General features: G+C 65.9%; 48 protein-coding genes (2 of these 48 running past the window's edge). 30 read left to right on the top strand and 18 right to left on the bottom strand.

The features are described 5' to 3' along the window. The 6 genes from BerOc1_RS04315 to BerOc1_RS04290 all read left to right on the top strand — a co-directional run. Positions 1-940: the 3' portion of an ABC transporter ATP-binding protein gene (locus BerOc1_RS04315; RefSeq protein ID WP_071544460.1), read on the top strand. The gene continues 146 nt to the left of window position 1, outside the view; only the last 940 of its 1,086 coding nucleotides appear in the window; its start codon lies off the left edge, out of view; it ends in the stop codon at positions 938-940. Between the two features lie 3 nt (positions 941-943). Further along, positions 944-1,798, top strand: coding sequence for an ABC transporter permease (locus tag BerOc1_RS04310; protein WP_071544459.1), 855 nt, complete (start codon positions 944-946; stop codon positions 1,796-1,798). Then, entirely contained in the window at positions 1,795-2,649 is an 855-nt protein-coding gene (locus tag BerOc1_RS04305) for an ABC transporter permease (RefSeq protein ID WP_071544458.1), read from the top strand. Before BerOc1_RS04310 ends, BerOc1_RS04305 begins: the two co-directional genes overlap by 4 nt. Then, positions 2,649-3,491, top strand: a complete 843-nt coding sequence (locus BerOc1_RS04300) for a glycerophosphodiester phosphodiesterase (protein WP_071544457.1) — start codon at positions 2,649-2,651, stop codon at positions 3,489-3,491. Before BerOc1_RS04305 ends, BerOc1_RS04300 begins: the two co-directional genes overlap by 1 nt. Before the next feature lie 153 nt (positions 3,492-3,644). Then, entirely contained in the window at positions 3,645-4,604 is a 960-nt protein-coding gene (locus BerOc1_RS04295; RefSeq protein ID WP_071544456.1) for a serine/threonine-protein kinase, read from the top strand. A gap of 60 nt (positions 4,605-4,664) precedes the next feature. Continuing rightward, the gene (locus BerOc1_RS04290; RefSeq protein WP_071544455.1) at positions 4,665-5,153 is read left to right on the top strand and encodes a universal stress protein; all 489 of its coding nucleotides are present in this window, start codon (positions 4,665-4,667) and stop codon (positions 5,151-5,153) included. 5 nt (positions 5,154-5,158) lie between these two features. Here BerOc1_RS04290 and BerOc1_RS04285 read toward each other — a convergent pair whose 3' ends face one another. Then, on the bottom strand, positions 5,159-5,875 hold the full coding sequence (locus BerOc1_RS04285) for a DUF599 domain-containing protein (protein WP_071544454.1): 717 nt from the start codon (positions 5,873-5,875) through the stop codon (positions 5,159-5,161). A gap of 201 nt (positions 5,876-6,076) precedes the next feature. Between BerOc1_RS04285 and BerOc1_RS04280 the strand changes: the two genes are divergently transcribed. Next, positions 6,077-6,772 (top strand): SDR family oxidoreductase, encoded by a 696-nt coding sequence (locus tag BerOc1_RS04280; RefSeq protein ID WP_071544528.1) that lies wholly within the window; start codon positions 6,077-6,079, stop codon positions 6,770-6,772. A gap of 64 nt (positions 6,773-6,836) precedes the next feature. Continuing rightward, on the top strand, positions 6,837-7,478 hold the full coding sequence (locus tag BerOc1_RS04275) for a LysE family translocator (protein ID WP_071544453.1): 642 nt from the start codon (positions 6,837-6,839) through the stop codon (positions 7,476-7,478). A 76-nt stretch (positions 7,479-7,554) separates the two neighbouring features. Here BerOc1_RS04275 and BerOc1_RS04270 read toward each other — a convergent pair whose 3' ends face one another. Continuing rightward, positions 7,555-7,992, bottom strand: coding sequence for a hypothetical protein (locus tag BerOc1_RS04270; protein WP_071544452.1), 438 nt, complete (start codon positions 7,990-7,992; stop codon positions 7,555-7,557). A 494-nt stretch (positions 7,993-8,486) separates the two neighbouring features. Here BerOc1_RS04270 and BerOc1_RS04265 point away from each other — a divergent pair, with 494 nt between their 5' ends. After that, positions 8,487-10,601 carry a PP2C family protein-serine/threonine phosphatase gene (locus tag BerOc1_RS04265; protein WP_071544451.1) on the top strand — a complete coding sequence of 705 codons (2,115 nt, stop codon included), beginning with the start codon at positions 8,487-8,489 and terminating at the stop codon, positions 10,599-10,601. A gap of 133 nt (positions 10,602-10,734) precedes the next feature. Here the strand turns inward: BerOc1_RS04265 and BerOc1_RS04260 are convergent, their stop codons facing one another. Further along, a complete protein-coding gene (locus tag BerOc1_RS04260; RefSeq protein ID WP_071544450.1) occupies positions 10,735-12,144 on the bottom strand; it encodes a sigma-54-dependent transcriptional regulator in 1,410 nt (469 codons plus the stop codon). Positions 12,145-12,731: 587 nt separating this feature from the next. Here BerOc1_RS04260 and BerOc1_RS04255 point away from each other — a divergent pair. The 19 genes from BerOc1_RS04255 (at position 12,732) to BerOc1_RS04165 (ending at position 35,549) form a co-directional block, all read left to right on the top strand. After that, the gene (locus BerOc1_RS04255; RefSeq protein WP_071544449.1) at positions 12,732-13,001 is read left to right on the top strand and encodes a transposase; all 270 of its coding nucleotides are present in this window, start codon (positions 12,732-12,734) and stop codon (positions 12,999-13,001) included. A 26-nt stretch (positions 13,002-13,027) separates the two neighbouring features. Next, positions 13,028-15,064: a CoB--CoM heterodisulfide reductase iron-sulfur subunit A family protein gene (locus BerOc1_RS04250; protein ID WP_071544448.1), complete on the top strand. Its 2,037-nt coding sequence runs from the start codon at positions 13,028-13,030 to the stop codon at positions 15,062-15,064. Further along, positions 15,057-15,482, top strand: a complete 426-nt coding sequence (locus BerOc1_RS04245; RefSeq protein WP_071544447.1) for a hydrogenase iron-sulfur subunit — start codon at positions 15,057-15,059, stop codon at positions 15,480-15,482. Before BerOc1_RS04250 ends, BerOc1_RS04245 begins: the two co-directional genes overlap by 8 nt. Before the next feature lie 17 nt (positions 15,483-15,499). Continuing rightward, entirely contained in the window at positions 15,500-16,627 is a 1,128-nt protein-coding gene (locus BerOc1_RS04240) for a 4Fe-4S dicluster domain-containing protein (RefSeq protein WP_071544446.1), read from the top strand. Between the two features lie 40 nt (positions 16,628-16,667). Then, entirely contained in the window at positions 16,668-20,102 is a 3,435-nt protein-coding gene (locus tag BerOc1_RS04235) for a 4Fe-4S binding protein (protein WP_071544445.1), read from the top strand. A 34-nt stretch (positions 20,103-20,136) separates the two neighbouring features. Further along, positions 20,137-20,706 (top strand): 4Fe-4S dicluster domain-containing protein, encoded by a 570-nt coding sequence (locus tag BerOc1_RS04230; protein WP_071544444.1) that lies wholly within the window; start codon positions 20,137-20,139, stop codon positions 20,704-20,706. Next, a complete protein-coding gene (locus BerOc1_RS04225; RefSeq protein ID WP_071544443.1) occupies positions 20,703-21,629 on the top strand; it encodes a CoB--CoM heterodisulfide reductase iron-sulfur subunit B family protein in 927 nt (308 codons plus the stop codon). The genes BerOc1_RS04230 and BerOc1_RS04225 overlap by 4 nt, the downstream gene beginning before the upstream one ends. A gap of 24 nt (positions 21,630-21,653) precedes the next feature. Continuing rightward, on the top strand, positions 21,654-22,559 hold the full coding sequence (locus tag BerOc1_RS04220; RefSeq protein WP_071544442.1) for a universal stress protein: 906 nt from the start codon (positions 21,654-21,656) through the stop codon (positions 22,557-22,559). A 93-nt stretch (positions 22,560-22,652) separates the two neighbouring features. Further along, positions 22,653-23,969: a (Fe-S)-binding protein gene (locus tag BerOc1_RS04215; protein ID WP_071544441.1), complete on the top strand. Its 1,317-nt coding sequence runs from the start codon at positions 22,653-22,655 to the stop codon at positions 23,967-23,969. A gap of 183 nt (positions 23,970-24,152) precedes the next feature. Then, a complete protein-coding gene (locus BerOc1_RS04210) occupies positions 24,153-25,553 on the top strand; it encodes a sensor histidine kinase (protein WP_071544440.1) in 1,401 nt (466 codons plus the stop codon). Continuing rightward, entirely contained in the window at positions 25,550-26,908 is a 1,359-nt protein-coding gene (locus BerOc1_RS04205; RefSeq protein ID WP_071544439.1) for a sigma-54-dependent transcriptional regulator, read from the top strand. The genes BerOc1_RS04210 and BerOc1_RS04205 overlap by 4 nt, the downstream gene beginning before the upstream one ends. A gap of 575 nt (positions 26,909-27,483) precedes the next feature. Beyond that, entirely contained in the window at positions 27,484-27,915 is a 432-nt protein-coding gene (locus BerOc1_RS04200) for a universal stress protein (RefSeq protein WP_071544438.1), read from the top strand. A gap of 105 nt (positions 27,916-28,020) precedes the next feature. Further along, on the top strand, positions 28,021-28,950 hold the full coding sequence (locus BerOc1_RS04195; RefSeq protein ID WP_071544437.1) for a sulfite exporter TauE/SafE family protein: 930 nt from the start codon (positions 28,021-28,023) through the stop codon (positions 28,948-28,950). Between the two features lie 2 nt (positions 28,951-28,952). Next, positions 28,953-29,687, top strand: a complete 735-nt coding sequence (locus tag BerOc1_RS04190; RefSeq protein WP_071544436.1) for a TIGR02186 family protein — start codon at positions 28,953-28,955, stop codon at positions 29,685-29,687. A 15-nt stretch (positions 29,688-29,702) separates the two neighbouring features. Then, a complete protein-coding gene (locus BerOc1_RS04185) occupies positions 29,703-32,297 on the top strand; it encodes a PEP/pyruvate-binding domain-containing protein (RefSeq protein ID WP_071544435.1) in 2,595 nt (864 codons plus the stop codon). 18 nt (positions 32,298-32,315) lie between these two features. Then, positions 32,316-32,717, top strand: a complete 402-nt coding sequence (locus BerOc1_RS04180) for a response regulator (RefSeq protein WP_071544434.1) — start codon at positions 32,316-32,318, stop codon at positions 32,715-32,717. 36 nt (positions 32,718-32,753) lie between these two features. Further along, on the top strand, positions 32,754-33,551 hold the full coding sequence (locus BerOc1_RS04175) for a universal stress protein (protein ID WP_071544433.1): 798 nt from the start codon (positions 32,754-32,756) through the stop codon (positions 33,549-33,551). 21 nt (positions 33,552-33,572) lie between these two features. Continuing rightward, complete coding sequence (locus tag BerOc1_RS04170) at positions 33,573-34,439, top strand: universal stress protein (RefSeq protein ID WP_071544432.1); 867 nt, start codon at positions 33,573-33,575, stop codon at positions 34,437-34,439. Between the two features lie 333 nt (positions 34,440-34,772). Continuing rightward, entirely contained in the window at positions 34,773-35,549 is a 777-nt protein-coding gene (locus tag BerOc1_RS04165) for a DUF169 domain-containing protein (protein WP_071544431.1), read from the top strand. Positions 35,550-35,677: 128 nt separating this feature from the next. Here BerOc1_RS04165 and BerOc1_RS04160 read toward each other — a convergent pair whose 3' ends face one another. Genes BerOc1_RS04160 through tsaA form a run of 3 tightly spaced genes read right to left on the bottom strand, consistent with a single transcriptional unit; the run spans position 35,678 to position 37,724 of the window. Then, positions 35,678-36,493 carry an alpha/beta fold hydrolase gene (locus BerOc1_RS04160; RefSeq protein ID WP_071544430.1) on the bottom strand — a complete coding sequence of 272 codons (816 nt, stop codon included), beginning with the start codon at positions 36,491-36,493 and terminating at the stop codon, positions 35,678-35,680. Positions 36,494-36,517: 24 nt separating this feature from the next. Next, positions 36,518-37,213 carry an alpha/beta fold hydrolase gene (locus BerOc1_RS04155; RefSeq protein ID WP_071544429.1) on the bottom strand — a complete coding sequence of 232 codons (696 nt, stop codon included), beginning with the start codon at positions 37,211-37,213 and terminating at the stop codon, positions 36,518-36,520. 4 nt (positions 37,214-37,217) lie between these two features. Further along, positions 37,218-37,724 (bottom strand): tRNA (N6-threonylcarbamoyladenosine(37)-N6)-methyltransferase TrmO, encoded by a 507-nt coding sequence (gene tsaA, locus BerOc1_RS04150; protein WP_071544428.1) that lies wholly within the window; start codon positions 37,722-37,724, stop codon positions 37,218-37,220. Between the two features lie 406 nt (positions 37,725-38,130). Here tsaA and BerOc1_RS04145 point away from each other — a divergent pair, with 406 nt between their 5' ends. Continuing rightward, positions 38,131-40,116, top strand: a complete 1,986-nt coding sequence (locus BerOc1_RS04145; RefSeq protein WP_071544527.1) for a monovalent cation:proton antiporter family protein — start codon at positions 38,131-38,133, stop codon at positions 40,114-40,116. Between the two features lie 330 nt (positions 40,117-40,446). Here BerOc1_RS04145 and BerOc1_RS04140 read toward each other — a convergent pair whose 3' ends face one another. The 7 genes from BerOc1_RS04140 to BerOc1_RS04110 all read right to left on the bottom strand — a co-directional run bounded on the left by BerOc1_RS04140 (position 40,447) and on the right by BerOc1_RS04110 (position 48,978). Next, the gene (locus BerOc1_RS04140; RefSeq protein WP_071544427.1) at positions 40,447-42,036 is read right to left on the bottom strand and encodes an N-acyl-D-amino-acid deacylase family protein; all 1,590 of its coding nucleotides are present in this window, start codon (positions 42,034-42,036) and stop codon (positions 40,447-40,449) included. 16 nt (positions 42,037-42,052) lie between these two features. Further along, the gene (locus BerOc1_RS04135; RefSeq protein WP_071544426.1) at positions 42,053-43,246 is read right to left on the bottom strand and encodes a YgeY family selenium metabolism-linked hydrolase; all 1,194 of its coding nucleotides are present in this window, start codon (positions 43,244-43,246) and stop codon (positions 42,053-42,055) included. Positions 43,247-43,254: 8 nt separating this feature from the next. Continuing rightward, complete coding sequence (locus BerOc1_RS04130) at positions 43,255-44,721, bottom strand: pyridoxal-phosphate dependent enzyme (RefSeq protein WP_071544425.1); 1,467 nt, start codon at positions 44,719-44,721, stop codon at positions 43,255-43,257. Between the two features lie 20 nt (positions 44,722-44,741). Beyond that, the gene (thrC, locus tag BerOc1_RS04125; protein ID WP_071544424.1) at positions 44,742-46,025 is read right to left on the bottom strand and encodes a threonine synthase; all 1,284 of its coding nucleotides are present in this window, start codon (positions 46,023-46,025) and stop codon (positions 44,742-44,744) included. Positions 46,026-46,096: 71 nt separating this feature from the next. Then, entirely contained in the window at positions 46,097-47,131 is a 1,035-nt protein-coding gene (locus BerOc1_RS04120) for a TRAP transporter substrate-binding protein (protein WP_071544423.1), read from the bottom strand. A 24-nt stretch (positions 47,132-47,155) separates the two neighbouring features. Further along, the gene (locus BerOc1_RS04115) at positions 47,156-48,439 is read right to left on the bottom strand and encodes a TRAP transporter large permease (RefSeq protein ID WP_207503287.1); all 1,284 of its coding nucleotides are present in this window, start codon (positions 48,437-48,439) and stop codon (positions 47,156-47,158) included. After that, positions 48,439-48,978, bottom strand: coding sequence for a TRAP transporter small permease (locus tag BerOc1_RS04110; protein WP_084641052.1), 540 nt, complete (start codon positions 48,976-48,978; stop codon positions 48,439-48,441). Before BerOc1_RS04110 ends, BerOc1_RS04115 begins: the two co-directional genes overlap by 1 nt. A gap of 352 nt (positions 48,979-49,330) precedes the next feature. On the opposite strand from BerOc1_RS04110, the gene BerOc1_RS04105 reads away from it, so the two are divergent. Then, positions 49,331-51,097 (top strand): sigma 54-interacting transcriptional regulator, encoded by a 1,767-nt coding sequence (locus BerOc1_RS04105; RefSeq protein ID WP_084641051.1) that lies wholly within the window; start codon positions 49,331-49,333, stop codon positions 51,095-51,097. Between the two features lie 251 nt (positions 51,098-51,348). Here the strand turns inward: BerOc1_RS04105 and hydA are convergent, their stop codons facing one another. The 5 genes in view from hydA to BerOc1_RS04080 are tightly spaced (at most 20 nt apart) and all read right to left on the bottom strand, a layout consistent with a single transcriptional unit that may run on beyond the window. Beyond that, positions 51,349-52,749: a dihydropyrimidinase gene (gene hydA, locus BerOc1_RS04100; protein ID WP_071544422.1), complete on the bottom strand. Its 1,401-nt coding sequence runs from the start codon at positions 52,747-52,749 to the stop codon at positions 51,349-51,351. Between the two features lie 20 nt (positions 52,750-52,769). Further along, positions 52,770-53,552, bottom strand: coding sequence for an ABC transporter permease (locus tag BerOc1_RS04095; protein WP_071544421.1), 783 nt, complete (start codon positions 53,550-53,552; stop codon positions 52,770-52,772). Then, positions 53,552-54,439 carry an ABC transporter permease gene (locus BerOc1_RS04090; RefSeq protein WP_071544420.1) on the bottom strand — a complete coding sequence of 296 codons (888 nt, stop codon included), beginning with the start codon at positions 54,437-54,439 and terminating at the stop codon, positions 53,552-53,554. The genes BerOc1_RS04095 and BerOc1_RS04090 overlap by 1 nt, the downstream gene beginning before the upstream one ends. Continuing rightward, positions 54,436-55,560 (bottom strand): ABC transporter ATP-binding protein, encoded by a 1,125-nt coding sequence (locus BerOc1_RS04085; protein ID WP_071544419.1) that lies wholly within the window; start codon positions 55,558-55,560, stop codon positions 54,436-54,438. Before BerOc1_RS04085 ends, BerOc1_RS04090 begins: the two co-directional genes overlap by 4 nt. 3 nt (positions 55,561-55,563) lie before the next feature. Next, positions 55,564-56,534, bottom strand: the 3' portion of a protein-coding gene (locus BerOc1_RS04080; RefSeq protein ID WP_071544418.1) for an ABC transporter substrate-binding protein. 103 nt of this gene lie beyond the right edge of the window; 971 of the gene's 1,074 nt are visible here — the last part of the coding sequence; the start codon falls outside the window, past its right edge; it ends in the stop codon at positions 55,564-55,566.

Genomic DNA, 56,534 nt, shown 5'->3' with positions numbered 1-56,534 from the left:
GATCGCCGGATTCGAGACCCAGACCTCGGGCACCATCGAGATCCGCGGCCGGGACATGCTCGGCGTGCCGCCCAACCAGCGGCCCGTGAACCTCGTGTTCCAGCACCTGGCCCTGTTCCCCATGATGGACGTGGCCGAGAACGTGGCCTTCGGCCTGAAGCGGCGCGGCGTGGCCGGGGCCGAGATCAGGAAGAAGACCGAGGCCATCCTGGAGCGGGTCGGGCTGCCCGGCTTCGGGGTCAAGCGCATCGACCAGCTGTCCGGCGGGCAGAAGCAGCGCGTGGCCATCGCCCGCTGCCTGGTCCTGGAGCCGTCGGTGCTTCTCCTGGACGAGCCGCTGGGCGCCCTGGACCTGAAGCTGCGCGAGCAGATGAAGGTCGAGCTCAAGAAGCTCCAGGCCAAGGTGGGCACGACCTTCATCTACATCACCCACGACCAGTCCGAGGCCCTGGTCATGTCCGACCGCGTGGCGGTCATGAACAAGGGGAGGTTCGAGCAGGTGGGTACGCCCCAGGAGCTCTACGGCCAGCCCGAGACCCCGTTCGTGGCCCAGTTCGTGGGCGACAACAACCGCTGGAGCGGGTCCATCTCCAAGACCCTGGAGAACGGCGAAGTCGTTCTCTCCACCGACGAGGGGTATTCCTTCCGCACCCTGGCGCACAGTTCCTGCGCGGGATGCAGCCGGGTGGATCTTTTCCTGCGGCCCGAGGCCATGCGCATCGAGCCCCGGGAGAGCGAGGGGTTGAACACCTTTGACGTGACCGTCAAGTCCATCCTTTTCGACGGGGCCAACAGCCGCCTGCTCACGGTCACCAAGGAGGAGCGCGAGCTGATCGTCACCCTGCCCCAGAACCGCAAGTTCGACCACATCCGGCCCGGCGACGACATCCGCGTGGGCTGGCACCCGGAGTCCGGCATCTGTTTCCGGGCGGAGGACTGATCCGTGCCCCGCTCGCGACTCGCCTTCTGGATATTTCTGGCCCCGGTGCTGACGTGGCTCCTGCTGCTCATCGTCCTGCCCCACCTCGACCTGCTGACCATGAGCTTTAGGGGTGAGAACGACTACGGCGACATGGTCTGGACAGGAAGGAACTACCTGAATTTCTTCACCGAGCCCATCTACTGGCTGACCTTCGTGCGGACCGCGCTCTACGCGGTCGTGACCACGGCCATCACCTTTGTCCTGGCCATGCCCGTGGCCTTCTACATCTCCAAGCTCGCCCGGCGCCGGTTGCAGGGCGCGCTGATGATCTTCATCCTGCTGCCGTTCTGGGTCAGCGAGCTGGTGCGCATCTACGGCTGGATGATCCTGCTGCGCGAGTCCGGGGTGCTCAACTTCTTCCTGGTCAAGCTCGGCGTCCTGAACAGGCCGGTGGAGATGCTCTACAACGACGCGACCATGATCATGGGGCTGGTCTACACCTCCATGCTCTTCATGGTCGTGCCCCTGGTCTCGGTCATGGACAGCCTGGACGACAGCCTGATCGAGGCGGCCCACGACCTCGGGGCCGGCAAGCTGGCCATCTGGCGGACGATCATCATCCCGCACTGCAAGCCGGGCATCACCTCCGGGGCCATCGTGGTCTTCATGCTCACGCTCGGCAACTACCTGACCCCGAACCTCATGGGCGGCAAGAACTCGCTGTGGTTCACCGAACAGATATACAACCAGTTCATCGCCAGCTTCAACTGGAACCAGGGCTCGGCCTTCGGCTTTCTGCTCCTGGTCCTGAGCTCCCTGATCATCTGGGCCGGGCTCAAGCTCTCGGGCCAGAAACTCGGGGAGGTGGCCTCATGATCCGTTCCCTGCCGCGCTCCAAGACCTACGACTGGTCCTTCAACGCGTTCATCATCCTCTATTTCGTGTTCCTGTTCGCGCCGCTGGTGGTCACCTGCGTGCTGGCCTTCAACAACTCGGACTTCCCGTCCCTGCCGTGGCAGGGATTCAGCCTGGACTGGTTCGTGGCCGACGGCCCGGACCGCGTGGGGCTGTTCCACGACGCGCAGAATCTGCGCTCCATCGTGACCAGCTTCGAGACGGCCTTTTTCGTGTCCATCCTAAGCGTGGTGGTCGGCACCTGCGCGAGCTTCCTGTTCGAGAAGGAGGAGTTCCGCTTCAAGGGGCTGCTCTACATGCTCATGCTCGCCCCGCTGGTCATCCCCGGCGTCATCCTGGGCATCTCCCAGCTGCTGGCGGCCAACACGGCGGGCACCTTCGTGGACGAGACCTTCGGCGTGGACATTCCCTTCTTCCGGCCGAGCTTCTGGCTGGTGGTGCTGGGCCAGTTCTCGTTCATCACCACCTTCGTCACCCTGGTGGTCTCGGCCCGGCTGCGCAAGTTCGATCCCGCCCTGGAAGAGGCGGCCCTGAACCTCGGGGCCACGCACTTCGGGGTCATCCGGCACGTCACGCTCAAGTTCCTGCGGCCCGCCATCGTCGGGGCCGGGGCCGTGGCCTTCCTGATGAGCTTCGAGAACTTCAACACGACCCTGTTTCTGGTGGGTTCGGAACCGACCCTGCCCATCAACCTCTACCTCCAGGTGCGCGACGGCTCCACCCCGGTCATCAACGCTGTCTCGCTGATGCTCATCGTGGGCACCTCGCTGCTGGCCCTGATCAACTTCTATTTCACCAGGAAGACGGACTGATGTTCTTCGATCACCTGCAAAGCGCGGGCTATGTCTGCGCCCATCGCGGCGCGCGGGCCCTGGCCCCGGAAAACACCATGCTGGCCGCCGAACTCGGCCTGGTGCACGGTGCGGATTTTTGGGAAATGGACGTCCAGCGGACCGCCGACGGCGAGCTGGTGGTCTTTCACGACGACGACCTGGGCCGGACCACCGACGTCTCGGCCCGGCACGAATTCTGCGAGCGAGCGCCGTGGCCCCTGCGGCTGTTCTCCCTGGAGGAGCTGCGCTCCCTGGACGCCGGGACGTGGTTCGCCGAGTCCGACCCCTACGGGACCATCGCCCGGGGCGAGGTGCGCCCGGCCGACCTCGGGCGCATGCGCGGCCAGCGCATCCCCTCCCTGGAAAAGGTCCTGGCCTTCACCCGGCGCAACGACTTCCCCATGAACCTGGAGATCAAGGACCTGGAGTACGCCCCGGGCGACCTGTCCATCGTCTCCCAGGTCCTGCGCCGGATTCGCGAGGCCAAGGCCGAGGACCTGATCCTGGTCTCCTCCTTCAACCACGACTATCTGGCCGAGATGCACCGGCTGGCCCCGGAAATTCCCCTGGCCGCGCTGGTTGAGGGCGATCATCCGGAAAACATCGAGCGGCATCTCGCGGACCTGGGCGCGGTGGGCTACCACCCGGATGAAGCCATCCTGGACGAGGATATGGTCCGCCGCCTGACCGGGGCGGGCATCCATGTCTCCCCCTACACGGTCAACGACATGGACCGGGCCCTGTCCCTCATTGAGGCGGGCTGCTTCGGGATCATCACCGACTTCACCCACACCCTGCGCAAGCGGCTGGACGCGCGTTAGCCGTCCGGCCCGCACGGGGCCGCCGACGTCTCCCGCTCTTTCGCCCGCTCCGCCTCCGGTCGTGCGCCGGAATCTTTGCTTGCCATTCCCCATCGGGGCCCATACTTTGTAAAAGTAGGGGATTCCCCCGGAACCGGCCAAGCGAGGTTCGCCATGTCCGAGGAAGTCAGGGGTCTGGTGGAGCGATACATGCCGGAGTTTCCCGTCCGGCGGTGCGGCAGGGTGTTTACGGACACCACCCAGTTCATGGACATCGGCCACGGGGACGTCATCGCCCTGGGCGGCCTGCACTACCTGGTGCTCAAGGACGAGAGCGAGCGGCGCTTCGGCATGGAGGACCCCAAGTACTGGGTCAAGCGGTGCCGCGAGCTGGAGACCGGCGAGCGCAAGATCCTCAAGCTGGTCTTTTACGAACGCTTCCCCCTGAGGGTCGGCGAGTTCGAGGTCCAGTGCTACCGCAGTCCCAAGAAGGAGTCGCGCATCCTGGACCTGGTGGCCGACGATCCCCGGTTCATGCACGGCGCGACCCGCCTGGACGACCACGACAACCCGGTGCGCATCCTGGACATCGTCCAGGGCCGGGAGATCGGCAAATACGTCTACGCGCTCAAAGCCGGTCACGAGGCCTACTTCCGCGAGCATTTCCCGGCCGTGCTCGACGGCTTCCTGGACGCGTGCGAGGCCATCGGGGCCCTGCACGCCCAGGGCGAGAAGCACGGCGACATCCGGCGCGACCACCTGTTCGTCGAATACGGCACCGGGCAGTACCGCTGGATCGACTTCGACTACACCTTCGACTTCCACGAGAATCCCTACGGCCTGGACATCTTCGGCCTGGGCAACATCCTCATCTACTGCGCGGGCAAGCAGGTCTGGAACATGGGCAACCTGGGCGAGGGCGGCTTCCCGGCCGAGACCCTGAACGGGCTGGGGCCGGGAGACCACTCCCTGGTCATCCGCAACCGGGTGGTCAACCTGCGCAAGCTTTTCCCGTACATTCCGGCCGAACTGAACAACGTGTTCATGCATTTTTCGCAACAGACCGAGGTCTTCTACGACACCGTGGAGGAGTTCCTCGACGAGCTGCGGCCGTGCCGCGGGCTCCTCGGGTGAGCCGGGACCGCGCAGGGGCGCGGCCCGCACTGTTTACCTCGGACCAAAGGGGAGGACGCCATGGATTTCAAGAAAGTGCTCATCGCCGTGGACGGTTCCGAGAATTCGCTGCGCGCCGTGCGCTACGCGGCCGCCATCCTGGGTGGCGGGACGGGCTACGCCGTGCGGCTGGTGCACATCGAGCGGCTGCCGGAGCGGGACATGTTCCCGGACGAGTCGGCCTGGTCCGGGCAGTGCCGGGAACATTCGCGGGCCATGCGCGAGTTTCTCGACGAGGCCGGGAGGGTGCTGGAGGCGGGCGGCCTGTCCGGCGGGACCGTGTGCAGCCAATACGTGGACAGCTGCGCGGCCCGGCCCGAGGGGGCCGGGGATTGCAGCCACGGCCGAAACATCGCCCTGGAAATCCTGTCCATCGCCGAGCGGGAGGACTGCGGGACCCTGGTTATCGGCCGCCGGGGCGTATCCAAGGCCGAGGAGTTTCTGTTCGGCAGCGTGTCCAACAAGCTCATCCACCACGCCAAGGACCGGACCGTGTGGGTGGTCTCCTGACCGGGCTACTTGCGCGGCAGGGGGCAGGAGTTCTTGAACAGGGCTCCCAGGTATTCGCAGTCCAGGTGCGGGGTCTTCTCTATGCGCGACATGAGCCCCACCAGGGTGACTGTGGCCGCGAGCATGAACAGGGGGCTGAACAGCCAGAAGATGAGCGGCACCAGGAAGTAGTAGGCCCGCATGCCGATGTGGAAGTAGCCGCCCGCCTTGTTCAGTTCCATGGCCACAAAGGTGATGGACGACCCGTAGCTGCCCTCCTCGGGCGGGGTGTTGATCAAAAAGCCCACGTGGCTGAATAGCCGGATGGCGAAGGAAAAATTGAAGAACGCGATGAACAGGTTGCCGAGGATGATCAGCAGCTTGAGGGTGATGGTGCTCTCGGCCCTGGAACCGAACAGGTTCAGGGCGTGCCAGGTCTGGCCCAGTTTGTCGGCCTGGCCGGACAGGCTCAGCAGCCCCACGGCCAGGAGGATGGAGGTCGATGCCAGGAAGGTGGCGGCCATGGTCGAGTTGCGCAGGGTCTGCACGGCCAGGATGTCGTTCTTCTCCTCCATGACGTTGAGCACCCAGGCCGTCCTGGCGATGGTGGTGGCCCCGTACAGGGAATAGGTCGGGTTGTCCTTGAGCTTGTGGCGCACGTACAGGTGGTAGAAGGTAAAGAGCCCGGCGGACAGGGCCAGGCAGAGCAGATCCAGCAGGTGTGGGGCGAAAAAGTCTTGCATTATCACGCATCCTCCCGAGGCGGGTCGTCGTCTCGCCCGCAAGGATAGCCTGATTGGCGGGATTTTGCCAAGCCGTGAAAAATACATCTGCACGGCCGGGTTCCCGCCCGCCACAGGTGGAAATTGCCGGTTGCCTTGCCACGCGCCGTCCAGTAGAGAGGGAAGCTTCACATGAGGGAATCGATTGCGGAGAACGGTATCATGGGCGGATTGAAGAACAAGCGAGTGCTCGTCGTCGGGGGAAGTTCCGGGCTCGGCCTCATGGTTTCCCGCCTGGCCCGCGGGCGCGGCGCAGAGGTGGTCATCGCCTCCCGCACCGCTTCGGACCGGCACGAGGAACTGGCCGAGGCCGTCGGGGCCGGGATCGAAACGGTTTCCCTCGACGTCACGTCGGAAGAGGACGTGGAAAGCGGACTGGAGCGGGTCGGGAACATCGACCACATGGTCGTCGCCACGCGGCCCCCGCTGTCTCCGGCCCTGTTTGTCGAAGCCGATCTCGATCAGGCCAGGCAGGCCTTTGAAACCAAATTCTGGGGACAGTGCAGGCTGATCCGGCAGGCGCACGGCCGCCTCGCCCCGGACGGCAGCATCGTCCTGACCAGCGGGATCGCAGGCGAGCGCATCTATGCGGGCAACTTCGCCATGAGCGTGATCAACAGCGCCACCGAGACCCTGTGCCGCGCCCTGGCCGTGGAACTCGCCCCGGTCCGGATCAACGCGGTCAGCCCGGGGTTCGTCGCCCCCAAGCCGCCCGATGTCGAGGCGCGGGCCCGGCGGTTCCCCGCGGGCAGGGTCGCCTCGGCCGAAGAGGTCGTGAAAGCGTATATCCATCTGATGGAAAGTCCGTACGTCACGGGGACCACGCTGGTGGTCGACGGCGGCGCGCGGTTGGTCTGAGAACGGACCTGGCAAATTTCTTCAATGTAAGCAAGGCCATCCCGGCGATGGCCCGGAGTATGCGATGAATATGGAAATGTGGGCCATGTTTTTCCTGGCCTATCTGGTGACCACCCTGTCCCCGGGCCCGAACGTGCTGCTGGTCCTCAAGAACAGCATCCGCCACGGCTGGAGGTCCGCCTTCATCACCGTGCTCGGGAACCTGACCTGCCAGTTCCTGATCGTCTGCCTGGTGGCGGTGGGCGTCGGCCATCTTCTGGCCGAGCTGCCGTTCTGGTTCGTGGTCATGAAGACCGTGGGCGGGGCGTATCTCATCTTCCTCGGCGTCAAGAACCTGCGCGCGGCCCGCAAGGGCAAGTCCGCCGCCCTGGCCGAGGCCGAGGCCGCGCCCGCCGCGGGCAGGGGAAGGCGCAGCCTCTTCCTGGAGGCCTTCCTGGTTTCGGCGAGCAACCCCAAGACCCTGATATTCCTGTCCGCCTTCCTGCCGCAGTTCCTGGATACGGCGCACCCGGTTTCCGAGCAGTTCACGGTCATGTTCGTGACCATCTGCGGGATCGTGACCAGTGTGCACCTGGGCTATTCGTACCTGATAGCCTCCCTGGGCCACCGTTTCTCGTTCAAGGACTTCGGGCGCAGGATCGACAAGCTCACCGGCGGACTGTTCATCGCCATGGGCGGGGGCATCCTGCTCAGCGACCGCGTCTGATCCAAACGCTTCGCACACGCCTTTTCGGGCTCGGAGGGAAACCTTCCGGGCCTTTTTCACGTTTGGCGGCGCGGGGCTAGGTGTCGGTCCTGATAACGTCGAGGGCGGTCCGCATCCGGGTGACGCCATCCCGGACCAGGGGGATGGCCGTGTCCCTGTCCCTGAGGCACTGGCCCATGCCCTGCATGGTGGCGGTCATGGCCTTGTCCAGCTGGTGCAGGGAGGCGGTCAGGGTCATGTCGCCGGACTGCTCGGCGTAGGCCTCCACCTTGAGCATGTGCCGGCGCATCTCCGTCATGTGGCCGTTCAATTCTTTCAGGGCCTCCTGGCACTGGGACGGGTCCTCCAGCCCTTTTACGGCCTGCTCCATCCCGCGCATGCTGTTGTCCATGGCGAGCACGTCCTGGCGCATGGCCACGTATTCGGGCCGGAGATCGTCGTCCATGGCCAGGGCCAGGGAACCCGCCATCAGAGTCAGGGTGAAGGTCAGGATGAGAGGGGTGACCTTGTTCATGTGGTTCTCCTTTTGCGGGGCATGCCCGCTCTTCGCTCCCCGCCGGTCCTGTTCGGGGCCGCCGGGGAGAGGGTGGTTGTCGCTTTTTCCTCCGGCCGGGGCCGGGCGTCGGGAACACGGGCACGGGCGGGGCTTAGGCTGCCGGGCATGAATGCGGTGGCCGCGCCGCCGTGGTCGCACGCGGACCCGGGTTTACAACAAGGTTCGTGCCATAACCCGGTTCCGCTGCCAAGAGGAACGGTTGGGGGATGCGTGATTCCACTTTTTTGCCCTGGAAAATCGGCTGTTGGGCGGGCGACTGCACAGAATTGTCCCGGATGTGCAGATTTTATGTGCAGCATACGGCACAAAATCCGAGTCCTTGGATCGGAGACGGAAAATATATACTGTTCGGCAACGGGAGAGTCTGTACACTGGATGGAAACGGGTTTTGCCCCGAGTTTCGGCCCGAACGTCTCGGCGGGAGGACGGCCCTTGAACGACAGGATGGATTAATGCGTATTCGCTCGAAACTGCTTATCTTCTTTCTTCTGGTTTCCCTGGCGCCCCTGCTCCTGGTCTGGGGCAGCGTGCGCCGGGACATGACCGCCATGGGCGAGAGCCTGGCCGACCGCAGCGGCAACCTGCTGGTGCACAAGGCCAGTCAGTCCCTGGAGCGGGTGGTGGCCGACCATGCGGCCATCCTGCACCGCGAGCGCCAGCTCCTCGAGGCCACGGCCCGGCTCCTGGCGTCCAGGGTGGAAGGAATTCTCTCCGGCCACGAGCACATGAGGAGCGGCGCCTACGCCCCGCCGGAGGACCGTCTGGCCGCTTTGAGGAGCGAATATTTCGGCCTGGGCATGTCCGGCGCCCGGCGGCCGCTCGACGTCGACTTCGCCCGGCTAACCGTCGAATCCGGCGGCGCGGACAGCCCCCTGGCCGGGCTGGCCCCGGTCCTGGGACGGGTCAAGGCCGAACACCCCGGCCTGCTCCTGTGGATCGACGTGGCCCTCAAGAACGGCGACCGGGCGCGCTACCCCGAGGCCCGCTCGGCCATGATGGGCGGCACCATGGGCATGATGGGCGGCGGGCAGGGCATGATGGGCTCCATGGGCGGGGCGGCCGGAGACGATTCCTTTCCCCAGGGCCTGACCTGGGCCGCCCCGGAGGTGGACCGCGTCACCGGGCGCATGGTCTTTGCCCTGAACACGCCCGTCCGGGACGCCGGGGGGGCGGTCTCGGGCCGTCTGACCCTGGTTGTGCCCGTGGACGCGGTCCTTCATGAGGAGAGCCGCAACAGCCCGTTTCCAGAGGGCACCGAATCCCTGCTGGTCGCGCCCGCGACCGACCCCGACACCCGCGAGCCCGGCCTGCGCATCGTGGCCCGCGAACGCGCCGAGCGGGTCGGCATGGGGCACATGTGGATACCCGAGAGCGACGCCTGGCTGACCCCGGAGGACACCGCGCCCATGCGGCGCATGGCCGAGTCCATGCTGGCCGGGAAACCGGGCGTCGTCGGCATGGCCGGGGCCTCGGGCAGCGAGCTCTGGGCCTTCGCGCCCATGGACGAGAGCGGCGCCTCGCTGCTGCTCATCGTGCCCGAGAAGGACATAGTCGGAGAGGCCCGGGCCGCGCGCGGCTATGTGGCCGGCCAGGTGCGCGAGCACAACGCCAAGATGGGCATGGTCGTCCTGGCCGTGGCCCTGGTCGTGGTCCTCATGGCCTTTTTCCTGTCCAAGCTCTTCACCCGGAACATCCGGGAACTGGCCGGGGCGGTGCGCAGCGTGGCTCGGGGCGACTTCTCGGTCCGCGTCGGGGTGCATTCCCGAGACGAGGTGGGCCAGCTCGCCCAATCCTTCAACGCCATGATCCCCGAACTCCGGGACAAGGTGCGCATGCAGAATTCCCTGGAGGTGGCCCAGGAGGTCCAGCTCAGCCTCCTGCCCGGCCGGGACCCTGAATTCCCGGGCACGGACATCGCGGGGGCCAGCGCCTATTCGGACGAGACCGGCGGCGACTACTACGACTTCATCCCGCGCCGCACCGATCGCGGCGACAGCCTGGTGGTGGCCGTGGGCGACGTCAGCGGCCACGGGGTCCAGGCCGCCCTGACCATGGCCTCGGCCCGCGCCTACCTGCGCAGCCTCCTGTCCGGCGGCGCGCCGCTCGGCCCGGCGGTCCGGGCCGTGAACCGCCTGGTCTTCGAGGACACGGACGGCTCGGGCCGGTTCATGACCCTCTTTCTCCTGGAACTTTTCGGGGACGGGACCATGGAATGGGTCCGCGCGGGCCACGACCCGGCCCTGCTCCTCGCCCCGGCCGGGGACCGGTTCGAGGAGCTGCGGGGCGAAGGCCTGCCCCTGGGCGTCGTCCCGGACGCCGACTTCACCGTGGGCAGCGGCAAGGCCGATCCCGGACAGGTCGCGGTCATCGGCACCGACGGCATCTGGGAGGCCGTCTCGCCCGGCGGCGAAATGTTCGGCAAGGATCGCTTCAAGGCCCTGGTCCGCAAGCACGCGGACCAGGACGCCGCCGGCCTGGTCCACACCGTGAATCAGGCCGTGACCGCCTTCCGCGCCACCGCCCCCCAACGCGACGACATGACCCTGGCCGTGGTGCGTTGGGTGTAGGGAAGCGGGGAAGGGGAAAGGAAACCCTTTGGGAAAGGTTCCTTTCCCCCTTCCCCCGGACCCCCATCCCCCTTTCCTTCCTAAACCTTTTGGTGCCGCTTCGCGGGCGGATCAGCGCGGAGAGTTGGTGATTTTACTTGCGGGTGATGCCGTAGAGTTTGAGCAGGGCATAGAGGCGGGCGCGGGACAGGCCGGAGATTTGGCAGGAGGACGGGATGTCGCCGCCGGTCAGCTCCATCAGGTTCTTGAGGTAGCGCTCCTCGCTTTGGGCGATCTGCTGGTCGCGGTAGGTGCGCATGTCCGGGAACGCCTCGGGCGGGGCGATCTCGTGGTGGTGGGCCGGCTTGGCTTCCCGGTGCTCCGGCTCCATGGCCCGGCGGGCGATCTGGGCGCGGATCGCCTTGGGCAGGTGGCGGGGAAAGAGCACGGCGTCGTTGCCCGCGCGGGACAGGGCCTGCTCCAGGGTGTGGATCAGCTCGCGGACGTTGCCCGGCCACTGGTAGTGCATGAGCGCGTCCAGGAAGTCCGGGGAAAACCCCTTGGTGGACATCTTCAGTTTTTCGCAATGGCGCTGGATGAACTTGCAGGTCATCTCGTTGATGTCCTCGGTGATGTCGCGCAGGGCGGGCAGGCGGATGTGCATGCCGCGCAGCCGGAAATACAGGTCGCGCCTGAACTCGCCTCCCTCGACCATGCGTTCCAGGTCGCGGTTGGTGGCCGCCAGCAGCCGGAAGTCGCTGTTGATCTCGCGCGTACCGCCCACGGGCCGGAAGCTGCGCCCCTCGAGCACGCGCAAAAAGACCTTTTGCAGGGGCATGGGCAGTTCGCCCACCTCGTCCAGGAACAGGGTGCCCCCGTCCGCCTGCTTGACCAGCCCCACGGTGGGCGCGTCCGCGCTGGTGAACGCGCCGCGCTCGTGGCCGAAGAGCAGGCTCTCGGCCAGGGTGTCGGGCATGGCCGCGCAGTCCACGACCACGAACGGCTTGTCCCGGCGCGGCGAGTTCTTGTGGATGGACCGGGCGAAGAGCTCCTTGCCCGTGCCGGTCTCGCCGATGAGCAGCACGTTGATGTCGCTGGTCGCGGCCTGGGCCACGGCGTCCAGGCAGGTGAGCATGGGCCGGCTGTTGCCGATGATCCCCTGGCGCCGGAGCGAAACCGGGCAGAATCCGGAATGGACCTTGGTGTGGTAGGTGATGACCCGCTCGAGCAACACCAGGAGCCGTTGCAGGTTCAGGGGCTTGGTCACGTAGTTCCAGGCCCCGGACTGGATGGCCCTTTCCGCGATGTCCGGGTCCCGCCTGCGGGTGACGATGATCGCCTCGGGAAAGGACGGCACCTCGCGGATATGCGCCAGGTAATCCACCACGTCGCCGTCGGGCAGGTCGTCCCCGAGCAGGACCGCCTTGAACGAGCCGGTGTGCAGGATGCCCAGGGCCCTGGACAGCGAGTTGCAGGAGTTCGACGCGAAGCCGTGCTCCAGGAGCGACTTGGCCAGCCCCCCGGCAAAGGCCGCGTCGCCGTCGACGATCAGGATGTCCGTCATGGGGTGCCCCCCGTTGCAACAGGAATGATGCCCCAGACGTAGCACAATTTACGATTCCTGGGCAATGCCTTCGACACAGCGATATCCTTGAAGAAACATCCCCGGATTCTCTCCCTCTCCGCTCCGGTATCTTGTCCGGCGAGATGGCCTTTCGCCTGAAAACCCTTGGAGGTCAGGAGAGTGGTTCGAACCGCAAGGTGTTTTAAACACCCAATGAAAATGGTTCTCGACTCTCCCCGTCGGGGCCGGCCGTCTTGCGGCGCAAGAACCGTCTTGTGCGGCAAGACGGAAAAAGTCCGTTTTCCTTTGCGGTTATGCCGTTCAGCTGCGCATGTCTCTCCATTATCATCTTCATATTCCTCTCTATGTTTGAAACGGCACGCATCTTGACTTGGAGACAAAGTGAGTAGCCCGCGCACGGGGTGGGTTCATCCTGATGATCACGGATTTCGCCTTCCGATTCGGGCGGTTGGCCGGACAGGGGGCGCGGGCCCAAGGACGGTGGAGGAGGATGCCGGACTCTCCGGCTCTCCAGGGGGAAGCGCAGGCGGTGGCGAGACCGGGAATATCGGCAGGAGGGTCGGCGGATGAGGAGAAAGTGGGATTCCAAGACCAAGGCCAGGATCGTGCTGGCGGGATTGATGGGCGAGTGCGTCAACGATCTCTGCCGGGCCCACGACCTGCGGCCGGGCCAGTACTACAAGTGGCGGGGGCATTTTCTGGAGAACAGCCACCTCGTGTTCGAGAAGCCGCCCCTGCCTCCAGGCGACATGGAGCTGGCGGCCGAGAACGAGGAACTCAAGAAGCTGGTGGGCGAGCTGACCCTGGAGTTGACCAGCGGCAAACCCACGCGGTGAGCGCGGTTTTCACGGAGGAGGGGGACATGTCCAGAAAGATCGGTGTCTATGTCTGTCATTGCGGGTCCAACATCGCGGGCAAGGTCGATTGCGGCGGCGTGGCCGAGTTCGCGGGCGGCCTCAAGGACGTGGTCGTGTCCCGGGACTACCAGTTCATGTGCTCGGACCCCGGCCAGGAGATGATCATCAAGGACATCCGCCAGTACGGGCTGGACCGGGTGGTGGTCGCCTCCTGTTCGCCCCGGCTGCACGAGAAGACTTTCCAGCAGGCCTGCGCCCGGGCCGGGCTCAACCCGTACCTGATGCAGCACTGCTGCATCCGCGAGCACTGCTCCTGGACCACGGCGGACCCGATCGAGGCCACGGCCAAGGCGCGGCACATAGTCGAGGCCGCGGTGGAGCGGGTGGCGGACCACCAGAAGCTCTACTCGCGCGAAGTCGAGGTCCTGCCCGACGTCATGGTCGTTGGGGCGGGCATCGCGGGTATCCAGGCGTCGCTGGACATCGCCAAGTCCGGGCACAAGGTTCACCTGGTGGAGAAGAGCCCGTCCATCGGCGGGCACATGGCCCAGTTCGACAAGACCTTTCCGACGCTCGACTGCGCGGCCTGCATCTCCACGCCCAAGATGGTCGCGGTCAGCCAGGAGCCGAACATCAACCTGATGACCTGGTCCGAGGTGGAGGAGGTCACCGGGTTCGTGGGCAACTACACGGTCACGGTCAAGCACAAGCCGCGTTACGTCAACGCGGACGTCTGCACCGGCTGCGGGGCCTGCCTGGAGAAGTGCCCGACCAAGGCGATCAGCGAATTCAACGAGGGGCTGGGATACCGCAAGGCCATCTACCGCAACTCGCCCCAGGCCGTGCCCAACACCCCGGTCATCGACGGGACGATCTGCAGGAAGATCACCAAGGACAAGTGCGGCGTCTGCCAGAAGATATGCCCCACCGGGGCCATCGACTACGACATGAAGGAGACCCGCGAGGTCTTCCACGTGGGCTCCATCGTCCTGGCCACGGGCTACGACACCATGGACCCGACGCCCATGCGCGAATATGGCTTCGGGCGCTATGACGAGGTCTACACCGCGCTCCAGTTCGAGCGGCTGAACAACGCGGTCGGCCCCACCGGGGGCAAGATCGTCATGAAGAACGGGCAAAAGCCGGAGAGTGTGGCCATCATCCACTGCGTGGGCAGCCGCGACAAGAACTACCACGAGTACTGTTCGCGGACCTGTTGCATGTATGCGCTCAAGTACGACCACCTGATCAAGGACAAGGTCGGCCACGACACCCAAGTGTACAATTTCTACATCGACATGCGCTGCTTCGGGAAGGGGTACGAGGAATTCTACCGGCGGGTCCAGGAGGAGGGCGTGACCTTCATCCGGGGGCGGCCCGCCGAGATCGTGCGGGAGGACGGCAAGCTCGTGGTGGTGGGCGAGGACACCCTGCTCGGCGTGAACGTGCGCCTGCCCGTGGACATGGTCGTCCTGTGCACGGCCATGGAACCGAGGGCGGACATGACCGAGGTGGCCCGCGTCTTCGGCGTGGCCCAGGGACAGGACGGCTTCCTGCTGGAAGAGCACCCCAAGCTCGGGCCGGTCTCCACGGCCACGGACGGGGTCTTCCTGGCCGGGGCCTGCCAGGGGCCCAAGGACATCCCGGACGCGGTCTCGCACGCCTCGGGCGGCGCGGCCCAGGCCCTGGCCCTGGCGGCCAAGGGCACGGTCTCCATCTCGCCGACCACCTCCTGGATCAACCCGGACATCTGCGTGGGCTGCCGGGTCTGCGTGGGGCTGTGCGCCTACTCGGCCATCGAGTTCGACGAGCGGCGCAACGTGGCCGTGATCAACGAGGCCATGTGCAAGGGGTGCGGCTCGTGCGCCGGGTACTGCCCGAGCGGCGCGGCCCGGATCAAGCACTTCAACGAGACACAGATATTCAACGAAATAGACGGACTCCTGGGGATGGTCCCGGGCTGGCTCCCGCCTGAACAGGGCGAGGGACATCCTGTGGAGATTCCCGTGGAGCGGCCCGTCGAGGAGGCGCGCCATGAGTAGCGAGTTCGAACCGACCATTCTGGCCTTTGTCTGCAACTGGTGCACCTTCACGGCCGCGGACCTGGCCGGGACCTCGCGGATGATCCAGCAGCCCAACCTGCGCATGGTGCGCATGATGTGCACCGGCATGGTGGACCCCAAGTACATCGTCAAGTCCCTGCTCTCCGGAGCGGACGGGGTGCTCGTCTCGGGCTGCCACCCGGGCGACTGCCACTACATCAACGGCAACTACAAGGCGAGGCGGCGGGTCAAGCTCCTGAACGAGATCCTGCCCCAGTTCGGCATCGAGAAGGGGCGGGTCAAGCTGACCTGGGTGGGGGCGAGCGAAGGCAATGAATTCGCCGCGACGGTCAATAACTTCATCAACGAAATCAGAGAGCTCGGCCCCATGGAAGCGCGTTCCATGGCCGTGATCTAGGGCGCGGGAGGCGTGACATGGCTACCACGGCAATGATTCGGATCGACGGGGGCAACCCGATCGCGGCGGTGCAGGAGTTTTTGCGCGGGTTGATGGAAAGCGAGGATATCGGCGGCGTGCTGGTGCCCATGCACCTGTTCGGCAAGGGCATGCCCATGCCGACCCTGGTGACCGACCCGGCCCAGCTCTCCGGGGCGGACCCGCTGGCCCCGGCCTTTCCCATGAACAGCGCCAAGCTCCTGGCCCGGCTGACCCGGGGCCAGGCGGGCGAGCGCATCGCGGCGGTCATGCGGCCGTGCGAGATCCGCGCCTTTGTCGAGTTGGTCAAGCTCAACCAGGGGAGCATCGACGACGTCATCCTGGTCGGCCTGGACTGCATGGGGGCCTTTGACAACGTCGGCTACAAGGCGTTTCGCGGCGACCGCGACCCGTTCGAGTCCACCCTGGACTTCCACAAGCGGGTCGGCGACGGCGGGGCCGAGATCGCCCCGGCCTGCATGGCCTGCGAGCACCCGGCCCCGGAGAACGCGGACATCGTTCTCGGCCTGGCCGGGGCCGACCTGTCCGGGCACATCCCGGTCATGGCCGCCAGCCCGCGCGGCGAATCCCTGCTCCTCGGCCTGGGGCTGTCCGAGGCCGAGGCGGGCGGCCGCGCCGAGGCGTTGAAGGCCATGGTCCAGGTGCGCACGGCCAGCCGGGACGCGATGTTCGAACGCACCCGGGCGGCCACCGGCACCCTGACCGACCTGTCCGAGTATCTCTCGTCCTGCGTCAACTGCTACAACTGCCGGGTGGCCTGCCCGGTTTGCTACTGCAAGGAGTGCGTCTTCAACACCGACGTGTTCGAGCACAAGCCGTGGCAGTACATGGGCTGGGCCAAGCGCAAGGGGGCGCTCAAGATGCCCACGGACACGGTCTTCTACCACCTGACGCGCATGGCCCACATGTCCATGGCCTGCGTGGGCTGCGGCCAGTGCTCAAACGCCTGCCCCAACGACATCCCGGTCATGGAGCTGTTCCGCACCGTGGCCGCGCGCACCCAGGAGAGTTTCGACTACGTGCCGGGCCGCAGCCTGGACGAACCGCCGCCGTTGTCGGTCTTCAAGGAAGACGAGTTCCAGGACGCGGTTTCGCACATGGCCTGATCATCGCACGATTGACGGCCCGACACAGGGGAGGAGAGACATGAGAAAGCAATACGGCGCATTGGTGGTCGGGGCGGGCATCGGCGGCATCCGCGCGGCCCTGGACCTGGCCGTCACCGGGCACAAGGTGGCGCTCATCGACCGCAGGCCCAGCCACGGCGGCATCCTCAGCCAACTGGACCACCAGTTCCCTTCGGACCACTGCGGCATGTGCCGCATGCTCCCGCTGATGTCGCGCGACTCCTCCAGCCAGTTCTGCCTGCGCAAGGGGCTGTTCCACGACAACATCGACATCATGCTGTCCACCGAGGTGGAGACCATGGAGGGCGAGCCCGGCAAGTTCCTGGTCTCGCTCAAGCGCAAGTCCACGCTTATCGACCCGGCCAAGTGCATCAGCTGCGGCAAGTGCGCCGAGGTCTGCCCGGTGCGCGTGCCCAGCGAGTTCAACGCCGGGCTGACCGAGCGCACGGCGGTCCACCTGCCCGTGCCCCACGCCATCCCCAACCACTACGTGCTCGACCTGGACAACTGCATCCGCTGTTGGAAGTGCTTCGAGGCCTGCCCCACCGGTGCCATCGACTTCAAGTTCGAGGAGCGCAAGGAGTTCCACATCCTGGTGGCCGACCGCGACCCCGAGGTCAAAGCGATGATGGAGAAGGAGCTTAGAGAGCAGAACTTCCCGCTGCACTTCACCGAGTCCGGGCGCGAGGCCGTGGACATGCTCGCCACGGACGAACCGGTCGGGCTGCTCCTGGTGGGCATGGGCCTGGACGACATGGACGCCGAACGGGTCCTGACCCGGGCCAGGGAGCTGCGGCCCGACCTGCCCGTGGTGGTTCTGGCCGATGCGGAGGCCGTGGAGCAGGCCGGGAACCTGGTCATGCAGGGCGCGCGCGAATACCTGGTCAAGCCGCTCGCGGGCAAGGCCTTCGTGCCCTGGCTGGACAAGCTCTACGTGCGCATTCTGTCCGACCGCACGGACAAGCTCGAGGTCGGGGCCGTGGTCCTGGCCGGGGGCTTCGACTGCTACAGCCCGGACATGGACCCCGAGGGCGGGGCGGACATCTGGAACTACCGTCATCCCGGCGTGCTTACCGCCGTGGAGTTCGAGCGGCTGCTCTCGGGCACCGGGCCCACGGGCGGCGAACTGCGGCGGCCCGACGGCGAAAAGGCCGGGCGCATCGCCTGGATTCAGTGCGTGGGCTCGCGCGACGCGCACAAGAACGCCGATTTCTGCTCCGGGGTATGCTGCATGTTCTCCATCAAGGAGGCGCTGTTGGCCAAGCGGGCCACGGGCGGGGAGGCCGAGACCTCCATCTTCTACATGGACATGCGCACCTCGGGCAAGGAGTACCAGCGCTACCGGGCCAACGCGGAGAAGGAATACGGCGTGCGTTTCGTGCGCAGCCGCCCGCACTCCATTCAGCCGACCGACGACGGCCGGGGGCTGAGGCTGGAATACCTGACCGACGCGGGCGAACTGGTCGCCGAGGAATACGACATGGTCGTCCTGGCCGCCGGGGCGCGGCCGCCCAGGGGCATGGACAAGTTCGCCCTGACCATGGGCGTGGACCTGAACGAGTGGGGCTTCGTGGACACCCTGCCGTACCGGCCCGAGCGGACCAGCCGGGTGGGCGTGTTTGCGGCGGGCGCCTGCGGCGAGCCGCGCGACATCTCCGAGTCGGTCATCCACGCCGGGGCCGCGGCCCAGGCCGCGTCCAGGATCATCAAGGCCTACGACGTCCTGGCGGGCATCGAGGCCGAGCCCGAGCCGGAATACCCGGACGTGTCCAGGGACCCGGCGCGGACGCTGGTGACCATCTGCACCTCCTGCCCGACCCTGGAACAGGCCGTGGACCTGGACGCGCTGGCCGATCGCATGCAGAGGGTCCACTCGGTCTGCAAGGTCATGCGCGTGGGCAGCGCCTGCACCCCGCAGGGCTGGAAGGACATCGAGGCGGCGGCCATGGAGTACAAGCCCAACCGCGTGCTCATCGGGGCGTGCATGCCGTACGCCTACATCCCCAGGCTCAAGGAGCTGGGCCGGACCATCGGCCTGAACCCCGCGCTCATGGACGTGGTCGACATCTACACCGCCACCGTGGGCGGCGACGGCAACGGGAACGGGCGCACCGCGCGCGAGATATACTCCTCCCTGGCCACGGCCGTGGCCCGGTTGCAGGGCGCGGACCCGTCCGGCCAGGCCGTGACCGTGGACGTGGTCCGCTCGGCCCTGGTGGTCGGCGGCGGCCTGGCCGGCATGGTCGCGGCCATGTCCATCGCGGACCAGGGGTACGGGGTCTGCCTGGTGGAGGCCGAGGAGTCGCTCGGCGGCACGGCCATGCGGCTGCATACCCAGCTGGACGGCACGGACCCGCGCGCCTACATGGAGGAGCTCATCGCCCAGGTGGAGAAGCACCCGAACATCAAGGTCTTCAAGGAGGCGCGGGTGGTTCTGTCCCGGGGCCGCGCCGGACACTTCCGCTCGGCCATCGCCAGCCCCATGGGGGTCTTCCCCCTGGAGCACGGGGTGACCATCCTGGCCACCGGCGGGCACGAGGCCAAGGTCTACGAGTCCGGGCTGTGCGTGCACAAGCCGGTCATGACCCACCTGACCCTGGAGGAGCAGCTGGCCACCGGCCAGCTCGACGCCAAGGGGTTGTCGTCCGTGGTCATGATCCAGTGCTGGCGAAACCCCGGCCAGGACCGGACCTATTGCAGCAAGGTCTGCTGCCCGGAGATGCTCAAGAACGTGCTCGCCCTCAAGGGGCGCAACCCGGACCTGCCCGTCTACGTCTTCTACCGGGACATCATGACCCAGGGGTTCCTGGAGACCTACTACACCCAAGCGCGCAAGGCCGGGGCGATCTTCATCCGCTACGACGACCTGACCTCGCCCCAGGTGACCTTCGAGGACGGCAAGCCCGTGGTCCGGGGCTTCGACCCCATCCTGCGCGAACAGATCGAGCTGCGGCCGGACATCCTGTCGCTCGCCAGCGGCATCGAGCCCAACGACGTGGAGGACCTGCTCGAGGTCTTCGACGTGGAGATCGACCAGGACGGCTTCTACCGCGAGGCGGACTTCAAGTGGCGGCCTGTGGATTTCCTCAAGCAGGGCATCTACCTGTGCGGCATCGCCCTGGGGCCCCGGCGCATGCGCGAGACCGTGGCCTCGGCCAAGGCGGCGGCCCAGCGGGCCCTGCGCATCCTGAACGCCGAAAAGATTCCTCGAGAGACCGTGGTGGCCACGGTGCGCGACTCCCTGTGCTCCCTGTGCCAGGCCTGCGTCGGCGCCTGCCCTTACGGGGCCAGGAGCGTGGACATGGCCGAGGAACGGATCGTGGTGGACGAGATCCTCTGCCAGGGGTGCGGGGCGTGCGCCGCGGTCTGTCCCAACAGCGCCACCGTGCTCAAGGGGTTCCACGACGGGCCGATGCTGTCGGTCATCGACGCGGCCCTGGAGGAACCGGCCTAGGGCCGGGCAACACATTGCCAAGGAGTGACGGATCATGAACCAAGCAGTCAGGGAAACGTGGAGCCCGGCCCTGGAGGCCGACCGGATGGTGCTCAAGGAACTGCGCGAGGCCGTGGGCGCGTGCATGCAGTGTGGCACCTGCACGGCATCGTGCCCCAACCGGCACGCCATGGACATCACCCCCCGGGCCATGTGGCGGATGATCCAGTTCGGCATGCTCGACGAGATACTGGCGAGCAGGACGTTCTGGATGTGCTCGGCCTGCTACATGTGCACGCTGCGCTGTCCGCGCGGCCTGAAGCTGACCTCGGCCATGGCCGCCCTGAAAAGGCTGGCCGGGATCGAGGGCGGCAGGAGTGCGCGGAAGAACCAGGCCTTCTACGCCGCCTTCATGGACGACGTGGAGGCCCACGGCCGGGTCCAGGAGACGAGCATGATGCAGCGGTACTTTCTCAAGGCCCGCGACCCCATGCTGCCGCTCTCCTATGTCCCGCTCGGGGTGCGCATGCTCGGCAAGGGCAAGGTGCGCATGCCGGGCCGGGGGCGGGGCGGGGTGCTCAGGCCCCTGTTCGCCAAGGCCCGTGAAATGGAGGGATTGTCATGAAGTACGCGTACTATCCCGGCTGTTCGCTGACCGAGAGCGCCCGCGAGTTCGACGTGTCCACCCGGCTGGTCATGGAGCGGCTGGGCGTTGAGCTGGTCGAAATTCCGGACTGGACCTGCTGCGGGGCGAGCGCGGCCGAGCCGGTAAGCAAGCTGATGCATTACGCCCTGCCCGCGCGCAACCTGGCCATCGTGGAACAGGAGATGGCGGACCAGGGCGTCACTGACGTGCTCGCGCCGTGCTCGGCCTGCTACCTCAACCTGCTCAAGGTCGACCGCGAGGTGGTCGGCGACCGGAGCCTGCACGGCCGGGTCAACGAGGTCCTGGCCGCTTCCGGGCTGCACTACCGGGGCGGGGTCAGGGTCCGCCACCTGCTCGACGTGCTCAAGAACGACGTGGGCGCCAGGATCGTGGAGCAGAAGATCACCGACGGGCTCCAGGGCATGCGGATCGCGCCGTATTACGGCTGCCAGATCCTGCGGCCCTATCCGGTCTTCGACGAGCCGGGCAGGCCGGTGTCCATGGAGCCGTTCATCCAGGCCATGGGCGGCGAGGTCCACCAGTGGGACATGGCCAACCGGTGCTGCGGGGCCTCGCTGATGATGGGACATGCCGAGGTGGCCATCCGGTCCGTGGCCGACATATTGAGCGATGCGGCCGGGGCCGACGCCATCGTCACGGTCTGCCCGCTGTGCCAGATGAACCTGGAGGCGTACCAAGCCAAGGCGCGCAGGGCGGGCGGCCAGGGCGTGCCCGTGCTCTACCTGACCCAGCTCATGGGGCTGGCCATGGGGCTGTCCGATAAGGACATGCAGCTTTCGGCCAACCTGACCATGACCCCGGCGGTCAGGCGGGGCATTGCAGCCAGGGCGTGGGCCGAGCCCGCGCCCGAAGACGGGGAGGAAACGGGTTTGAACGCATAAACCGGAAAGCAAAGGGGGCTAGTCATGTTTAAGGACATCATCGTGGGCGTCACGCCCACCGGCATCGATGCCTGCGCGGTCAGGGCGGCGGCCGAGTTCGCCGCCAAGTTCGAGTCCAAGCTCTACCTGGTCCACGTGGCCGGCATGGAGCAGGGCTGGGGCTCCATCGAGCACCTCGCGCCCTCGGGCGAGACCGACCAGCTCGGCGGCAAGCTGCGCGAAATGTACGACGAATACCTGGGCAACGTGCCGGGCGCGCAGATCGTGGTCGTGCCGGGCATCCCGCACAACGAACTGCTGCGCCTGGCCCGGTCCAAGAACACGGACCTCATCGTCATGGGCCCGCACACCCAGGAATACGAGGAGCGGCGCTCCAAGATGTGGGGCATGGCCGGCAGCACGCTCGAGCGCGTCAGCCAGCGCGCCCGCTGCCCGGTCATGATCGTGCACAAGGACGTGGCCTGCAAGGAGCCGCTGTTCACCAACATCGTGGTGGCCACGGACTTCTCGGACCAGGCTGAATGCGCCGTGGCCTACGGCGGCCAGATGGCCCGACAGTACAAGGCCAACCTGGTGGTCATGCACGTCAGCGAACCCGGCGGCGAGGGGCGCGGCGAGTGTCTGTCCCGGCTGGAGGGCGTGTACGGCAAGCGGCTGGACGGCATCCCCGAATGCTCGTTCAGGGCCGAGATGGGCGAACCGGCCATGGAGATCCTGCGCACGGCCCGCCAGGGCGACGCGGACCTGCTGATCATGGCCCACCATTCCAAGGAGCGCGACCCGGAAAAGGCGTTCCTGGGCTCCACCGTGACCCAGGTGGCCCTGAACGCGCCGTGTCCGACCATGAGCGTCAACCGGCACTTCGACCTGCGCTGCGGCCTGATGTACGACCAGGGCGGCCAGGTGGTCCAGGCCGAGGCCCTGGCCTGACCCGGCGTTGAACCGAACCGGTTCCGGGGGCGGACGGCCGCCCCCGGAACGCCCCGGCGCGGCGTGCGCCAGGCGATGCGAAAGGAGTGAGCCATGACGGTTATGCCCAAGCCCTTGGACGCGGAAGTCAGGGAGTTCCTGAACAGATTCGATTTCAGCGGGTGCCTGGCCTGCGGCACCTGCTCCAACGGCTGCCCGGTGACCGCCACCCCGGGCATGGAGGAGTGGGACATCCGCAAGGTCATGCGCATGCTCGCCTACGGCATGGTCGACGAGGTGGTCGATTCCGACTTCCCGTGGCTGTGCACCGGCTGCGGGCGGTGCGCCTATTCCTGTCCCGCGAACATCGACATCCCGGCGGTCATGGCCCACATGAAGAGCCTGCGCGACCGGGACAAGGTCCCGGGCTCCCTGCACAAGGGCATGCAGAACAACGTGGACACGGGCAACAACCTGGCCATCAGCCGCGAGGAATACCTGGAAGGCATGGCCGACCTGGGGAGCGAATTGGCCGAGGAGTGCCCGGGCTTCTACGTGCCCGTGGACAAGCAGGACGCGAAAATCCTCTTCTTCCCCAACTCCAAGGAGGTCTACGGCGACTTCGAGGACCAGTTCTGGTGGTGGAAGGTCTTCTACGCGGCCCGCGAGGACTGGACCGTGCCGTCGCAGGGGTGGGAGGCCGTGGACTGGGCCCTGTTCACCGGCAACTACGCGGCCAACAAGTTCCTGGCCAAGCGCAAGATCGACTACATGCACCAATACAACATCGAGCGCATGATCATGCCCGACTGCGGCGGCGGGTCCTACGGCTGCCGCAAGGGTATGGAGGCCTGCGTGCTCGAGGACCCGAACAACGAGGTCGGCTTCACCTATCTCTACGACTACCTGGTCGGGATCATCCGCGAGGGGCGCATCAAGCTCGACAAGTCGGTCAACGCGGGCAGGCGGTTCACCTGGCACGACTCCTGTAAGCACGGCCGGGAACTGCAGCGCCACTTCGGCAAGGGGTTCTACGAGGAGCCGCGCTGGATCGTCCGCCAGTGCGTGGACGACTTCGTGGACATGACCCCCAACCGGGGGCTGAACTACTGCTGCGGCGCGGGCGGCGGCATGTGGCCCGCCCCGTTCGACGACCAGTCCGCCTGGCACGGGCGGCACAAGTTCGAGCAGATCAAGCGGACCGGGGCCGACGTGGTCGTGGTCGGCTGCTCCAACTGCCGCGACCAGATCATGAAGCGGCTGCCCAAGTACTACACGGACTACAAGTACGAGGTGAAGTACATCTGGCAGCTGGTGGCCGAAACCCTGGTCCTGGAGCCGTGGGAGGCGGAGCTGGTCGACAAGGCCACCGTCCTGGCCGAGGCCCAGTGGAAGGCGTTCGGCGTGGACCTGTCGGCCGGGGAATACTGACCGGCTCGCGCGCCCGGAACAGGCATTCGGAAGCCTCCCCGGCTCCGCCCGGAACGCGGCGTCCGCCGGGGAGTTGCTTTTTGCACCCGTTTGAGGCGAGAATATCGCCCTTGTCTCCGGCCATGCCCGTCCGCACGCGCGGGCGGGCGTGCCGCCGGGCCTCGGGTAACATTCGGAGCCGCTATGCAGTCGTTGAAGATCAAGGTCTTTCTGGTGGTCCTCGCCTTTGTTCTGTTCATGCTCCTGACCATGGGCATGTACTGGTGGAACATAGTGGCCTTCCGCGAGCGGCTGATCATCATGGACGAGTTCCACGACGTGGTCTCGGACATCCTGGAGACCCGGCGCTACGAGAAGAACTTCATGTTCTACCCAGAGCCGGGCAGCCTGTCGGAGGCCCTGGTCTACCTGGACCGCGCCGAGCACACCGTGGCCCTGCTCAGGCCCCAGATCGTTGAGATCCTGGGCCGGGGGACCTATGACGGCGTGCTCGAGGACATCGCCGCATACCGCACGCTGCTGCATGCTCTGGCCAACGGCGACAAGAGCGTGGCCGACAGCACCCGGCAGCACGGCACCCGGTTGGTGGAGGCGGCCCAGGCCCTGCTCGCCAAGAAGCGGCAGACCATCCACGACGCCCTGAACCGCATCCTGTACATGCCCCTGGCGGCCAGCTCCCTGATCCTCATCCTGATCACCGCCGTCTACATCTGGCAGGCGCGCAAGATGCTCGGGCGGCTCAACTACGTGCAGCGCGCCGCGGACGGCGTGGCCAAGGGAGACTACGAGGCCATCCAGCACCTGACCAGCGAGGATCCCATCTCGGTGATGATGCGTTCGGCCTTCCAGTCCATGGCCGCCCAGCTGGACGAGCGCCAGGAGCAGCTCATCGAGGCCCGCAAGCTGGTCTCCATCGGCACCCTGACCTCGGGCATCGCCCATGAATTGAACAATCCGCTGAACAACGTCTCCCTGACCGCCGACACCCTGCTCGAGGAACTCGAGGATCTGCCCGAGGAGGAGGTCCGCGAATTGCTCGGCGACATCATCAACGAGACCGGCCGGGCCTCGGAAGTGGTCCGCAACCTGCTCGACTTCTCCAGGGAGGAGGACCGGCCCCTGGCCCGCCTGGACATGAACAACGTCATCCGCCAGACCCTCAAGCTGGTCGGCAACCAGCTCTCCCTGAACGGCGTCAGGGTGGAGACGGACCTGCCGGACGGCCTGCCGGACATCCACGGCGATATGCACTACCTGCAGCAGGTCTTCATCAACCTCTTTCTCAACGCGGACCAGGCCATGGAACGGGGCGGCACCCTCGGCGTGGCGGCCTGGACCGACGGCGAACGGGTCTGCGTGGACGTGTCCGACACGGGCTGCGGCATGGACAAGGACACCCTGAGCCGCATCTTCGATCCCTTCTTCACCACCAAGCCGGTGGGCAAAGGCACGGGGCTCGGGCTGTCCATCATCTACGGCATCCTCAAGAAGCACGGCGGGACCGTGGACGTGCAGAGCCGGGAGGGCGAAGGCACGACCTTCACCGTCTGCCTGCCGGTCCTGGCCGACGGGGAGGCGGCATGACCCGGTTCCGCGCGGCGGTCATCGACGACGAGGGGCAGGCGGCCAAGATGGTCGGCAGGGCGCTGACCAGGCTCGGCTTCGAAGTGGAGACCTTCGGGCTGGGGCACAATTTCCTGGCGCGCATGGCCGAGGCCCCCTTCCAGCTCGCCTTCATCGACCTCAAGCTGCCGGACATGGACGGCATCGACATCCTCGAGGCCGTCAAGACCGGGTTCGAGAACGTGGAGGCCGTGATCATCACCGGGCACGGATCCATCGCCTCGGCCGTGGAGGCCACGGCCAAGGGCGCGGCCAACTACATCGTCAAGCCGTTTCGCCTCCAGGAAATCCGCACCGTGGCCCGCGAGGCGCTTGAAAAGCTCGAGTTGCGCGAGGAGAACCGGCGGCTGAAAGAGGCCCTGGACGACGTCCCGCCGCTCAAGGACTTCCTCGGGGCCAGCCGGGTCATGCTCGACGTCTTCGCCATGATCCGCAAGGTCGCGCCGGTCAACTGCACGGTCCTGCTCCAGGCCGACACCGGCACGGGCAAGGAGCGGGCGGCCAAGGCCATCCACGACCTCTCCCCGCGCAAGAACCGGACCTTCGTCTCCTTCAACTGCGGCGGGTTCACCGAGGAGCTCATCTCGAGCGAACTGTTCGGCCACGAGAAGGGAGCCTTCACCGGGGCCACGGCCACCAAGATCGGGCTGCTCGAATCGGCCAACGGCGGGACGGTCTTTCTGGACGAGATAGGCGAGATGCCCCTGAACATGCAGGTCAAGCTGCTCCACGTCATCCAGGACCGGCGCATCCTGCGCGTGGGCGGCACCCAGCCCATCGACCTGGACATCCGGATCATCGCGGCCACCAACCGCGACCTGCAGGAGGCCATGGCCGCCGGGCAGTTTCGCGAGGACCTCTTCTACCGCCTCAACGTGGTGCGCATCTACCTGCCCACCCTGGCCGAGCGGCGCGAGGATATCCCGCTCCTGGCCGAGCATTTCCTCACGACCTTCAACGCCCGGTTCGGCAAGGAGGTGGCCTCCATCTCGTCCCAGGCCATGGAGGTCCTGACCCAGTACAACTATCCGGGCAACGTCCGCGAGCTGGAGAACATCGTCCAGCGCGCCGTGGCGCTGGCCGACGGCGCGGTCATCGGCCTGCGCGAACTGCCGCCCGACCTGCTCAACCTGACCTTCAGCAACCTCGGCACCCCGGGCCTGCTCCCCCTGGAGGAGGTCGAGAAACGGCACATCCTCCACGTGCTCGAGGCCACGGGCAACAACAAGGGGCTGGCCAGCTCCATCCTGGGCATCCCCCGGACCACCCTCTGGCGGCGGCTCAAGAAGTTCGGCCTGGACACGGACGAAACGTAGCCGCCTCCCGCACCCCGTCGCTTCTTCCCGCCCCGGCCGTCCCGGCCCGGGGGAACCCGCGCCCCGCGCGGCCCGGCCCGTTGCGCCATCCCGGCGCGCCGCCGCATCACCACAAGTCCCCATGCCCCGGGGCGGCTCCTTACGCCCCTTTTATCGCCTGTCTTCAAGAAAAAACGCGGTTTTTTTACAGCTACCTTACCGGGGATTTTTCTCTCTTGTTCATTTTGAAACACGTTTGGCCGCAAAAGTGGCCTGGAGGGGCTGAGATTATCCCTGGTTTTTCAGAATGAAACATTCATTTCGGTGCTGCCGGAATCCGTGCTCCTGTGGAGTTGTTTCAATAAAATATCGATATCCTAGGTGGTTGTAGTGTTGTTCGATCCTTCACAACAGACTCGCCCACCGTTTGCCCGGTCAATCCTATCGCTTTTCATTTTGAAACAAAAAATGCGCAAAATCGGGCCGAACAGTCCTCCAAGAAAATAAAATTCCTTATATATTGATAGGTTGAGATATCCTTCTTCAATCCGGCCGTGGCACCGGCCTTGCTCTTAAGGCGGCGACGGAAGGGAAAAATGAAGAATGTATTGATCGTAGTGGACAAATCGGAATCGAGCCTGTGGCTGGCCTATTACGCCATGGGGCTGACCCGGCGCATGGCCGTGAACGTCTCCATCCTCCTGGTTGTGGACGAGGAAATCGACGGCCGGGCCGGGGACAACGAGGAGTGGATAGGCTCGCCCGAGAAGCGGCTCGAGTCGATCCTCGCCGAGGGCCGATCCGAGGGAACCCGTCTCGATTACTACGTGGTCCGGGGCCGGATGGAGGAGGAAATCCCCAAGTTCATCCGTGAAAACTCCGTGACCAAGCTCTTCATCGGCGCCCCTCCGTCGGGACGTCGATCGCTCTACTTGAAACTGATGAGGGTGATCGACGCGGTGAATACCACCACCCGCTGCGAGGTGGAGGTGGTGCAGAAGGTGTCCGCGCACGGCAAGCGCAGGTGAGTCCGTCCCCCAAGGGGGCGAGGCGGACGGCGCGGGCCGGCTCGGGTCCCGCCCGGTCGCGGGCTTGGGCCTGAACATGGAATTCAACCTAGTGGAGGACTATCGATGTTTCATATGTATCTTCCCATCGCCGGGAACAGCGTCAACGTGTTCCTGGTATTCGCCCTGGGAGGGTTCGTCGGCCTGCTTTCCGGCATCTTCGGTGTCGGCGGCGGGTTCTTGATGACGCCGCTGCTGATCATGTTCGGCATTCCGCCGACCGTGGCCGCGGCCTCGGATTCCAACCAGATCGTGGGCGCGTCCACCTCGGGCTGCCTGGCCCACTACCGGCTGGGCAACGTGGACTTCAAGATGGGCTTTCTGCTGCTCATCGGCGGCGTGCTCGGCGGCTTCGGCGGCGTTCAGGTGATCAAGGTCCTGCGGGCCATGGGTAACGCGGATTTTCTGATCAACATCACCTACGTGCTCATGCTCGGCGGCGTGGGGTCCTATATGTTCATCGAGTCGGTCCAGAGCCTGCGCAAAAAGGCCCCGGAGGCCGACGCGCCGGCCAAGCCGGTCAAGAAGTCGCGCTATGCGGCCATGATGGAGGCGCTTCCCTTCCAGACCGACTTCGTCAAGTCCGGAGTGCGCCTGTCCATGCTCATGCCGTTGGTGCTCGGCGTCCTGGTGGGCGTGCTCGCGGCCATCATGGGCGTGGGCGGCGGATTCATCATGGTCCCGATCATGGTCTACCTGCTGCGCATGCCCATGCACGTGGTCGTCGGCACCAGCCTGTTCCAGATCCTGTTCACCTGCATCAACGTGACCATCCTGCAGTCCTACACCAACCACACCGTGGACTTCGTCCTGGCGGTCCTGCTCCTGCTCGGCTCCACCCTGGGGGCGCAGTTCGGCACCCGCATCAGCCGCAAGCTCAAGGGCGAACAGCTCAAGATCCTGCTGGCCACCCTGGTCCTGGCCGTCATGGTCAAGATGCTGCTCAACCTGCTGGTCACGCCCGACGTGCTGCTGGCCATCGCCGGAGGTCACTAGTCATGAATAAGTTCGCATACGCCTGCGCGGCCCTGCTGGCCGCCCTGTCCCTGTCCTGCCCGGCCTTTGCCGCCGCCCCGGTGAGCATGACCATCCGGCCCAATCTGGTGACCATCGGCACCGGCTTCAACGGCACCAGGGTGACCGTCACCGGCGCGGTGCCCCAGGGCACGTCCGCGGTCATCCGCCTGCTCGGCGAGCCGCGCGACAAGGCCTTCAAGAAGAAGGGCAGGGCTCTGGGCCTGCTGTGGATGAACCTCGGCGAGGTGGAGATCAAGGGCGTGCCCGACGTCTTCCTGGTGGGCACGGACGGCGCGTCCGAAATCAACTGGGAACACTCGGACCTTGCCTTCCAATCCGTCAAGGGGGATACCGAAGACTGGATCTATGACGAGTTCATCAAGCTCATGGAGGAGGACGGCTTCTACGAGGTGGAGAACGGCATTGTCCAGTACACCGGCGAGGAAGAGGGCATGCGCTCCTTCCGGGCCGAACTGTCCATCCCCTCGGCCATGCACCAGGGCGTGTACCGGGTCGAGGTCCTGGCCGTGAAGGACGGCCGTGTCGCGGACATGGCCTCCGAGGAGCTGCACACCAAGCTGACCGGGCTGCCCGCCTTCCTGTCCAGGCTGGCCTTCGACCACTCGCTGCTCTACGGGGTGGCCGCCGTGGTCATCGCCATCCTGGCCGGGCTGTTCATGAGCCTGGTTTTCAAGGAACGCGGAGGCGCCCACTAGGGCGAGGGATCGGCCATGTTCGGACTGCTTGAGCATATCCGCACCAGGCTGCTGCGCAGGCGGCGCAGGGAACGCGTTTCCCTGGCCGCCCTGTTCCGGCAGTTCCAGCAGGTGCTCGAGCTGAACAACCGCATCCTCACGGCCATCGCCTCCATGCACGACAAGCTCGGCGGGGACTACATCTTCGACGTGCAATACCTGCGCTCGTCCAAGCAGTTCATCGTGGATACCGTCCGGGAGCTCATCGACGCCTTCGACGCCATGGCTCCCGGGCGCTATCCCGGCCTGTACACCGCGTTCCGCGACATCCGGCACAAGCTGGAGAGCGAGCTGGAACGCCGCCCGGTCCTGCCCGACGTCATGGCCATCCCGTTCGCGGACATCCGCCTCCGGGACATGGACGCGGCCGGGGCCAAGTCCACCCGGCTGGTCATGCTGGCCAAGGCCTCGGCCGGGGCCGTGCCGCCCGGCTTCGCGGTGACCACCTCGGCCTACCGGCTGTTCATGGAGCTCAACGACATCGAGGACGAGATCGTCCGCCTGGAGGACGGGTGGCGCAACGGCGGGATGACCGTGCAGGAGGCCTCGGGCAAGATCCGCTCGCGCATCCTGGCCGGGTCCATCCCGCCCCGCGTGCGCCGGGCCATGGGCCGCGAACTGGAGAACCTGCGCCGGGGCGCGGGCGAGGGCGGCCTGCGTCTGGCCGTGCGCAGTTCGGCCTGGGGCGAGGACGGCGACCTGTCCTTTGCCGGGCAGTACGACAGTTTTCTGAACGTCCGGCCCGAGGACCTGCACGACGCCTACCGCAAGGTCCTGGCGTCCACCTATTCCCCGGCGGCCATGGAATACCGGCGCGAGTACGACTTCAAGCCCGACGAGGTCTTCATGGCCGTGTCCGTGCAGGCCATGGTCGAGGCCCGGACCAGCGGCGTGGTCTACTCCCTGTCCCCGGTCCGGCGCGGGGTGAGCGGCATCGAGATCGCCGCCGCCTGGGGGCTTGGCTCCCCGGTGGTCTCGGGCGAGGTGGAGGTGGACCGCTTCCTGGTCGGCCGCGAGCCGGAACACGCCCTGCTCCGGCGGACCGTGGCCCACAAGCCCACGGCCCTGCGCCCCGGCCCCGAGGGATCGGTGGTCACCGAGGACGTGGACGAACCGCTGCGCGACGCGCCCAGCCTGTCGCCCGAGGAGGTCCGGCTGCTGGCCGACACGGCCATCCGCCTGGAACAGTATTTCAAGAAGCCCCAGGACATGGAGTTCGCCTTCGACCCGTCCGGGGCACTCATCGTGCTCCAGTCACGGCCCCTGCGCATCGAGGCGGGCGACGACCCGCACTCCCCGGCCCTGAGCGAGGTGCTCAAGGAATACCCCGTGCTGCTCAGCGGCGAGGGCGACGTGGCCCAGCAGGGCGTGGCCTCGGGCCCGGTCTTCGTGGCCTGGGAGGGGCGCGACCTGGAGGAGTTTCCGGTGGGCGCGGTCCTGGTGGCCCACCTGTCCTCGCCCCAGTACGCCGCGGTCCTGCCCAAGGCCTCGGGCGTGATCACGGACATCGGCTCGCCGCTCGGGCACATGGCGACCATCGCCCGCGAGTACCGGGTGCCCGCGCTGCTCAACGCCAGCCGGGCCACATTGGTCCTCAAGGAGGGCGACGTGGTCACCCTGGACGCCGAGCAGAAGACCGTCTACCAGGGGCTGGTCCGCGAACTGCGCATGCATGACTTCATGAGCGACCGCATGGAGGAGACCTACGAATACCGGCTGCTGCGGCGCATGCTCAAGCTCATCGAGCCCCTCTATCTGGTGGACCCGGAAGAGAACAATTTCACCCCCCAGGGGTGCCGGACCATGCACGACATCGCCCGGTTCATCCACGAGAAGGCCGTGGAAATCCTGACCGAGATCCCGACCACGGCCGGGGCCAGCGAGGCCTGCCCGGGCGGGCGCCTCGAGCTTCCGGTGCCCATGGACCTGGTGGTCCTGGACATCGGCGGCGGGCTGACCGAGGAGTGCGCCGGGAGCGAGGACGGCACGCCGAGCCGCAGGCGGACCGTCCGGCCGGAGCAGGTCCGGTCAAAGACCCTGCGCGCCTTCATCGACGGCGTGACCCTGGAGGGGGTCTGGCAGTCCCACCCCGTGGCCGTGGACTTTTCCAGCTTCATGTCGAGCATGACCCGGACGTTTTCGGCCGATTCGGCCGGGGTCAAGCGGATGGGCCAGAACCTGGCCGTGGTCTCGGACCGCTACCTGCACCTGAGCCTCAAGCTCGGCTACCACTTCACCCTGATCGACTGCTACGAGAGCGAGGACGATTCGCGCAACAGCGTGCAGTTCCGCTTCGCGGGCGGGGTCACCGGGGCGGTGCGCCGCTCCCGCCGGGCGCGCTTTTTGTCCGAGGTGCTCAAGGGGTTTGATTTTTCCGTGACCGTCAAGGACGACCTGGTGGTTGCCCGGGCCAAGGGGTGGATGGCCCGCGACCTGAACCGGCTCATGCGCATCCTCGGCCTGCTGGTGGCCTACACCCGCCAGCTGGACGTCTCCATGGTCAGCGACGCCGTGATTTTCGAGCATTGTCAGGAATTTGAACACATCGCCGAAGAGGCGGTGGGCAATTAGCTATTGGAGGTTGGCACCATGACCGCCACATCGAAGACCAGTATTCTCATTCTCGACGACGAACCGATCGTCAGTAAGCGGCTTCAGCCCGCCCTGGAAAAGAAGGGCTACGAGGTGGAGAGCTTCTACGAGAGCGCCCGGGCCATGGTCCGCATCCGGGAGCGGAGTTTCGACATCGTCGTCACCGACCTGAAGATGGAAGGCATCGACGGCATGCAGTTTCTGGCCGAGGTGAAGAAGCTCTCCCCGCGCACCGAGGTCATCGTCATCACCGGGTTCGCCACCATGGACACGGCCAAGGAGTCCATGCGCAAGGGCGTGTTCGACTTCCTGGCCAAGCCGTTCAAGCTCGGCGAGATCCAGGAAGTCATCAGAAAGGCCGAGGAACACATCCGTCTCGGCAAGGCCGGGAAGGAATAGGATTTTCATGAACCATTCAACTAGCGAGGTGCGCCCATGGACATGCTGAAAGCCCTTGTCCCCGTGGAGATGACGTTGGCGTCCAATGTGGCCCTGCGATACCTGTGCCGGAAGGCGGAGCTGCTCGGCATCGCCGTGCAGCCCGTGCATGTGGAGGAACCGGATCACAAGCCGCACTCCTCGGAAACCGGCTGGATCCGCCGCTCCTGGGAATCGGGGCTGCGCCAGGCCGGGCTCGAGGAGGTGCAGCGCATCCTGAACAGCGAGAAGCTCGACTGCTTCATCATGCCCAATCCCATCGTCCGCGTGGGCGATCGCGACGACACCCTGCTCGAGGAGCTGCGCCTCGGCGGATACGATTTCTTCGTGGAAGGGGAGGTGGCCAACTTCAATACCGGCGCGTTCCGCAAGCGGCTGCGCTCCAGGCTCTACCGCCAGATGCCGTGTCCGGTCCTGCTGGTGCGCAACATGATCCAGTCCGACCGCCTGGCCCTGGTCCTGGACGAGAAGACCGACGTGCAGTCCCTGGTGGGCCGCTTCCACCAGCTGTTCGGCGGCCGGGACGTGGACTTCGACCTGTGCGCCTACGCCATGGACGACCTGCATCAGGACCCGCATCCGGACGAACTGTTGAGCGAGGGCGGGGAGCTGCTGGGCAAGCTCGGCTACAGGCCGGCCCGCGCCTTCACCCTGCTGGGCTCGCCCGAGACCGCCGCGCGCAACCTGGGCGACTACGGCATGATCGTGGCCCACATGGACCGCAGGTCCAATCGCAAGTCGCCCCTGTCCGAGGTCCTGGGTCTGGCCTCCAGCCCCATCCTCATTTGCTGGTAACCGCACCAAGGGAGAGTTGACATGAAGATTCTCGTCGCCGTGGATGAAAACGCCTACAGCCGGTACGCCGTGCGCCAGGCCGCCCGCCTGGCGGCCAACACCTGGGCCGACGTGGTCATGCTGGCCATCGAAAAGAACCGTTCCTACATCGCCGAGGAGGAGCTGGACCCGGCCCACGCCCATCCCAGGCTGCGGCTGCTGAACCGCTACCGGGCCGACTTCCTCGACGCCCTGGGCCCGGGCGTGGACCTGTACGACGGCCGGGAGGACGCCCCGTTTGTCCGCCGCGAGGACAAGGTCCTGGAACAGGACCTCTCGGGCCGAAAGACCTTCAGGCTCCACCTGCGCGGCGGCGACCCGGTCAAGGCCATCACCGCCGAGGCCCAGGCCGAGGGGTGCGATCTGGTCATCCTCGGCTGCGGCCAGCACGAGGGCGGCTGGGGCCGGGGCTCGGACGTGCCCGGCCGGGTGGCCGACGCGGCCGACTGCTCGGTCTTCGTCATCCGCGAGGAGCCTGCCACCTCGCGCGTGGTCTGCTGCCTGGACCATGCGGACATTTCCCAGGAGTCGCTCGAGCTGATCAACCAGTGGGTGACCATCTACGCCGCCGGGCTCGAGGTGGTCGGTGTGCTCAAGAAGGGCGAGCTGCGCGAGGAGGTCGAGGCCAAGATGGGCGAGGTCCTGGACTACTACCTGAAGCGGGACGTCCACGCCCTGATCCGGGTGGTGGACGAGGATTCGCTCGAGACCTTCATCGAGTCCGGGCGCAAGGACGACCTCATGGCCCTGTGGCTCAGGCACAAGTCCCCCCTGCAGCGTCTTTTCCATTCCAAGCGGGTCAATGCGTTGGTTAATCACGCCTCCTCATCCATGCTTATCCTGCGCTGATCCGTGAACCGAACCGGAGGCGGAGCCCCCAACCCCTTGTCCGGGGCTCCGCCGCCACCCCTTCCCCTCGATACCTCCCGGTTGGGCGGGCCCGTAAAAAGGTCCGCAACCAACCTGTTTCCGTGACTCTCTTGCCGCTTGCGAAATGCGGTGCAAAGATTAGGGATTCAGGAAGCTACATTATGTTTTTTTGAGCATAATAGTGTGCCGAATTTCACAAGGCGGTGCCCGCTTGACCACGGCATGTCCGGGGCATAGCGGAAGGATGTCGGAAGGGGGCCTCTCGTCCGGTCCGGCGTCCATCACATCACCCAAGACAAGAAGGAGAAACCCATGTCGTACAAGGAAATGCAGGAAGTCCTGATGCGCGAGCTGCGCCTCTACCATTACCCCGTGGCGGTCAAGTTCTTCTACGACCAGGCCGAGCTGGACGCCTTCCACAAGGCGGCCCCGGAGATTTACGCGCCGGTGAAGGCCATGACCTTCTGCCAGTGGGAGCTGGGCGCTCGCATGAAGGGCCAGATCGTCTATTCCGGCGCCGAGGGGCTGGGCTGCGGCAACGCCAAGTACAGCTTCGGCTGGAAGGACCTGGACGACGCCGAGATCAAGGGCCACGCCAAGTACACCAAGGACCTGGCCCAGGCCGAGCGGTTCGTGCGTTCCAAATCGCGCCTGCCCGAGGGGCTGCTCGGCATCGCCGTGGCCCCGCTGGGCGCGGTGGACGGCCTCTATGAGCCGGACACCGTGCACTTCTACTGTGACAACATGCAGGCCTATCACCTGGCCGTGGACTACATGGCGGCCACGGACACCCATCCCCTGCGCCCGACCATCACCATGAACTCCTCGGCTTGCGGCGGCAACGTCAGCTCCTACGTGTCCCAGGAGTTCAACATGCTTCCGGCCTGTTCGGGCAGCTACAACGCGGGCAAGACCGAACGCGGCGAGATCAACGTGATCATCCCGGGCAAGCAGTTCGGGGCGGTCTTCGACCGGCTCATGGATCGGATCGAGGCGGGCAGCAGCTCCATCACCCGGCCCGGCGACGGTTTCCCCGGCGCGGACGTGTGCAAGAACTGCCCGTTGATCATCTTCAAGAAGGAACAATAGGCGGGATCAATCCTCGACGACCCGTCCGCGCCGGACAAAGGTGCGGCTTCCGGCGCGGACGGTGACGAGGGTGGCGGCCCGGGTGGCGTGGGCCGTCTTGCCGACGGGCGGGAGGAGGTAACCCGCCGTCAGGCGTCAATTCCTTCACAGGCCACGGCCATCTCGTGGCGTTTCCTGTAATGCGAACAATACTGCATGCGCAGCTCGTGCGGCATGGTGTTCCGGGCGCAGCCATCCTGGCTGCGCGAGGGGCCGGACGCGGCCTGGTCCGCCAGAAGCAGGGCCAGTTCCTGCGCCCGGCCCAGGAGCGGGTACTCGTACATATTCAGTTCTAACCACGGCATGCCCGTCCCTTCGACCGCCTCGCGGACAAACGGCGAGCCGGGCCCGTCCTCGTCCGGGGAGTGCACGAACAGGGATTTGGGCCAGCGGCCCCGCGCCGGGCCGGTGTACGGCTCGGTGAAGGCCCGCCTGGGGAACGGGGCCAGGAGCGAGGCGGAGTCCTCGCACAGCTCCAGCCAGGTCAGCGGGCCGGATACGAAGGGCGCGACCTGGGCGGACTCGCTGTTGCCGTCGATGGCCTCGGCCAGGGAGGCGGGGCAGACCTCCATGAAACTCTTGCCGGGCTCGGGGACCACGGCGTCCCAGAAGACCAGGGTGCGCACGGCCGAGGGCAGGGCCGCGGCCAGGGCCGGGCCGAGCAGGCCGGACCAGCCCGAGCAGACGATCGCCGCGCCGGTGATGTCCTCGGTCTTAAAGTAGCGGACCAGGTTTTCCAGGGCGGCCCGGGCCGGGCTGTCCGCGCTATCCGTGTCAAGGGGCAGCGTGCGTCCGGCGTAGCTCGGTGTGTGGACCTCGTGTCCGAGGTCGCGCAGTTCGCGGGCCGTCTGGCGCCAGACCCACCCGCCCTGAAAAGCGTCGTGCAAAAGAACGAAAACTGCCATGATTCACCTCGGTAATGTTGTGCGTCAACCGCCGAACCCGGACAGCAGGGCCGCGAGTTCTTCGGGATGCGTTGTCATCGGACTGTGCGCCGAATCGAGGGAGAGGACGGGCCACCCCAGGCCGGATGCCCTGGCTGCCATGCCCTGTATCATCGCGTTGACGGTGCCGGTGCAGCCGATGAAGGCCGCCGGAAGCCCGTCGGGCTCGAATTCGCCGGGAAAGGGCGTGGTGAAGGCCGCTTCGGGGAAGTCCCTCAGCCGGGCCGAAAACCACTGCTCCCGTTCGCCGGTCACACCGAAGGCGGGCAGCGGCCAGGGGCGCACCTTCCAGCCTCCGCTGCGGTGATTGTCCAGCATGACCCGGAAGGCCTCGCCCCCCAGGTCCGCGAAACTCGTGTTGGACTCCGGGATGGCGGCGTCCACGAAGACCATGCGCCGTATCAGGTGCGGGACGCGTTTGGCCGCGCCCGCGCAGATCATCCCGGAAAAACTGTGGGCCACCAGGGTCACGTCCTTCAGGTCGTGCAGGAAGATATAGTCGGACACGTCCTGGATGAAGGTATGCAGATCCACTCCCTGGCGCAGGCCACCGGCCAGATAGCCGCACCCGGTCAGTGTCGGGGCGTGGACCTCGTGCCCGTCTCCGCGAAGACGCCGGGCGGTTTCGTCCCATATCCAGCCGCCCTGGAAGGCGCCGTGCACGAGCAGGAACGCGGCCATGGCGTCAGCTCCCCGTGTCCTCGAGGGAACAGGCCGCGAACCGGTCGTCGCTGCGCTTGGTCGTGGCGTTGCAGGACTTGCCATCGAACCAGCCCACGCGGTCGGCGGGCCAGACGTCGAAGTCCGGGACATAGGGCTTGATATCGATGACCGGCGTGCCGTCGAGCACGTCCACGTTGTTCAGGATGATGCCCTCTTCCGAGACCCCGCACAGGGACATGACCGACAACCCCAGCGGGTTGGGCCGCTTGGGCGACCGGGTGGCGAAGATGCCGTGGGGGTTCTTGTCCAGGAAAGGGATCACGGTCAGTTCCTGGCCCTGTATCTCGTGCAGGTGGTAGAGGATGATCAGATGCGAGAATCCCTCGATGTCCCGGAGGCCCTCGCGGAACTCGGGCAGGATCTTGATGGTCCCTTTGATCCCCTGGGCTCCGGAGGGCTGAATGGGCATGCCCGTGGTGCATTGGTGCGGGGTATGAAAAAAGCCTATGGGTCGGTAGGTGATCTGCATTCGCTACGCCTTGTTTGGGTATTTATGTCTCTGTGAGCATACACTGTGCCACTCCATGAAATACAATGATCACAATCAAATAGGTATTCAGGCGTGCCTACAATTGTGCGTTTTCGTACATATTTGAAACAAGATGTATACAAAAATGTAGTATGAAAGCGAAAAACAGGGCGGGAAGGCGGTTTGGCGCGGGCCCCGGGACGTCGCCGGAAAGGGCCCGCCTCCATGGGGCGAACCAGGTATGCCAAAAGGAAAGTCAATGAAAAATAAGTGTTGAGTCGTCGCCGGCTTCATTCCTTTTCATCTGGATTCCGGCCGGGATACCCTTTATGGTAAAACTCCGCGACCGCGAAACGGCCGACTTTCCGGCCCGCGCACGACAACGCAACACGAGGTGGACCTGGACATGGGCCTTGCCACGGATATCATCCTGATCATCGTTTTCGCCTTCTTTTGCGGGCTGGCGGCCCAGCGGGTGGGCCAGCCGATCATCCTCGGCTACATCCTGTCCGGGGTGCTGCTCGGGCCGTACACCGGCGGGCTGACCGTGTCCGGGGCGCACGAGATCGAACTGCTGGCCGAAATCGGCATCGCCCTGCTCCTGTTCGCCCTGGGGCTGGAATTCTCCTTCAAGGACCTCAAGCCGGTGAAGTGGGTGGCCCTCATCGGCACGCCCGTGCAAATGCTCCTGACCATGGCGCTCGGCTTCGCCATCGGCCACTTCATGGGATTCGACTGGAAGTCCTCCCTGTGGCTGGGGGCGCTGGCCTCCTTCTCCAGCACCATGGTCATCCTCAAGACCCTGATGAACCAGGGCTGGCTCGGCACCCTGTCGTCCAAGGTCATGATCGGCATGCTCATCGTCCAGGACCTGGCCGTGGTGCCCATGATGATCGTCCTGCCCGAGCTGAACGACCCGGTGGTCGGCCTGCCCAAGCTCGGCTTCGCCCTGGTCAAGGCCGCCCTGTTCCTGGCCTCCATGATCCTGCTCGGCACGCGCCTGCTGCCCTGGCTCATGGCCCGCATCGCCCAACTCGGCTCGCGCGAGCTCTTCCTGCTGGCCATCGCGGCCATCGGCCTGGGTGTGGGTTACGTCACCTACCTGGCCGGGCTGTCCTTCGCCTTCGGCGCGTTCGTGGCCGGCATGGTCCTGTCCGAGTCGGACTTCGGCCACCAGGCCCTGTCCGACATCATCCCCCTGCGCGACATTTTCGGGCTGCTGTTCTTCTCCTCGGTGGGCATGCTCTTCAACCCCATGTACCTGGTGGAGCACCTCGGCCGGGTCCTCTGGCTGCTGACCGTGCTTTGCGTGGGCAAGGGGCTCATCTTCGCCGTGGTCGCCAAGATATTCCGCTACCGCAACGTCGTGCCCCTGGCCGTGGGGCTCGGCCTGTTCCAGATCGGCGAGTTCGCCTTTGTCCTGGCCCGGCTCGGCCTGTCCACCGGGTCCATTCCGCGCGAGATCTATTCCATGATCATGACCGTGACCATCATCTCCATGGTCCTGACCCCGATCATCTCCGGCCAGACCGCCCGGCTCTACGCCCTGCGCAAGCGCTGGTTCTCCCATGAGGAGCTGGAATCGTCCAATATGCCTCAGGGGCTGAGCGGCCACGTGATCATCCTCGGCGCGGGCCGGGTGGGCCTGGAAATAGCCCAGATCCTCAGACGGTTCGATCTGACCCACGTGGTCGTGGAACTGGACCACCGGCGCTTCGAGCAGGCCAAGAAGGCGGGCATCCCGGCGGTCTACGGCGACGCCAGCCAGGAGATCGTCCTCGAGGCCGCCGGGCTGGCCCGGGCGGCCCAGCTCATCGTCACCGTGCCCGATCTGGTGACCATCCGGACCATCATTCAGCACGTCCGGCACGACAACCCGGATCTGGACATCATCGCCCGGTCCACCACCCGCGACCACCTGCACGACATGAAGGAGCTGGGCGCGGACGAGGCCGTGCTCCCGGAACTCGAGGCCAGCCTGGAGATGTCCCGCCAGTCCCTGCTGCGCCTGGGCAAGTCGCCCGTGGAAATCCTGCGCCACACCGACCGCATCCGCCAGGAGTTCTATTCCGTGCTGTCCGACTCCTCCAACGAATACCGAGAACTCATCCAGTTCCGGGGCGCGGAACAGCAGTTCGACCTGCAGTGGATCAAGGTCCCGGCCTCCAGCCCCCTGGCCGGAAAAACCATCGGCGAAAGCAACGTCCGCAAGGCCACCGGCGCGTCCATCGTCGGCGTGGTCCGCGACGGCCAACTCAAAACCAACCCGGACGCGACCTACACCCTCGAGCCCGGCGACCTCGTGGCCTTCATCGGCAACGACCAGGACCGCTCCCGGTTCTGCACCTTCTCCCGCACCGAATCCGGCGCCACCATCGACTGCGTGGCGTAAGGAAGAATCGGGGGAAGGGGAGAGGGGAACCTTTTTCCCAAAAGGTTCCCCTCTCCCCTTCCCCCGAACCCCCCATCCCCTCTTCCCTCCCAAACCTTTTGTATGCGCATGCGCGCGGGAGGAGGGGCGAGAGATTCCGTGCCCCTTCTTTTTCCTGTGTTCGAGCTAGGTGAATTGTCTGTGAAGGCGATGGGTTTCACGCGCCCGCACACCCGCGAAGCGGCGACAAAAAGTTTCGGAAAGGATGGGGATGGGGGTCTGGGGGAAGGGGAAGGAAAAGCCCTTTTCAAAGGGTTTTCCTTCCCCTTCCCCCAGCCGCCGGAGGCATGCTTATCTGCTTAGCCTGAGCACGTGCCCGGAGGGGGTGGGGGTGTCCTCTGCGGCGGGGCCGTGGAGGATGGTGCCGTTGACCATGACCAGGTCGATGCCGGTGGGGTGTTGGCGCGGTTCGGTGTAGGTGCCGTTGTCGCGCACGGTGTCCGGATCGAGCAGGACGATGTCGGCGTGGTAGCCGGGCTTGAGCAGGCCGCGCCTGTCGATTTTGAAGGTTTCCGCCGGTTTGCCGGTCATCTTGCGGATGGCGGTCTCGAGCGGCATGACCTTTTCCTCGCGCACGTATTTGCCGAGCACCCGGGGGAAGGCCCCGTAGGTGCGGGGGTGGGGCGTGCCGCCGAGCAGGCCGTCGGTGCAGACGTTCATTTCCGAGCGGACCATGAACGCCTTGACGTGCTCCTCCAGGCCGTAGAAGTCGACCATGCCGACCGCGTTTTCCTCCTGGAGCAGGAGGTCGAGGGCGGCTTCGAGCGGCGGCTTGCCGCGCATCACACCGAGTTCCACCAGGGTCTTGCCCACGGCGTCCCCGTTGGCCTTGGTGCGCGTGCTGGTGACGAAGATGCCGTCCACGCCCGCAAAGGCCACGAAGTTGTCCCAGCCGGGGATGCCTTCGCGGATGTCGCGGAGCATGCGTGCCCGGGATTTCTCGTCGGCGAGGCGCTCCAGGAGCTTGTCCGTGCCGCCCGCGTGGGCCCAGGGGGGCAGGATGGCCCCGAGCATGGTCGAGCCCGCCACATAGGGGTACTGGTCGATGGTCACCTTGAGGCCTTCGTCGGCGGCCCGGTCGAGCAGGGCGAGGACGCGCTCGAACTTGTCGGCGTTGTACTTGCCGCAGATCTTGAAGTGGGAGAAGTGGACGTGCACGCCGGTGGTGCGGGCGATGTCGAGCACCTCGTCCATGGATTCGAGGATGGTGTCGGCCTCGCTGCGCTGGTGGATGACCAGCGGGCGTCCGAACTCGGCGGCCACCGAGCAGAGCGCCTCCATCTCGGCCTTGTCCGCGTAGGTGCAGGGCGGGTAGATCAGCCCGGTGGACAGGCCGAAGGCCCCGGCCTCCAGTTCGCGGCGCAGCACCGCCTGGAGTAGTTTGAGGTCGCCGGGACCGGCCTTGCGGTCGTCCAACCCCATGGCCTCCATGCGCACGTTGCCGTGCGGGGCCAGGTAGCAGAGATTGGTGCCCGCGCCGGACTGTTCCAGGCGCGCGAGGTAGCCGTCGGTGGTCTCCCAGGTCCAGTCCAGGGCCTCGGACTCGCCCTCCAGGCCGCTCAGGTTCTTGCGCCAGGCCGGGATGTGGCGCCGGGGCAGGGGGGCCATGGAGATGCCGTCCTGGCCCAGGATTTCCGTGGTCACGCCCTGGCGGATCTTGGGCCAAATGAACGGGTCCTCCATGACCACCAGGTCCGAGTGGGAGTGGGTGTCGATGAACCCGGGGCAGACCACGCGCCCCTCGGCGTCGATGGTCTGGTCCGCCTCGGGCGCATTCGGGCCCACGTGGGTGATGACGCCGTTTTCGACGCGCACGGAGCCGGGCGTGGCCGGGCTGCCGGTGCCATCGATGATGCGGGCGTTTTCGATGCGGATGCTCATGGCGATTCCTTGAAGGTTATTCGCAGGCCAGCAGGGCCTCGATGATGGCCTTGTAGCCGACGGTGACCTTGTGCAGCTGGTCCACCTCGATGTGTTCGTCGATGGTGTGGGCCAGGTTCTCGCGGGACGGGCCGTAGCCCAAGGTGCGGATACCCGCTTCGCCCGCGTAGTGGGAGCCGTTGGTGCAGAAGGAGTAGTGGGACAGGCCGGGTTCGAGCCCGGCGTTGCGCAGCCCGGCCAGGGCGGCGGCCACGAACGGGGCGTCCTGGTCGAACAGCCAGCCCGGGAAGAACCGTTCGCCCTGGATGTGCACGCCGGTGTAGCATTTCTCCTTGCCCTTGGCGAAGTACGCCTTGGCCTTGAAGTTCGGGTTGGCCTCGGACAACCGGGCGATGGCCTCGTTGATGGGGGCCAGGACCGATTCCGGGGTCTCGCCCACCAGCAGGCGGCGGTCGTAGGTGGCCCGGCAGCCGCTGGGAACCACGGATGAGCCGGGGTAGGGCGTGGACTTGATGTCCGTGAGCACGCAGATGCCCTTGCCCAGGACGTCCTGGGAGGGGGCCTGGATCTTGTCGATCTCGCGGATCAGGTCGGTCATCAGGTGCACGGCGTTGACGCCCGCGTCCGGGTTGGCCGAGTGGGCGGGCACGCCCATGGTCTCGACCACGATTTCGGCGCGGCCGCGCTGGCCGATCTTGAGGTTCAGCTCGGACGCCTCGCCGATGATGACGAAGTCCGGCTTGACCGCCTGGGATATCTCTCGCGCGGCGATGCCCTCGAAGAGCTCCTCGTGGACCACGCCGGCCACGCAGACCTCGCCCGCGAACTTGCCCCTGGTCTCCTTGGCGAACCAGCAGGCGGCCCCGACCATGGCGGACAGGGCGCCCTTCATGTCCGAGGTGCCCCGGCCGTAGACCTTGCCGTCCACGATGTCCCCGCCGAACGGGGCCTGGGTCCAGGCCGAGGGATCGGGCACCGGAACCACGTCCATGTGCCCGTCGAACAGGATGCACGGGCCGGGCTTGTTGCCCTTGATGCGGCCGACGACGTTGCCGTAGCGGTCCACGGTGACCTTGTGGAAGCCGTTGGCCTCCATGGCCGCGGCCAACGCCTTGGCCACGTCGTTCTCCTCGCCGGACACGCTGGGCAGGGAGACCAGCTCCTGGCACAGGGCCACGCTCAGGTTGCAGTATTTTTCCTTGTTCGGCATGTCCCCTCCTAGTCCTCGAGCAGGCCGGTGCGGGCGTTGAATTCGTTGATCAGCCTGTCCACCTCGGGGGCCAGCTTCTGGACGCTCGTCCAGTAGTTCTCGTCGTACCACTGGGCCTGGATGTCCTCGAAGGCCATGCCCTGCTGTTCGATCCAGGTGTAGTACTTGAGGTTGTGGATGCGCTTGCGGTCGTAGTAGCCGAGCTCCTCCATGTTGTCGATGGTCGTGGCGGCCAGCATGCCCCGGGAGTAGGCGGCGTCCTTGGCGTCGTATTCGCCCTTTTCCCCGGTCAGTTCGGCCAGGCGGCTCTGGTACATCTCCATGGAGTCCGTGGCCACGGTCAGGACCACGTCATCCTTGCCCAACTCGTAGTATTTGGCGAACTTGATGGCCGAAACCATGTTGGCCACCGAGGAGATGCCGAGCAGGTTGAGGTTCTCGGCGATCTCGGCGGGCACGCCGTTCTCCTTGAGGGCCTCGATGCCCGCGGGCTCGTTGAACAACCGGATGAGATTCATGGGCACCTCATCGTCCACGGCGATGACCATGTCGGTGTTGCGCACGTTGTGGACCCAGGGCACGTGCTTGTCGCCGATGCCCTCGATGCGGTGCGCGCCGAACCCGTTGTTCAGCAGGGTGGGGCACTGCAGGGCCTCGCAGGCGGCCACCTTGACGCCCGCGAACCGCTGCTTGAGGTAGTCGCCGCCGGCTAAAGTGCCGCCGGAACCGGTGGACAGGACCACGCCCCTGAAGTGCTTCTGGGCGTCGTCGGACAGGGACTCGATCAGTTCGGCCATGGCCCTGCCGGTCACGGTGTAGTGCCACAGGTAGTTGCCCATGTCGTCGAACTGGTTGAAGATCATGATGTCGTCGCCGCTGTTGCGCAGCTCCCAGCACTTGTCGAAGATCTCCTTGACGTTGGACTCGGAACCCGGGGTCTTGATGGTCTCGCCCGCGACCTTGGACAGCCAGTCGAAGCGCTCCTGGCTCATGCCCTCGGGCAGGATGGCGATGGACTCGCAGCCGAGCAGGTTGGAGTCGTAGGCACCGCCCCGGCAGTAGTTGCCGGTGGACGGCCAGACCGCCTTCTGCTTGCGCGGATCGAACTGGCCGGTAACCAGGCGCGGGGCCAGGCAGCCGAAGGCCGCGCCGACCTTGTGGGCCCCGGTGGGGAACCACTTGCCGACCAGCAGGACGATGCGCGCCGGAACGCCGGTCAGGGACGAGGGCAGTTCGATGTGGTTGACCCCGGCGTAGGCGCCGCCGCTCGCGGCGGGCTCGTTCTTCCAGGAGATGCGGAAGAGGTTGATCGGGTTGAGGTCCCACAGGCCCACGGAGCCGAGCTTCTCCTTGACGGCGGCCGGGATCTTCTCCGGGTGGCACATCTGCTCCAGGGTGGGGATGATGATATTCTTCTCGCGCGCGCAGGCCACGGCGCTTTCGAGGCCCTGCGGGTTGATGGTCAGGTCAAGCATGGTTGTCCGTCCTTTATGTGTTATGATTCTTGATTGCGTTTGGCGCTGTTAAGAGCGTCCCCGAGTGCGTCGAGCGTCGGGGCGATGACCGGGGGCTCGGCGTCGCATGCCCGGATGGTCGCGTCCACGTCCTTGAGCCCGGAGCCGGTGGCGAGGAGCACGCAGGTCTCGTCGCGGGCCACCAGGTCCTGGTCCAGGGCGGCGTGCAGCCCGGCCAGGGGCGAGGCCCCGGCGGGTTCGGCGAACACGCCGGTCAAGCGAGCCAGTTCCGGGATGGCCGCCAGGATGGCCTCGTCGGACACGCGCAGGAAGGCCCCGCCCGTGCCGTTGACCGCGGCCACGGCCTTGCGGCGGTCGCGGGGCAGCCCCGCGGAAATGGAGTCGGCCACGGTATGGGCCTTGATGGCCGGGAAGGTCACCGGATCGGCGCCTTCCTTCCAGCAGCGGTACAGGAAGTCGCTGCCCTCCGCCTGCACGCCCATGAGCCGGGGAATGCGGTCGATCCAGCCCAGGCGGAAGAGGTCCATGAACCCCTTGTGCAGGCCGGAGATGATGCAGCCGTCGCCCACGCCCACGAACACGGCGTCCGGGCATTGCCAGTCGAGCTGTTCGCATATCTCGAAGGCGGCGGTCTTCTTGCCCTCGGCCATGTACGGGTTGAAGCCGGTGTTGCGGTTGTACCAGCCGTATTTCCCGGCGGCCTTGAGGCACAGTTCGAAGGCGTCGTCGTAACTGCCGTCCACCAGGAATACCCTGGCTCCGTAGGCCAGCAGCTGGGCCACCTTGGCCCTCGGGGCCGAGCGGGGCACGAAGATGGTGCAGGCCATGTCGCTTGCCGCGCACATGCCCGCCAGGGCGGCGGCCGCGTTGCCGGTGGAGGCGGTGGTGATCATGCCCGCGCCGACCTCGCGCGCCTTCATCACGGCCAGGGCGCTGGCCCGGTCCTTGAGGGAACCGGTGGGCTGGCGGGAATCGTCCTTGACGTACAAAGCGTGAAGGCCCAGCGATGTCGCCAGGCGGTCTGTTTCGTAAAGCGGGGTCCAGCCCACGGCCGCGGCCGGGGCCGGGGTGTCGGGCAGGACAGGCAGGAGCGGGCGGTAGCGCCACTGGCTGCACGTCCTGTCCAGGGCCAGGCTCTGTGGGGAAATTCGTCGCCGGATGGCGTCGTAGTCGTATTCGATGTCCAGGATGCCTTCGTTGCCGTGGTCCGGGCAGACGTAGTCCACCTCGCCGGGGAGGTAGGTCTTGCCGCAGAGGGTGCAGCGCATGCCTGTGACGTGATCGGGCCGGGATGTCTCGTTCATATCTTCTGCTTACGTTGTTATGGCCGGGCGGCCGGATTGTCCAGCCGCCCGGCGTTCAATCCTTGGGCCGTTTACTTGGAGGCCTCTTTGATGGCGTCCAGGAAGGCGTTCAGCATTTCCTTGCCCTCGTCGCCGAAGTGCTCTTCGAGGTACTTTATGACGACCGGCTGGGAAGCGGCGCGGAAGCGCTCCTTCTCGGACTCGGGCAGGGTGTATATCTCCATCTTGGCGGACAGGAAGGGCAGGCCCCGGTCGGACGCCTCGATGGCGTTGGCGATGCCCCGGGAGACCACGATGGCGGTCTTGGCGGCGCTCTCCACGACCTGGCGCTCGGCCGGGGTCAGGGAGTTGTAGAAGTCCATGTTCATCATCCAGACGTGGGGCGCGAACAGGTGGTTGGAGATGGTCAGGTACTTCTGGACCTCATACAGCTTGGCGAACTCGACGATGGGCACCGGGTTCATCTGGCCGTCGGCCACGCCGGTCTGCAGGGAGGTGTAGACCTCGGACCAGGCGATGGACACGGGCTGGCCGCCCAGGGAGGAGACGAGCATCTTGTGGGTGTCCAGACCCATGGTCCGGATCTTGAGCCCCTTCATGTCCTCCAGGGTCTTGATCGGATGGTTGGAGTTGGTGAACTGGAAGAAGCCGCCGGAGTCGGAGAAGCCCAGGCACTTCATGCCGGTCTTGGCGGTGATGTCGCCCGCCAGCTTCTTGCCGAAGGGGCCGTCGAAGACCTCGTAGGCCACGGCGTGGTTCGGGAAGGCGAAGGGCACGTCGAGCACGGAGATCATGGGGTAGACGCTGCCCACCGCGCCGACCGAGTGCACGCCGAGCTGGATGATGCCGTCCTTGACCTGCTGGACCACTTCGGCGTCCTTGCCGAGCTGCCCGCTGGGGAATATCTGGACCTGGACCTCGCCGTTGGTGCCGGACTCGACCAGGTTCTTGAAGACCACGGCGGCCGCGCCGGACGGGTTGTCGAAGGCGCCGTTCTTGTTCAGGTGGTGCATTTTGATGACCTTGGCGGCCAGCGCACCCTGGGCCGAGCACAGCATCAGGGCCGCCACGGCGATCAGGACAGTCAGTTTCTTACCGATTCTCATAGGTTCCTCTCATGGTTCGTTCCGCTACATATCGAGCAGAAGTTTTGGGAAAAACATGGCCAGGTCGGTCCAGAAGGTGGTGATGAAGAGCACGCCCACCTCCACGAGTATGAAGGGCCACAGGGCGGCGCTGATGCGCTCGATGCGCTCGCCGGTGACCGAGGAGAGCACGAATATGCAGGCCCCGACGGGCGGGGTCATGAGCGAGATGTTCAGGGTCAGGACGATCATCACGCCCGCGTGCACCGGGTTCATGCCGATGGCCTGGGTGAGGGTGCCGAGCATGGGGGTCAGGATGATCAGCGCCGCGTTGATGTCCATGAACATGCCGATGACCAGCAGCAGTATCAGGATCATGCCCTTGACCATCCACGGGGTGGTGGACAGGTTCAGGAACGCGTCCGCGATCTGCTGCGGGATCTGCATGAAGGTCATCCACCAGCTCAGGATGGAGGCCGAGGCGATGATCAGGAAGACCACGCCGGTGATCCTGGCCGTGCGGATGAGCATCTCCACGATGTCGTTGAACGTCAGGTTGCGGTGGATGACCACGCCCACGAACAGGGCGTAGAAGACCGCGATGGCCGCCGCCTCGGTGGGAGTGACGATGCCGCCCAGGATGCCGCCCAGGATGATGGCGGGCATGATCAGGGCGAGGATGCTGCCCTTGAAGGCGAAGAGAATCTCCCCGAGCGACGGGCTGCCCTCCTTCTTGGGCAGGCCGAGCTTGCGCCCCAGCGCCACGATCAGGGCCATGCACACCAGGCAGATGAGCAGGCCGGGCAGGATGCCCGCCGCGAACAGCCCGGCGATGGACACGCCTGCCAGCGAGCCGTAGATGACCATCAGGTTGGACGGCGGGATGGTCGGGCCGATGATCGAGCCCGCGGCCGTGACCGCGCAGGCGAACGGGCGGGTGTAGCCCTGCTTGACCATGGCCGGGACCAGGGTGTTGCCGAAGGCGGCGGTGTCGGACACGGCCGCGCCGGTCATGCCCGCGAAGAGCACCGAGGCGAGCATGTTCGAATGGGCCAGGCCGCCGCGCAGGTAGCCCACCAGGGCGTCGGCCAGGTTGGCGATGCGCTGGGTCATGCCCACGCGGTTCATGATCTCGCCCGCCAGGATGAAGAAGGGCATGGCCATGAAGGTGAACAGGTTGAGCCCCTCGAAGAACCGCTTGGGGGCCATGACCAGGAAGTTGTCCCCGCCCACCTGGACGAGCCCGGCCACGCCCGCGATGCCGAGCACGAAGCCGATGGGCACGCCGATGAGCAGCAGGCCGAAGAAGATGATGGCGACGGTCAGCATCAGGCGGCCTCCTTCCCGGCGAACAGGGGGGTGACCCCGGCCGCGTCGCGGATCATGACCGCCGCGATCTGAAAGGCCGTGAGCCCGGCCGTGACGGGCACGGCGGTGAACGGCACGAACATGGTCATGCCGAAGATGGTCGCGTACTGGTTGGCCCCGCCCCGGGCCATGGTCACGCCGTAATATGCGAGGAACAGGAAGAAGGCCAGCCCGAGCAGGTCGAGGACCATGCGCGCGGGCATCTGCCAGTTCAGCGGGAGCCTGGAGAAGACCAGGTCCAGGCCGATGTGCTCGCGCCGGTAGGCGCAGCAGGGAACGGCCAGGAGCGCGGCCCAGATCATGATGTAGCGGGCCAGCTCCTCGGTCCAGGTGGCCCCCAGGGCCAGGGCGTAGCGCTCGAGGATTCCGAACCAGACCACGCCGATCATGCCTGCCACCAGGAGGGCGCAGACCCGCTCGAGGACGTAGTTCAGCCGGTGGGAGAACCGTTCCACGGCGTTTGCCAGGCTGACGAAGGGTGTTGTTTCTTGTGTTTGCATAGTGTGTGCGGTTGAGGTGATATTTCGATTAAAAGCAGATACCGTGCCAGCTTCGGAGGCTGCCGCCGATTTTTTTGCCGTTTTGGTGTTTTTTTAATATCAACCGTAATACCGGTAGGTTGTTTGTAAATTATTAATCCATCTTTCCCGGTCCGCACGGTGCGATATTGCTTGAACCACAGAGTGATTACGATTATGTCACAGGTGTTTTCATTTTGATACCAGCGGTCGATTTGTCTGGCCGCTGGGCTAAAACGGCACGATGCCGGGTTGTTGTGGCCATCCGTAAACGGTTGCGGCGCAAAGATGGTATCGTTCTGATACGGGGAATGACGCCCCGGCGGAGCAAGTGATGGAAGTGAATGTGGAGAACGTGCCCCAGGACCTGTGGGAGATCAGCGGGGCGGCGGGCAAGTACGCGGCGGTCATATCCAAGGTGCTGCGGGTGGACGTGGAGATCGTGGACCGCAACCTGTACCGCGTGGCCGGAACCGGGCGGTTCGCCGGGCTGGTGGGCAAGCAGATGTCCTCGGCAAGCGGGGTGTACCGCCAGGTGCTCAAGACCGGGCGGCCCCTGGTCATCCGCGAGCCCGGATTCTCCGAGTTTTGCGCCGACTGCCCCAACTGGCAGTCCTGCGACGAGACCTTCGAGATGAGCACGCCCATCCTGTACAGGGGCACCGTGGTAGGGGTCATCGGGTTCGTCTGCTTCACCGAGGAGCAGAAGGCCCACATCCAGGACAACTTCGAGATCTTCTTCGACTTTCTGTCCCAGATGTCCGACATCCTGGCCTCCAAGGTGGTCGAGTCCATGGAATTCGCCCGCTGTCTGGAACTCGGCCAGCTGCTCGAGACCGTGGTGGACAAGGTCGACGAGGGCGTGCTCCTGCTCGCCCCGGACGGGCGCATCGTGCGCTCCAACAAGGCCGCCCAGCAGATTCTCGACTTCCCACTGGAAGGCCAGGACGCCATCACGGTCACGCTTGCGCGCGGCGAAAACCGGATGCTCCAATACACCGAATACACGGTCAATCTCCTTGGCCGGTCCCACGACGTGGCCGGGATCGAATACCGGCTGCAGCACGGCGAGAGCTCCCGCATGCTCATGTTCCGCGACGCCCAGCTCATGCACGACGACGCCCTGCGGTTGGCGTCCTCCCACGAGCGCCTCGGCCTGGACGCCATCCTCGGCACCTCGGACGTCATCGTCACCCTCAAGAAGCAGGTGGCCCGGTTCGCGGACTCCAATTCCTCGGTCCTGGTCACCGGCGAGTCCGGCACGGGCAAGGAGCTCGTGGCCCGCGCCCTGAACGAGGAGGGCGGCCGCCGGGAAGGCCCGTTCGTGGCCATCAACTGCGGGGCCATCCCCGAGACCCTGCTCGAAAGCGAGCTCTTCGGCTACGTGGGCGGGGCGTTCACCGGGGCCAACCCCAAGGGCAAGATGGGCCGGTTCGAACAGGCCAACGGCGGCACGCTCTTCCTGGACGAGATCGGGGACATGCCTCTGCATCTCCAGGCCAAGCTGTTGCGCGCCCTGGAACAGCGCGAGGTCACCCGGCTCGGCTCCACCCAGCCCACGGCCATCGACGTGCGCGTGGTCTCGGCCACCAACCGCGACCTCGAGGAGATGGTTCACAACGGCACCTTCCGCGAAGACCTCTTCTACCGCCTCAACGTCATCCCCATCCACATTCCACCCCTGCGCGACCGTCCGCGCGATATCCACCTGCTGTGCAAGGTCTTTCTCGAACAGAGCATGGAACGGCTGGACAAGGAAATCCTGACCATCAAGGAGTCCTTCTGGGCCGCGGTCAGCGAATACCACTGGCCCGGCAACGTCCGCGAACTGCAAAACTCCATCGAATACGTGGCCAACGTGGTCGATTCCCCGGCCGTCGTCACCCGCGATACCCTGCCCGTCAAGATCCGCTCCGGCGCGCACGCGTCCGAATACACCGACTACAACCTCGAAACCATGGAACGCACCCTCGTCCAACAGGCCCTCAAGGCGTTCGGCGACGAAACCGGCACCAAGGCCGCCAAGGAACTCGTCGCCCAGAAGTTGGGCATCGGCATCGCCACGTTGTACAGGAAAATTAAAAAGTACGGCTTGGAGTAAGAATGCCCCCGGCCGCCCATCCCCTCTTCCCTCCTAAACTTTTTGTTTCCGCTACGCGGGGAGGGGCACGTTTATTCGGTTATCATAAATCCAGTACGTCCCACCGCGTCCGCACGGCTCTGCCGAAGGCACACAAAAAGTTCTGGAGGGGGAGTCCAGAGGGGGAACCTCTTCCAAGAGGTTCCCCTCTGGCCGCCGGAGGCAAAAAAGGCCGGGTGCGCGTTAGCGCACCCGGCCTTTTTCGTCGCCGCCTAGCTGTGGCAGGGCGGGATGCGTTGGCGCGGGGGGCGGGGGATGAATCGGCCCTGGCCGGGTTTGGCGGTGACCATGCTGTTTTCGAAGACGATGTCGCCGCCGAGGATGGTCATGGTGGGCGAGCCGGTGAAGGTCATGCCCTCGAATATGCTGTAGTCGATGGCGTGGCGGTGTGTCTTGGCCGACACGGTGTGTTGCTTTTCCGGGTCCCAGAGGACCACGTCGGCGTCGGCGCCGGGCGCTATGACGCCTTTTTGCGGGTGGATGTTGTAGATTTTCGCGGCATTGGTGGAGGTCACGGCCACGAACTGTTCCGGGGTGATGCGGCCCTTGGCCACGCCTTCGCTGAACACGATGCGCATTCGGTCCTCGATACCGGGCGCGCCGTTGGGGATTCGGGTGAAATCGGTCAGGCCCCGGTTGCGGTCGGCCTGGGTGAAGGTGCAGTTGTCGCTGGCCGTGACCTGGATGTCGCCGGAGCGGATGCCTTCCCACAACGCCTCGCGGTGCTCGGGCGAGCGGAAGGGCGGGCTCATGACGTAGCGGGCCGCGATCTCGGGGTCGTCGTTATAATAGACGGAATCGTCCAGGAGCAGGTGGCCGCACAGGGACTCGGCGTAGACCTCCTGGCCGGACTGGCGGGCGCGGGTCACGGCGTGCAGGGCGTCCTCGCAGCTCATATGCACGATGTACAGCGGCGCTCCCGCGATCCTGGCCAGGGCGATGGCGTGGTAGGTGGCCTCGCCCTCGGCGATGGGCGGCCGGGACAGGGCGTGGCCCCTGGGGTGGGTGACGCCGTTTTCAAGCAGCTTCTTCTGCATGTAGGCGATGATCTCGTCGTTCTCGGCGTGCACCGTGCAGAGCGCGCCGAGTTCGCGGGCCAGGGCGAAGCTGGCGAGCATCCGGTCGGGCTCGAGCATGAGCGAGCCCTTGTAGGTGGTGAAATGTTTGAAGGAGTTGATGCCCCGTTCCTCGGCCAGGATGCGCAGTTCCTTGGCGGCCTGCTCGTCGAACCAGGTCACGGTGGCGTGGTAGGAGTAGTCGCAGGTGGCCTTGGCCGCGCGCTCCATGCAGATGTCGCAGGCCTCGAGGTAGGATTGGCCGTACTTGGGGTTGATGAAGTCGATGACCATGGTGGTCCCGCCGGACAGGGCCGCGAGGCCGCCGTTGTCGAAGCCGTCGGCGGTGCGGGTGACCGGGGTGGGCATCTCCAGGTGGGTGTGCGGGTCTATGCCGCCGGGGATGACCATGAGGTTCTTGGCGTCTATGACGCGAAAGTCCGGGCCTGCGGACAGAAGGGGGGCGACTTCCTTGATGACGGCGCCCTCGATGAGCACGTCCGCGTTTTGCGAGCGGTCGGCGTTCACGATCAGGCCGTTTTTGATGAGCAGTTTCATTGGATTGCCTCGTGTTCCGGTCAGGCCTGCACGGCCCGCCGCCGGAACCATTCGCTGATGACGATGACCAGAATGTTGAACAGGACGATGAGCATGGCCAGGGCGTTCAGGCTCGGCGAGAGGTGGAACCGGAAGTCCGAGGCGACCAGCACGGACAGGGGCTGGGCCCGGCCGCTGGTGAAGTAGGAGACCGTGTATTCGGCGTTGGACAGGACGAAGGAGATGAACGACCCGGCCAGGATGCCGTTTTTCATCAGCGGCAGGGTGACCCGGCGAAAGGTCTGCCAGGGCGTGGCCCCGAGGTCCCCGGCGGCCTCCTCCAGCCGCTTGTCCACGCGGAACAGGACCGAGGCGATGATCACGGTGACGAACGGCAGGATGATCATGGATTGGGATATCCACACGGTGTAGAGCCCCTTGGTGATGCCCACGTCGCTGAGGAAGGTCACCTGGGCGATGGCGAAGATGAGCTTGGGCACGAAGAAGGGCAGCACGAGCAGGGCCAGGAAGGCGGTCTTGCCCTTGAACTTGTGGCGCGTCAGGACCAATGCGGCCATGGAGCCGAGCACCGTGGTGATGATGGTCACCGGAAAGGCCACGGCCATGGTGGTCAACAAGCCCTTGAAGATGCGGCCGTCGTGCAGGATCTGGTTGTACCAGTCCAGGGTGAACCCGGTCAGGGGGAAGGCGATCATGTCCGAGGAGTTCACGGAGAACAGTCCCATGAGCATGATCGGCAGGTAGACGAAGCCGTAGACCGCGATGGAGTAGCCGCGCAGGGCGGCCCAGCCGGAGAAGCGCATCAGTTCGCCCTCCGGATGCCGCGTCCCCAGGGGGACTTGTAGAAGAGATACACGGCGGCGGTGATGAACGCGGCCATGGCGGTCAGGAGCACCCAGGCGAGCGCCGAGCCCGTGGGCCAGTCGAAGGCCGCGCCGAACATGTCGTGGATGGCGCTGGTCACGGTCACGCCCGAGGACCCGCCGATGAGCTGCGGGGTCAGGTAGTCGCCGACCACCAGGACGAAGACCATCATGAAGCCGGCGATGAGCCCGGCACCGGTCAGGGGCAGGACCACCTTGAAAAAGGTGGCCGTGCGGCGGCAACCCAGGTCCATGGCCGCCTCGAGAAAGGAGTCGTCCATGGCCTCGATGGCCGCCCACAGGGGCAGGACCATGAACGGCAGGTAGTTGTAGGTCAGGACCACCACCGTGGAAAAGGGCGAGAACAGGAGCACCCAGATGGGCTCTTTTATGACCCCCAGCCACATGAGCAGGGAGTTGAGCACGCCTTCGGCCCCGAGCACCACCCGCCAGGCGAAGATGCGGATCAGGTCGCCGGTGTACAGCGGGATGAGCAGCAGGGTGAGCAGGGGGGCCTTGTAGACCCTGACCCGCTTGGCGATGAAGAAGGCCAGGGGGTAGGCGATGACCGAGCAGACGGCCGCGATGCCGATGCCGTACAGCAGCGCCTTGACGACCAGGCCGCGATAGGTCGCGCTTTCGAGCACCCGGGCGTAGTTGGCCAGGGTGGGCTCGCGCACGATGTCCACGAAGCTCACCTGGAAAAAGCTGTAGCTGAAGAGCACGGCCAGGGGGGCCACGCAGAAGACGGCCAGGAACAGGACGTTGGGCCCGGTCAGGGCCAGCAGGGTCAGCTGCCGGACGCGGTCGATGCGCTTTAAGCTCATAGCGCGCCGCCTCCCTCCGGGGGCGTGCCATGGACCACGCGCAGGCGGTGTCCGGGCACGGCCAGGTCCAGCGCGTCGCCGGGCGCGGCCGGGACATCGTGGGGAAGGCGGGCCACGATGCGCTGCCCGGCCACCTCCACCTCGACCATCTTGACGCTGCCCTGGAAGACCACGTGGGTGACCGTGGCCCTGAAGGTCAGGCTCTGGGCCTCGGGGGCTCCCACGGGCCGGGTGTCCTCGGCCCGGACGCACAGGCAGGCGGGTTCGCTTACGGCCACCGTGGGGCTGCACGCGGCCTCGACGATGCCGAGCGCGGTCTCTATGACCGCCTCGCCGGACGATTGGTCGACGGACGCCACCGTGCCAGGGATCAGGTTCGCGCCGCCGATGAAATCGGCCACGTAGGCGTTGACCGGGGCGTGGTAGATTTCTTCGGGGCAGGCCGCCTGCTCGATGCGTCCGCCGTTCATGACGATGATGATGTCGGACAGGGCGAAGGCCTCCTCCTGGTCGTGGGTGACGTAGAGGAAGCTCATGGCCAGCCGCTGCTGGAGGTCCTTGAGCTCCACCTGCATGTGGCGGCGCATCTTGAGGTCCAGCGCGCCGAGCGGCTCGTCGAGCAGGAGCAGTTTGGGCTCGTTGACGAAGGCGCGGGCCAGGGCCACGCGCTGCTGCTGCCCGCCCGAGAGCTGGGACGGATAGCGGGCGGCCATGGACTCCATCTTGACGGTCTCAAGCGCCTTGTCCACGCGCCGCTTGACCTCGGACTTGGGCAGCTTGCGCAGGTTCAGGCCGAAGGCCACGTTGTCGGCCACGCGCAGGTGCGGGAACAGGGCGTAGTTCTGGAAGACCGTGTTGATGGGCCGCTCATAGGGCATGACCCCCATGAGCGGGGTCCCCTGCAGGGTCAGCGAGCCGCCGGTCACTGACTCGAACCCGCCGATCATGCGCAGGATGGTGGTCTTGCCGCAGCCGGACGGTCCCAGGATGGTCACGAAGCAGTCGTCCGGGATGTCGAAGTCCACCCCGTGAACGGCGCGGAATGAACCGTAGTCCTTGGTCAGGCCCCGGGCCTCCAGCAGGACGCTGGAGGCCGGAGTCGTTGTGCAATGGCGGTTCATGGACTAGCTGGCCTTCACTTCGTTCCAGATGCGCACCCACTTGCCGTAGTCGGCGGGGTTTTCCTTCCAGACGAAACTGTCCATGACACTGAGGTCCTTGATGAAGACGCGGTCCTGCTCCTCCGGGGTCAGCTTGTCGCGGGCCGTTGAGGTGGAGATGGCGTACGGGCCGTCCAGGGCGAGCTTGTAGCCGTAGTCCGGGCCGAGCACGTAGTTGATGAGCTCGTGCGCGGCGGCTGCCCCTTCCGGGGAAGCGTCCTTGGGGATGGCGCAGGTGTCGCACCAGCCGATGACCCCTTCCTTGGGCTTGGCCATGCCCATGTCGATGCCCTTGGCGCGCAGGTCGTAGTAGGGCGGGACCCAGGAAAAGGCGCAGACCACCTCGCCGGTGGCGAACAGGTTGGTCAGGTCGGCGATGGAGTTCCAGTAGGTGCGCAGCAGCTTCTTCTGGGCGATGCAGGCCTTCTTGCACTCGGCCAGCTCCTTGTCGTCCATCCTGAAGATGCGCTCGCGCGGGATGCCCACGTACATGGCTGCGATGGCGATGGCCTCCAGGGCGTAGTCGCGCATGGCCAGGCGGCCCTTGTACTTCTCGCCCTCGAACAGGGTGGACCAGTCGGGCTCCTTGTCCATGAGGTCGGCGCGGTAGACGATGGGGTTGATGCCCCAGTAGAACGGGATGCCGTAGACCCGGCCGTCCTTCTTGCCCAGCGGGGTGTCCATGAACGGGGCGTAGCGCTTGGCCGCGTTGGGAATCTTGGAGAGGTCCAGGGGCTGGAGCAGGTCGGCGGCCACGTAGAGTTCGACCTTGTCCAGGCCCGGGGTGATCAGGTCCCAGTCGGCCCCGCCTCCCGCGCGGATCTTGGCGAACTGCTCGTCGTCCGAGCCGATGAACCCCTTGTCGATGGAAATGCCGGTGGATTTGATGAAGTCGGCTACGTACTTGTCGTAGGCCAGGTTCTCCCAGGTCAGCC

This window comes from Pseudodesulfovibrio hydrargyri (assembly GCF_001874525.1).
Classification (GTDB): domain Bacteria; phylum Desulfobacterota; class Desulfovibrionia; order Desulfovibrionales; family Desulfovibrionaceae; genus Pseudodesulfovibrio; species Pseudodesulfovibrio hydrargyri.
Note: the sequence above shows the minus strand (reverse complement) of the source record. Positions and strands in the feature narration are given on the sequence as shown.

What these genes read in the sequence shown, in the direction of transcription:
- BerOc1_RS04175 (WP_071544433.1), top strand. Translation starts at nt 32,754, where the DNA reads ATGGACATGCTGAAAGCCCTTGTCCCCGTGGAGATGACGTTGGCGTCC.
- tsaA (WP_071544428.1), bottom strand. Translation starts at nt 37,724, where the DNA reads ATGCAGATCACCTACCGACCCATAGGCTTTTTTCATACCCCGCACCAA.
- BerOc1_RS04260 (WP_071544450.1), bottom strand. Translation starts at nt 12,144, where the DNA reads ATGACGGACATCCTGATCGTCGACGGCGACGCGGCCTTTGCCGGGGGG.
- BerOc1_RS04155 (WP_071544429.1), bottom strand. Translation starts at nt 37,213, where the DNA reads ATGGCCGCGTTCCTGCTCGTGCACGGCGCCTTCCAGGGCGGCTGGATA.
- BerOc1_RS04290 (WP_071544455.1), top strand. Translation starts at nt 4,665, where the DNA reads ATGGATTTCAAGAAAGTGCTCATCGCCGTGGACGGTTCCGAGAATTCG.
- BerOc1_RS04090 (WP_071544420.1), bottom strand. Translation starts at nt 54,439, where the DNA reads ATGAGCTTAAAGCGCATCGACCGCGTCCGGCAGCTGACCCTGCTGGCC.
- BerOc1_RS04165 (WP_071544431.1), top strand. Translation starts at nt 34,773, where the DNA reads ATGTCGTACAAGGAAATGCAGGAAGTCCTGATGCGCGAGCTGCGCCTC.
- BerOc1_RS04105 (WP_084641051.1), top strand. Translation starts at nt 49,331, where the DNA reads ATGGAAGTGAATGTGGAGAACGTGCCCCAGGACCTGTGGGAGATCAGC.
- BerOc1_RS04230 (WP_071544444.1), top strand. Translation starts at nt 20,137, where the DNA reads ATGAACCAAGCAGTCAGGGAAACGTGGAGCCCGGCCCTGGAGGCCGAC.
- BerOc1_RS04255 (WP_071544449.1), top strand. Translation starts at nt 12,732, where the DNA reads ATGAGGAGAAAGTGGGATTCCAAGACCAAGGCCAGGATCGTGCTGGCG.
- BerOc1_RS04285 (WP_071544454.1), bottom strand. Translation starts at nt 5,875, where the DNA reads ATGCAAGACTTTTTCGCCCCACACCTGCTGGATCTGCTCTGCCTGGCC.
- BerOc1_RS04180 (WP_071544434.1), top strand. Translation starts at nt 32,316, where the DNA reads ATGACCGCCACATCGAAGACCAGTATTCTCATTCTCGACGACGAACCG.
- BerOc1_RS04275 (WP_071544453.1), top strand. Translation starts at nt 6,837, where the DNA reads ATGAATATGGAAATGTGGGCCATGTTTTTCCTGGCCTATCTGGTGACC.
- BerOc1_RS04245 (WP_071544447.1), top strand. Translation starts at nt 15,057, where the DNA reads ATGAGTAGCGAGTTCGAACCGACCATTCTGGCCTTTGTCTGCAACTGG.
- BerOc1_RS04130 (WP_071544425.1), bottom strand. Translation starts at nt 44,721, where the DNA reads ATGCTTGACCTGACCATCAACCCGCAGGGCCTCGAAAGCGCCGTGGCC.
- BerOc1_RS04185 (WP_071544435.1), top strand. Translation starts at nt 29,703, where the DNA reads ATGTTCGGACTGCTTGAGCATATCCGCACCAGGCTGCTGCGCAGGCGG.
- BerOc1_RS04240 (WP_071544446.1), top strand. Translation starts at nt 15,500, where the DNA reads ATGGCTACCACGGCAATGATTCGGATCGACGGGGGCAACCCGATCGCG.
- BerOc1_RS04170 (WP_071544432.1), top strand. Translation starts at nt 33,573, where the DNA reads ATGAAGATTCTCGTCGCCGTGGATGAAAACGCCTACAGCCGGTACGCC.
- BerOc1_RS04160 (WP_071544430.1), bottom strand. Translation starts at nt 36,493, where the DNA reads ATGGCAGTTTTCGTTCTTTTGCACGACGCTTTTCAGGGCGGGTGGGTC.
- BerOc1_RS04135 (WP_071544426.1), bottom strand. Translation starts at nt 43,246, where the DNA reads ATGCCGAACAAGGAAAAATACTGCAACCTGAGCGTGGCCCTGTGCCAG.
- BerOc1_RS04190 (WP_071544436.1), top strand. Translation starts at nt 28,953, where the DNA reads ATGAATAAGTTCGCATACGCCTGCGCGGCCCTGCTGGCCGCCCTGTCC.
- BerOc1_RS04225 (WP_071544443.1), top strand. Translation starts at nt 20,703, where the DNA reads ATGAAGTACGCGTACTATCCCGGCTGTTCGCTGACCGAGAGCGCCCGC.
- BerOc1_RS04085 (WP_071544419.1), bottom strand. Translation starts at nt 55,560, where the DNA reads ATGAACCGCCATTGCACAACGACTCCGGCCTCCAGCGTCCTGCTGGAG.
- BerOc1_RS04205 (WP_071544439.1), top strand. Translation starts at nt 25,550, where the DNA reads ATGACCCGGTTCCGCGCGGCGGTCATCGACGACGAGGGGCAGGCGGCC.
- BerOc1_RS04305 (WP_071544458.1), top strand. Translation starts at nt 1,795, where the DNA reads ATGATCCGTTCCCTGCCGCGCTCCAAGACCTACGACTGGTCCTTCAAC.
- BerOc1_RS04145 (WP_071544527.1), top strand. Translation starts at nt 38,131, where the DNA reads ATGGGCCTTGCCACGGATATCATCCTGATCATCGTTTTCGCCTTCTTT.
- BerOc1_RS04140 (WP_071544427.1), bottom strand. Translation starts at nt 42,036, where the DNA reads ATGAGCATCCGCATCGAAAACGCCCGCATCATCGATGGCACCGGCAGC.
- BerOc1_RS04115 (WP_207503287.1), bottom strand. Translation starts at nt 48,439, where the DNA reads ATGCTGACCGTCGCCATCATCTTCTTCGGCCTGCTGCTCATCGGCGTG.
- BerOc1_RS04095 (WP_071544421.1), bottom strand. Translation starts at nt 53,552, where the DNA reads ATGCGCTTCTCCGGCTGGGCCGCCCTGCGCGGCTACTCCATCGCGGTC.
- BerOc1_RS04295 (WP_071544456.1), top strand. Translation starts at nt 3,645, where the DNA reads ATGTCCGAGGAAGTCAGGGGTCTGGTGGAGCGATACATGCCGGAGTTT.
- BerOc1_RS04250 (WP_071544448.1), top strand. Translation starts at nt 13,028, where the DNA reads ATGTCCAGAAAGATCGGTGTCTATGTCTGTCATTGCGGGTCCAACATC.
- BerOc1_RS04300 (WP_071544457.1), top strand. Translation starts at nt 2,649, where the DNA reads ATGTTCTTCGATCACCTGCAAAGCGCGGGCTATGTCTGCGCCCATCGC.
- hydA (WP_071544422.1), bottom strand. Translation starts at nt 52,749, where the DNA reads ATGAAACTGCTCATCAAAAACGGCCTGATCGTGAACGCCGACCGCTCG.
- BerOc1_RS04220 (WP_071544442.1), top strand. Translation starts at nt 21,654, where the DNA reads ATGTTTAAGGACATCATCGTGGGCGTCACGCCCACCGGCATCGATGCC.
- BerOc1_RS04215 (WP_071544441.1), top strand. Translation starts at nt 22,653, where the DNA reads ATGACGGTTATGCCCAAGCCCTTGGACGCGGAAGTCAGGGAGTTCCTG.
- BerOc1_RS04200 (WP_071544438.1), top strand. Translation starts at nt 27,484, where the DNA reads ATGAAGAATGTATTGATCGTAGTGGACAAATCGGAATCGAGCCTGTGG.
- BerOc1_RS04110 (WP_084641052.1), bottom strand. Translation starts at nt 48,978, where the DNA reads ATGCAAACACAAGAAACAACACCCTTCGTCAGCCTGGCAAACGCCGTG.
- BerOc1_RS04265 (WP_071544451.1), top strand. Translation starts at nt 8,487, where the DNA reads ATGCGTATTCGCTCGAAACTGCTTATCTTCTTTCTTCTGGTTTCCCTG.
- BerOc1_RS04195 (WP_071544437.1), top strand. Translation starts at nt 28,021, where the DNA reads ATGTTTCATATGTATCTTCCCATCGCCGGGAACAGCGTCAACGTGTTC.
- BerOc1_RS04235 (WP_071544445.1), top strand. Translation starts at nt 16,668, where the DNA reads ATGAGAAAGCAATACGGCGCATTGGTGGTCGGGGCGGGCATCGGCGGC.
- BerOc1_RS04120 (WP_071544423.1), bottom strand. Translation starts at nt 47,131, where the DNA reads ATGAGAATCGGTAAGAAACTGACTGTCCTGATCGCCGTGGCGGCCCTG.
- BerOc1_RS04270 (WP_071544452.1), bottom strand. Translation starts at nt 7,992, where the DNA reads ATGAACAAGGTCACCCCTCTCATCCTGACCTTCACCCTGACTCTGATG.
- thrC (WP_071544424.1), bottom strand. Translation starts at nt 46,025, where the DNA reads ATGAACGAGACATCCCGGCCCGATCACGTCACAGGCATGCGCTGCACC.
- BerOc1_RS04280 (WP_071544528.1), top strand. Translation starts at nt 6,077, where the DNA reads ATGGGCGGATTGAAGAACAAGCGAGTGCTCGTCGTCGGGGGAAGTTCC.
- BerOc1_RS04210 (WP_071544440.1), top strand. Translation starts at nt 24,153, where the DNA reads ATGCAGTCGTTGAAGATCAAGGTCTTTCTGGTGGTCCTCGCCTTTGTT.